Raw genomic sequence first — 57,671 nt, forward strand, 5'->3', positions numbered from 1 at the left:
ATAGTCAATTCTAAATAAAACAGATACATTATATGTCAACGTGGAACTGGTATAAATTTTCCTTGCGTGCTGTGCCTGCGCCGACAGAGGCTGCGAAAAATTTATCCCAGTCCCACTGTATCGTTTTTATACTGAACTCACTATATTCTATTTATGACGCCACCTTAAATTGTTCAAGCACCTTTTGAATACCATATTCTTCAATGGTACCCGTGACAAAATCTGCGCGCTCGATCAGTGCAGGCTGGGCATCGCCCATCGCGACCGCATAGCCGACCAAATCAAACATCTCCAAATCATTCATACCATCGCCGAACGCCATACACTCACTGGCATTTACGCCGTAATAGTCACAAACGTCTAGGATGCCACGGGCTTTTGAGGCGTTGGCAGGCAAAATATCCGCACCAATTTGATGCCAATGTACTAGCTTTAAATCGTCCTGTGCAAAATTGATGTCCTGCATTTTATCGAATTGATTGTTAAAAAACACCGAGCACTGATAAACAGGGTTTGATAGATAGTAGAGGGGATCGACGATGGAGTTGGGGGTTTTGGCATTGAATTCACGCAGACGCTCATTTTCCCCCGACCAAGCGATATGAGTCGCTGAGTCAAACTTATGAATCAGCTGACTGGTTTGGCATAACTGCACGATTTTGTCCGCCTGCTCAGCAGACAACGGATAGTGACTGATTAAGCCCTGATTATCAAAGCTGTACTGTCCGTTCATACAGATAATGGCGTCTAAAACCTCTGCCTCGAGCAAGGCCAAAATATCAGCCGGCAATATCGCTTTAGAGCGCCCTGTAGAAATCACCAGCTTAATGCCGGTTTGGGCAAGCGCCTCAAGGGTAGCCTTGTTGTGCGCTGCAATAATACCGTTGCGGCTTAGCGTATCGTCGATATCAAAAAATATCACTTTTGGCACAGGCAATGTATGGTTCATACTGGCTGTCGCAGCCTTATCTACAATAAACATGAGCATCCTTTATGTTTAAAAAACAACCGTGTAAGTCTTTTGAGTTAATGGGTCAGAGTGGGGCACGGGCTATATAAAATCTAAATATTATCTATTGTAATTGCAGTTATTTTTAATAAAATAGCAAATATATAAGTGCTTGGTGATACGTTTGAGTGAGCGTTATCAGCGCCAGTCATCAGCCAAAGCCACGACCTAAGGACACCTGCATGACCTTCTCTACCACAAGCGATAATAAGGCTAGTCCACAAGCATTAGACGATGATTTGTTTGCTCCATCACCGCGTCATCCTGAGAGTCGGCTAGAGGCGGAGTGGTTATTTTTATTCAATAAGTTACCGCCTGATCAATGGTTTGGCGCAGATTATGCCTATAAGACATCGGGCTGGCTAAAGGTACATACTAACATACGCAAACGCCAGCGTATCTTGACACAGATAAGTGAGGGTTATCAATCTGGTGAGTACGACTGGGCAAAATATCGCTCGCAGCTACTCAAACGTATCAATATGCATATCCTCAAGCTGCATCAGCATCATGGCGTGGAGGACGAGGGGTTTTTCCCTGAATTTATTCGGATGTACCCGCAGCTACAGGCAGGGTTTGAGATATTGGGGCGCGACCATGTGCGCTTGGATGCGCTACTCGATAAGCTGCAGCTGCAAAACGATACGCTGACGAGAAGTGAGGTTGAGGATAAAGTACTGGCAGTACAATTGCATCAAACCTTGCTGGATGTCACCGATTTACTGTCGCAGCATCTGAGTGATGAGGAAGACTTGGTTATTCCTATTTTGGGGTTGCGACAGGGCTAAAGATGAAATGCTATCTATAACTCTAAAAAATCATAACAAGTAAAAGAAAGTCGATTAAAACCTAAAAAAAATATTTTATTATGTATTATAATAAAGTGTGTTTTAGTTTAGATAAGTATTTCAAATAAATAAGGTTTCTTATACCGATGACGACAAACTATACCTCAGAAAGTAAAAAAAGAAATGGCGAGCATATTCTTATTAACATGACATACGTCGCCAAAAATATCGGCCTAGATTCGGGCGTGGAGCTGACTCGTGCACTTGAGTATTGGCGAAGATATTTTGAAGATAATCGTATAGTTTCAGCTTTGGTCATTAGCGAAGGTTATTTTGTGCAAAGCTTTCAGGGGACAAGGCCTGCTATCAATACTGCCTTAGAAAAAATACTTGATAAACACTCAGCCATTTCTCCTAATATTGTGAATATCTATGAAATAGAGTCGCGTCAATGGAATGGATTTTTAGTCAAGCATCTCACCTCAAACGCTGAAGATGAAGATTATGCTCTAAAAAGCTTCTCAGCAGGTTCTGACTATAATCCCTATCTGATGACAAGCACTCAGATTGAAAGCTTCTTGACAGCAGTGTTTGGAGATAGCAACTTTAGCAAGTTTTAGCCGAGTAGTGTCTTTTCACTATACTGACCATTTGTTTTAGCGTGTATAAAAAAGCCGTCTACACCTTGTGTATAGACGGCTTTTTATTAACAGTATGGAGGGCTGTGCCTATTAGAGCCTAGAGCACAAAGTATCGCCATGATTACCCAATCGCAACCGAACTCACATTCTGAAAGCCCCTTGGCAACTGACCGCCGCGATTACCACGAGTGCCCGTATAGTTGGCCAAATCATTGGGTTTTAGCGTCACATGACGTTTGCCTGCGGTGATGACTAGGCTGTCTTGCAAGCTTAGCGGCGTGATAGCAAGCACTTCTTCACCGTCTTTTAGTTTAATGAGCTTATTACCTTTACCACGTGCTTGCTCGGGCAAGTCATCAAGGGCAAATACCAATAAATACCCTGCATTGGTTACCACAGCGACATGGTCAGGTGCCACGTTTTCGTTGCTGTTTGCACCGTCAGCATGAACCGCCACTTCTGCTGGCGCATCGATACGCATGACAGGAAGCAGACGACTATCGGCCGCTAGATTGATGATTTTTTTACCGGCTTTTTGATTGCTATCGAGGTTGCCAAGGGTATTGATAAAGCCATAGCCGTTAGAGCTGGCGAGAATGATACGCTGATCGTCGCGACCAGTTATTAGCTGCTCAAAGCTGGCACCTGCTGGCGGCTTGAGTACGCTGGTCAGCGGATCGCCTTGACCACGCGCTGAGGCTAGGCTATGCGCGTCGACACTATAGCTACGCCCTGTACTATCGAGTACGTAGATTCTCTCGTTGGACTTACCGCGTGCGTGCGCTTGATAGCTGTCTCCTGAGCGATAGCTCATGCCAGCGGCATCGACGTCATGACCTTTCGCAGCGCGAATCCAGCCTGCTTTTGAGAGTATCGCGGTGATAGGCTCGCTTGGTACCAGATCCGACTCTTTTAGCGCCTGTGCTTCTTCGCGCTCTGCTAGTGGTGACATGCGCTCGTTGCCGTGTTCTTTCATATCGGCGTTCAGCTCTTCAATCATCAGATTGGTCAGGCTGTCTGGGTTGTCCAAGTGCTCTTGAATGGTGGCGCGCTCAGCGTCTAGTGCATCTTGCTCGCGGCGCAGCTCAATCTCTTCAAGCCTTGCCAGCTGACGCAAACGTATGTCCAAGATGGCATTGGCTTGAATGTCGGTCAGATCATAACCCTCCATCAATGCTGACTTTGGCTCGTCTTCCTCGCGGATGATACGAATGACCTCATCGATATGTAGATAAGCGATCAGCAATCCTGCCAAGATATGTAGGCGTTTATCGATTTTATCGAGGCGATACTGCAAGCGCCGCGTGACCACCGAGCGGCGACAGATAAGCCACTCTTCAAGGATTTCTTTGAGGTTTTTGACCTGCGGTTTACCGTTTAGGCCAATCATATTCATATTGACGCGATAATTACTCTCAAGGTCAGTACTGGCAAACAGGTGACTCATCACGCGCTCGACATCGACGCGGGTAGAGCGCAGCTCAAGCACGATACGGCAGGCGTTTTCGTGGTCAGACTCGTCATGGATGTCGGTCACCCATGGCAGTTTTTTGTCCAGCATGAGTTTGGCGATTTGCTCTTGCACTTTGTTGCCTGAGACTTGATAGGGCAGCGCATCGATGATGACGAGGTTTTTTTCTTTGGGGTCGATATGGTAGGTCGCGCGCATTTTATAGCTGCCGCGGCCGCTTTCGTACATGGCCTGCAAGTCTTTTTTGCTGGTGATGATCTCAGCTGGCGTGGGCAAGTCAGGCGCAGGTATCGATTGGGTGAGCTGCTTTACCGATAGCTCAGGATTTTTTAGTAAGCGAATGGCGGCGCGTACCACTTCATTTAGGTTGTGCGGCGGGATGTCGGTGGCCATACCGACGGCGATCCCTGTCGTGCCGTTTAATAAGATATTGGGCAGGCGCGCAGGCAGGGTGATAGGCTCTTGTAAGGTACCATCAAAGTTATCTTGCCAATCGACCGTGCCTTGGCCGAGCTCTGCCAGCAAGGTGTTGGCATAGGCAGACATTTTGGCCTCGGTATAGCGCATGGCGGCGAAGGATTTGGGGTCATCAGGGCTGCCCCAGTTGCCTTGCCCGGTGATCAGCGGATAGCGATAGCTAAACGGCTGCGCCATGAGTACCATAGCCTCATAACAAGCACTGTCGCCATGCGGGTGGTACTTACCGAGTACATCACCGACGGTACGGGCAGACTTTTTGGCTTTAGCAGAGGATTTTAGGCCAAGTTCACTCATAGCATAGACGATACGGCGCTGGACGGGCTTTAGACCATCGGCGATATTTGGTAGCGCCCGATCCATGATGACGTACATGGCGTAGTTGAGATAAGCCTGCTCAGTGAATTCCGCTACCGAGCGGGTGTCCATCGGCTCATGAGAAGGGGCGGCAGGGACGGTATGGTCAATAACATCGGACATAAAGTAAGGTTCACTTATCAGTTTTAATAGGTATAAATAATGCGCATCAGCGCCAAAATAAGATAGTGCTATCGTAAAGGATATCGGCAAAATTAAAAAGAGATAACTCAGAATAGACGACAAGGTGTGACGTGCCTGTTCAGGCAAGCAAGCAAGGTAAAATAACACAACTCGCTTCACATGCCATAAAAGCCAGCGTTTTCGCCACGCTTTAGCAAAACCGCATCAGTGAGGATGATTTGGTATAAAAGTAGAAATTTGTCTAGTTATAAATAAGAAAATGAAAATCTATGAAATGGCGAGTCATTTATTGCTTAACTGATTGATAATAATGGTATTAATGAGCGTCAAGTATCTTTGCGAACGCAAGTAGCAATCTTTTGTATTGAGTAGTCTTTATAAAGTGTGTATGTTAATGAACAAAGGGCTATTTACCGCTATAGGGTTTGCTTGTCACCATACAGCAAGGTCGGTGCCTGACAGCCATCACCATGGTTTGCCAGTGCTTTGAGACTTTGTGTGTTTGTCACGCTGTGACTTGTATGAGTGGACGGTAGCGTACTATTACTAGGAGAGAAAAGATTATGGAAAATCACGGTAACTTGATTCGTCGTAACGACAAAGTATGGGTCAAAACTTACGAAAAACTTGGCATGCAGTACGATATCAATATGCCGCCCGCCGACACCTCGTTGCTTGAGATACTTGAGCAAAACTTCATCAAACACGCTGGCAAAACCGCGTTTGTCTGTATGGATGTCAAACTCTCGTACGAAGAATTAGACCGTTATAGTAAGCAGGTCGCCGCCTATCTACAGTCCCTCGGCCTAAAAAAAGGCGATAAAGTCGCGGTAATGATGCCAAACATCCTGCAGTTGCCCGTTGCTGTCTTGGGCGTACTGCGGGCAGGTCTGACGCTGGTCAATGTCAACCCACTTTATACCACCAAAGAGCTTGCCCATCAACTAGAAGATTCTGATGCCAAGGCGCTGATTTTATTAGAAAACTTTGCAAAAACCTATGAAGATATCGGCAAGGAGATGGTCGATCATGTGGTGGTGACATCGATGGGCGACTTGATGAGCCCGCTGAAAGGCTTCATCGTCAATACGGTGGTGCGCCATGTCAAAAAAATGGTGCCAGCCTATCATATCAATGGTAGCGTCAAATTCAAAAAAGCGCTTAATCGCTTTTCAGCTGCCAGCTATCAGCGCCCCAATGACATCGGTTTGGATGATGTCGCGGTACTACAGTATACCGGTGGTACCACAGGCGTGGCCAAAGGCGCGATGCTCACGCATGGCAATTTGGTTGCCAACTTGATTCAGTGTGACACGTACTTAGGCGATGCTTTTGATAAGTTTGAAAAAATGAATGAGCAGCCAGTGATTATGACGGCACTACCGCTATATCATATTTTCTCATTTACCGTTTGTGGCATGTACGGCCTCTATCGCGGCTGTATTGGGCTCTTGGTACCTAACCCACGCGATGGCGCAAGCTTAATCAAAGCCTACAAAGATTATCCACCTGCGTTTTTCCCAGCGGTAAATACCTTGTTTAATGCGCTTGCCAATAGTGAGGTATTCAAAGCGCTCGATCATAGCAAGCTTGAGATGTCGATGGGCGGCGGTATGGCTGTGCTAAAGGATACAGCGGCAAAATGGCAGCAAATCACGGGCAATATCATTGTACAGGGCTATGGTCTATCAGAGACCTCGCCTGTTGCCTCAGCAAATCCACAAGGGACAGGCGAGTTCTCAGGCAACATCGGTCTGCCAATGCCAGCCACGGATATGGCCATCTTGGATGAGGCGGGTAATGAGGTTGAGATTGGTGAGCGCGGTGAGATTAGTGTGCGCGGGCCGCAGGTAATGAAAGGATACTGGAAACGCGATGATGCCACGAGCGAGGTGATGACGGCGGATGGTTATTTCCGTACCGGTGACATCGGTGTGATGGATGAAGAAGGCTACTTTAAGATTGTCGATCGCAAAAAAGACATGATCTTGGTGTCAGGCTTCAACGTTTATCCAAACGAAGTAGAAGACGCCATGTCAGGTCATCCAAAAATCTTAGAGTGCGGTGTCATCGGTATCGATGATGAAAAAAGCGGTGAGGTGCCAAAGATTTATGTGGTACGTAGTGATGACAGCTTGACAGAAGAAGAAGTCATCGCGTATGGCAAAGAGAATCTAACGGGTTATAAGCGTCCGCGTTACGTAGAGTTTATCGACGAGCTACCAAAGTCAAACGTGGGTAAAATCTTACGCAAAGACTTGCGAGAGCTTGAAGAGAAAAACCACGGTTAGGCTCTTGCTTAAGCCGAGCTGATCAGCTATTCATGACTCACTAGGGCTAGGACTCTATAGTCTGAGTGGTTTTGCTCGAGATGTCATCGTACACAAAAATGATAAGGCCGCTGGTTGCTGCTTTATCATTTTTTGTCTTTTCTGCTATTTTTGTCTGTACAACATCATCGCCACAGATAGAGAATTTTGCATAAAACTGCTATAGTGCCCACCGACCTATTTTTGTATATATCTGTTGGTTTGGCTTGAGCGGTTTGGCAAAACCATCATAATGACAGTAAGGTATACCTTAGCGTGTGGCTAAGGCATGGTGCCACTTATCGATGACGTGGTATGGCTTTGTGACTTGCAAAGCTTATGAATGATAAACCCAATGGTGTTGCCTTGTTTTTTTATTCATAAGCTTTTGTAGCCACAGATTTGCTGCGATAGATAAGGGTGCTTTATTGGGGCATGTCTTTCATTGAATCGATGCACTGCTTTTAATCGATGTATTACTTTTAATCGATGCATGGCTAAAGGGCGAGAAATGATGACGCGCTTTTGATTATTTTATGTTTTTAACGGCAACATTTAGGGAAAATTATGACCGACAGTATCAATAAAGAGACGACAGAGGATCAAGCTGCCACGGGCCATACCGCTAGGCAGGCATATCAAGACAATGCCTTTCCCGATATGCCGACGATAGACAGCGACAGTCCGTGGTTGAGTGCTTATGAGCGTTATGGCATCGCAGCAACTATCGATATGCCAGAGGACAATACCTCTTTACTTGATGTGTTTGAGCGTAATTTTAGTCGTTATGGGCAAAAGCCTGCCTATATCTGCATGGGTGCTTCTGTTAGCTTTAAGCAATTGGATTTGTACAGTCGCCAAATCGCCAGCTACTTGCAGTCACTAGGACTGGTCAAGGGTGATAAGGTTGGGGTGATGATGCCCAATATCTTGCAGTATCCTGTCGTGGCCTTGGGTATCATTCGCGCAGGGATGGTGCTGGTCAATGTCAATCCCCTCTATACCAGCCGCGAGCTGTCGCATCAGCTGCATGATAGCGGTGCCAAAGCGCTGTTTATCGTCGAAAACTTTGCTAAGACTTATCAAGATGCCGAAGACAAAGGTCAGGTCGAGCATGTGATCTTGTGCAAAATCGGCGATATGCTGGGCACGCTCAAAGGCGCGGTGGTCAATCTTGTGGCTCGCCATGTCAAAAAAATGATTCCAGCCTATAGCTTGCCAGACAGTGTGAGCTTTAAACAAGCGCTAAACGCTGTATCAGCCAGCAAGTACCAGCGTCCAGATATGAACCTCAGCGATGTGGCGCTGCTCCAGTATACCGGCGGCACCACAGGCGTGGCCAAGGGTGCCATGCTCTCTCATGGCAACCTAGTCGCCAATATGCTACAGATCAGCGCCTTGATGAATAGTGCCTTTGACGATGATGTCGATGCCAATGATGTCATCTTGACAGCACTACCGCTGTATCATGTCTTCTCCTTTATGGTCTGTGGTATGTACGGCATGTACCAAGGCTATGCAGGGCTACTGATTCCAAACCCACGCGATTTGGATGGTTTGATTAAAGAGATGGGCAAATACAAGCCCTCGTTTATCCCAGCGGTCAATACCTTGTTTAATGGCTTGGTACACAAAGAAAGCTTTGCCGACTTGGACTTTTCTAATCTAAAAGCCTCTATCGGCGGCGGGATGTCGGTGTTGCCAAGCGTGGCAAAAGAGTGGCATAAAATCACAGGATTGCCTATCGTTGAAGGCTATGGTCTGTCTGAGACCTCGCCTGTGGTGGCCTTTAATCCAATGACCATCTCTGAGTTTACTGGCAAGATTGGTATTCCAGCCTCGAGCACCGATGTGATACTCATCGATGAGGACGAAAACGAAGTGGCATTAGGCGATCGCGGCGAGATTTGTGTCAAAGGCCCACAGGTGATGATCGGCTATCAAAACCGTCCAAAAGAAACCGCCGAGACCTTTACCAGCAATGGATACCTAAAAACAGGCGACATCGGTATCATGGACGAAAAAGGCTTTATCAAAATCGTTGATCGCAAAAAAGACATGATTTTGGTGTCAGGGTTTAATGTCTATCCAAATGAAATCGAAGAAGCCATGAGCGAGCATCCAGCTGTGGTAGAGTGCGGCGCTATTGGTATACCAAATGAGCAGCGCGGCGAAGAGCCTAAGCTGTTTGTGGTCAAAAAAGGCGAGGTCACCGAGCAAGAGCTGCTTGATTTTGGTAAAAAACAACTGACAGGCTATAAGCGTCCGCGTCATATACAGTTTGTCGATGAATTACCAAAGTCAAACGTCGGTAAGATTTTGCGTAAAGAATTGCGTAAGATGGAAGGTCTAGAATAACACCAGCGTCTTTTTTGTAGCGGCGTAATGGCTGGAGTGAATCTTGCTATTGCGCCGCTGCCACGTTAGGATATCGTCATACGGGCATCGGCTCAGACATTGGCTGGCTGAGAGTTTGTGGTTCATGCCGCTTTGCGCGTGCTACCTTTTATTGACAACACTTATTTTACAACACTGCTTTAAAACAAGTACTAGGAATTTTTATGCGTATTGACAATCGTGAGCTTGACCAACTTCGCTCGATCAGCTTTGAGCGCCATTATACCAAGCATGCTGAAGGCTCAGTGTTAGTCAGCTTTGGCGATACCAAAGTCCTGTGTACCGCTAGTGTTGAGTCTGGCGTACCGCGCTGGCTAAAGGGTAAGGGTAAAGGGTGGATCACGGCCGAATACGGTATGTTGCCACGTGCGACCAATACCCGTAACCAACGCGAAGCGGCGCGCGGTAAGCAGTCAGGTCGTACGCAAGAGATTCAGCGCCTCATCGGTCGTAGCCTGCGTGCTATGATTGATCTTAGCAAGCTTGGTGAAAACACCATTTACCTTGATTGTGATGTACTACAAGCTGATGGTGGTACGCGTACCGCTAGTATCACAGGAGCGGCCATCGCGCTTATCGATGCGTTAGAGAGCCTACAAAAAACCAAAAAGCTCAAAGCCGATCCATTGATTGGCCTGGTGGCGGCGGTCTCTGTAGGTATGAAAGATGGCAAAGCGTACTTGGACCTCAACTACGAAGAAGACGCCAGCTGTGATACCGATCTAAACGTCGTCATGACCCAAAAGGGCGAGTTCATTGAGCTACAAGGCACTGCTGAAGAAAAGCCATTTACTCGCGCCCAAGCAGACGATATGCTAGCGCTGGCCGAAAAAGGCATTGCGGAGCTGATTACCATGCAGCAGACGGCGCTGGGCTGGTAAGCGACATTTTTTGGTCTTATCGTCCTCTAACAACGCATTAATTTTGCAGTAAATACTCGGCAATAGGTAACGATACATGCTCAAGCTGACCGATGACGGCGCCAAAATCACCTTGCAAAATCAAGCGCCAGCGGCTGACAATGGTATGTTTTGGTTTGGCACCGCCTTGCTCGTGGGTGCCGTGGCGGTCGCGATGGCCATGAGTTTGTTGCCTGAGCGCCTTGCTATTGGCGCGCTGGCTTTGCTCATCGTTGGTAGTTTTGTTTTTAATAAAAAACGCCAGCAGCAAAAACAAGCTTTGAGCAAAAATATCAGTAGTGGTGTGCTGTGGGTGCGTAGTGGTGAGCTGGTGCATGACCATCAAGGCAAGCGTCAACACATCACCCTTATCGCTAGTGATAATGTCACACTGATGGGTGAGCAGCTACAGATCACGGATGTCGATGGTAGCTGTAAGTGCCAGATCAGTGGCTTTGAGAGTGTGCAAGAGGCCAAAGCCGCCCAAGCGATATTACAAGGCCAGACATTTGGCAAACGCCATGTCAATATTAAGATGAATGACAACCCGCCTCCCTCTTAGTTTTTCTATCTACCTTTTTTAAGCCTTATTTCCTTTCTTTAAACGATGCTATTGCTATAGTCAATTCGAAATAAAATCGATGCGCTCATACCAGTTACCCGGTATCGTGTTTATAGTGAATGAACTATAGTGCTTGCAGATTTATGCCCAAATGGTTTATAAGTAAGACTGAAAACTGGTATTTTGCTTTTTTGTTGTCAATGGTACCTTTGACAAGGAGTCAGTCATGTCGCGTTTGTCATCGTCTATGTCACTGTCTGTATCGTCGCCGATTACAGCGTCATGTAGCGTGTTATTGCTGCTTGTAGGTGGCATGGCATCCTCTCATGCCGATAGTATGAGTGCGCTTATCGCGCAAAAATCAGCTCAGTCAGCTCTGAGCGCCCGTTATACCCCATCATATTCAACCGTCCCTTCTGCTAAGATTAGTACGCGCTCTCGTATTCAGCGCGCCGATAGCTATCGCGCCGACACGGCAGTTACCGCGCCAGTGGGGAGCACGGCATATCGCTATCCTGAGCGCGCCTATCAAGCGCCATCTGTGCTGCCAGCGTTTTTGTCTGGTAGCTATGACAATGTCGATAGTGAATATTTACCGATACTGAGCAGCGCAGAGCGCCAAAGCAGTATGGCGGCGCGTGAAGTCATTAGTACAGCACGTAAAATGGCGCTCAATGAGCGTACAATCATTCAAGGCGGCTGCTGGGATTATTTAGATGCAGTGTTTAAGCGAGCAGGGGTGACGCGAGATACAGTACACAAAGGCACATACCGCCAAGGGCCTTATGCTCATAGCAGTCAGATAGAAGCAGGTGACTGGCTGTATTATATCAACCACGGCTACAATGGCGTCGAGCATAGTGGCTTGTTTGTCGGCTGGGTAGATGAGCGTGCCAAGCAAGCACTGATTCTCAGCTATGCAGGCGAAAACCGCCGAGAGCCTGCGCGTTACCGCGTGTATGATTTGAGCAATGTCTATCAAATCATGCGCCCAAGTGTTTAAGCGTGATAAATGGGCTCAGGATAAAAACACTACAGTGAGACGAAGATGAGTTTTGCGCAGCAGCAAGCGGCGTAGGCACAGCAACCTTACATGCTTTACAAAAAACGCCCGTTATCTAAAGAGATGACGGGCGTTTTGGTTTGATCAATCTAGCTCGTGTCGCTGTCTTTAAAACGGTTTGACCACCACCAAAATCACGATAAATATCAAGGCAAAAACAGGTATCTCATTAAACCAGCGCCAAAACTTATGGGTTTTGTAATGTGGGTTGTCGATCAGCTTTTTGCGATAAAAACCGCAAGCACCGTGGTAGGCTGAGAGCAGTACCACCAACAGTAGCTTGGCATGTAGCCAGCCTTGGGTTTTGTAAACCTCCCAGCCCAGCCCTAACATCCATAAGCCAAATACCCATGTCGCTATCATCGATGGCGTCATGATGCCGCGATACAGCTTGCGCTCCATGATAGCAAAACGCTCGTGGCTGATGCTGTCCTCACTCATCGCATGATAGACGAACAAGCGCGGTAAATAAAATATCGCAGCAAACCAGCAAACCATAGAAATAATATGCGCCGCTTTGATCCAATTAAAATAATCTGCCATTATCCTCTCTCTTACTGTTTGGTCGGGTAGGCTCCATCATGTCGGCAAGCTTAGCACATATTGCTCATTAGTAGCGCAACTACCAGTGTGACTACCAATATGACTGTCAACGCAACTATCAATCAATGGCATACAAAGGGCTATTGTGCCAACACGACCTGTGATTGATGCCCACTCATCGCATCCAGCACAGACACCTGCTTTGGCGCACGAGGAGCGGCAAACTGAGCAGTGAGGCCGAGCTCACGCATCAGTCTATTGTCACTCGATTGACTGGCGTTACCTGTGGTCAATAGTTTGTCACCATAAAAAAACGAGTTGGCACCTGCCATAAAGGCCAAAGCTTGCTCGGCATCAGAGAGGCTCTCGCGGCCAGCAGATAAGCGCACGTAGCTGGTCGGACAACAGATACGCGTCACCGCAATGGTACGTATCCACTCCAGCACAGAGAGCTGGCCTTCTGCTAAAACTTTATCACCGATCGGTGTACCTTGAATGGGTACCAATAGATTGACCGGAATAGACTCAGGCGCTTTGGGCATTTTTAGCAGCTCATGTACCCAGTCGATACGGTCGTCACGGCTCTCACCCATCCCTACGATATTGCCACTACAGACATTGATACCAGAGTTACGGACATGAGCGAGAGTGTCTAAGCGCTCGTCATAACTGCGGGTGCTGACCACTTGCTCATAATAGCGCCGCGAGGTATCTAGATTATGATTGTAATAGTCAAGCCCTGCATCAGCCAGCTGCGCGGCCTGCTGGTCATTTAGCATACCTAGGGTCATGCAGGTCTCAAGCCCCAATGCTTTGACTTCTTTGATCAGCTCGACCACATAAGGCATGTCTTTGGCGCTTGGGTGTTTCCAAGCCGCACCCATACAAAAGCGCGACGAACCCGTGGCTTTAGCGCGCTTGGCGGCGGCGATGACCTTATCGACTTCGATACGTTTTTCTGCCTGCAGTTTGGTGGTGTCGCGGTGATGGCCTGATTGTGAGCAGTAGCCACAGTCTTCAGGGCAGTTGCCAGTTTTGATAGACAATAAGGTGCTAATCTGTACTTCGTTGGCTGTAAAATGCTGACGATGCACAGTCTGTGCTTGCATCAGCAAATCCATCAATGGCAAGTCAAACAACTGCGCGATATCATCACGGCTATAGCTGCTATGAGAGGTGGGCTGCGCCGTCGCTTCGGTCTTTATGTCGGTCAAAAAGTCAGGCTCCAAGCCGTTGTTTTTTGTGTTTTGCTGGCTGCTGGGCTCTGAGATATTAAGCAATCCTGCCATAAGGTAAATCCTTTTATAATACGATGAAGAGGGTAGGTTATGATTTTATATGATAAAAAAGGCTGCGATATAGTATACCGCAACCTTTTTAGAAAGTCAGAATGCTGCCAAAGCGTACCGACAATCGATACCATCAAAACACCAATGACAACGACTTGATAAGTCTAGCCTTTATAGAATTATAAAGGAATATAGAGCTATAAAGGGCTATAGAGTTATAAAGGGCACTTTGGCAAGTAGGTGATTACTTACCCAGTTTGTGCTTGGCAACACCGATCCAATGATTGGCAAACTGCTGCGCTTTATAAGCATAAGGCTTGGCCTTTTGGATATAAGGTTTGTATTCTTCTGGGATGGCAGGCACGATGTGCTTGGCAAGTTTATTGAACCACATCATCAAGCTGTAGTCACCTTCGATACTTAAGTTGCCTTCTTGTACCGCTGTCATAAAGCTTGGCAAATCGCCTTTGGTTAGCAGCTTTACGCCCGTCATCGAGTCTTTAAAAGTAATGGTCAAATCGGCTTCTGCTGCATGGCCACTTTGCTGACTAAACTGACCATTATCAAAGCGATAATAACGCGCAATACCAGACTCAGTGCTGGCAAGCTCAATGGTCACATCACGATCCGCAAGCAGCTTTTGTACGTCTTCATTACCACTATCGGCCAGCATAGAAAGGCGATAGCCAATCACTGCCAGCAATACATCTAACGGGTCAGACTTGATATCTAATACAGGTAGCGTAAACATCATAAAACTCCTAAAGAATAAGACAAAAAATATAGCGTACTTTATATGAATTTTTTCGACAAATATATAATTAGAGTATAAACCATCAAATACCATCAATTCTTTAGTAGTTAAGTAGAGAGCGTTTAGTATCTTGTAACATTATCCATCATCAATGAAAACGCGGCTGATAGTCGTCGTCATACACTGGCGTATGCTCGATATAGCGTGCGGCTTGCAACTCGCGCTGCTGCTGTACTGACTGACTGACATCATCGTAGCGTATGGCTCGATACAGCACCCAGCCAGCCAGCGGCAACCAGCTGATACCCATGGCGATGACATAGCTGTGCCATTCTGATAGCGCTAGCAGGGCCGGGCGACTGATCAATAGGCTTTGGACGGCCTCGACTGCTAGCCAATAGGCCATGCCGCCAAACAGATACCATAGCAGCCAGCGCTGTGATGAAAACGCCAACGCCAGCACCAAACCTGCCAGTAGCCCATACGCAAACAGTGCCGTACCACTCAAGCTATCTATACCGATAAAGGAAAAAACAGTCATTAACATCATTCATCTCGCTATTGATAAGGTGAATTTCTTATAACAATGCGACTATTATGAAAGCTTACTGAGTAAAGCTAAAGAGGGTAGAGGCGGCTTTGCGACAACCGTTGACGTTTGGTTTTTTAGAATGTTACGCGCCAATCACAAAGCCGATAACCGGCCTCAAGCGTGGCGATTACCCCACCATGAGAGCAAGGACACCAACACAGCACCAAGTAGCATCAGCCCTATCGTGGTCGCCCACTGCGCGCCTGCCGGATACTGCCATGGCATGACGTTATAAATGGCGTCGCTGTCGAGCGTCCCCAACGCATCGACCTTCCACGGCCATACTTTGACCAAGGAGCCGGCGATAAAGCCGGTCAGTAGGGCAAGCGTGGCTTGGTAATAGTGCGCTAGTAACCATTTGAGCGCCCGCGTGAATAACAACAGCCCTGTTGCCATACCAGCGATCACGGTCAAAAGAATGCTAAGGTTCATGGTATCGACCGCTTCTAACACAGCGTCATAAGCGCCCAATAACAGCAAAATAAAAGACCCTGATACCCCAGGCAATATCATCGCACAAATAGCCACTGCCCCTGCAAAAAACAAATAAGGCAAGCTTGGCGTGGTGGTCATGATTGGTAGGCTGCTAATCACCACAGCGCTGATAAGCCCTACCAAAAACAGTAGCATGCGGCCGATACTCCAGCGTTTAATCTCTGTCAGTAATAAAAATACCGTGGCGACGACCAGACCAAAAAAGAACGACCAAATCAGTAGCGGTTGATGGTCTAAAAGGTGCTTGATCATACCTGCCAATGTGGTAAAACTACTGGCAATACCCAGCAACAAAAACAACAAAAACGTAGCATCGACTTGTCGCCAGACCGCAAGCAAACCTCGTAAACCGCCCTCTGCGCGAAACACCTGCCACAAGCTGGGGCCAATACTGCCAAGCGCATTGATCAGGCGCTCATAGATGCCGGCAATCAAAGCAATGGTGCCGCCAGAGACGCCAGGGACAATATCAGCGGCGCCCATCGCCATGCCCTTGATATAAGTGGCTGCTAGCGATTTTGGTTGGTTATCCGCTGCTGACCACTCGCTTGGCCGCGGTGATTGAGGTGCCGTCATGAGTACATCCTTTATACAAAAATACGTGATGGGGTAAAATATCGAGCGAAATGAAGCTAATAAAGAAAAAATGCAACGAGATAAACATAAAAGCTAGGTCGATGACAAGGTATCAACCTAGCTTTTGTGAGCGTATAGTGACTCCACTTTAGAACAGGTACGGCGCGACAGGTATTCATGTACTTTGTGTGCTGTACCTACGCCGATAGATGCTGCACAAAATAAATATCAGTAGCACGTTGTACTCAGTGGTACATAGTATCTTGCCGGCCAGTTTTATGGGGGATTGGCTATAGTGTGTTTTATCATTACTTGGTCGGGGTGAGCGCTGGATAACCCAAGGCATAAAGCGCGCCCTCAAGTCCTGTGACATTGATGGCAGAGTCGGCACGCGCTTGAACGATGGGTTTGGCGCGATAAGCGACGCCCAAGTCAGCAACGGCCATCATCGGTAAGTCATTGGCACCGTCGCCGACACAGACCACTTGTGACATATCAATACCTAAGCGCTCGGCGGTCTGCTCGGCGATGGCGGCTTTTTTGGCACCATTGACGATAGGGAGCTGCACATGACCAGTCACTTCGCCTTCATCGATATCTAAGGCGTTGGCGTGTACTTCATCGATACCTAACTGCTCGGCGATATAGTTGGCAAAATAGGTAAAGCCCCCTGATACCAGTACCGTATGATAGCCCAGTGCTTTGAGCGCACTGATCGTGGTGCGCGCGCCTGTTGATAAGGTCAAACGGCGGCAAATATCATCGAGGACATCGGTTGAGATGCCTTTGAGTAGCGCCACGCGCTGGGCAAAAGATTCATCAAAATCGATCTCTCCGCGCATTGCCGCCTCGGTGATGGCTTCGACTTTTTCGCCGATACCAGCGGTTTTGGCCAGCTCGACGATGACTTCTTGTTCGATCAACGTCGAGTCCATATCAAAGCAGGCAAGCTTGTGCGTACGCAGCATATGACCGATGGAGAGGATATGACAATCAACCACATCTAGCTGCTCACCGCTGTCTGTACGGCTTGTATTGTTATAGGCTTTGGTCAAGTCGTGACGTAAGCGGGTGGTAAGCTGATCGTCGATGATGTGGGCGGCTGCCGTCTTTTTGGCAGGGTGCATCAAGGTGTCGGTCACAGGCACCAACAAATAGCGATAGACCTGCACGGGGGTAAATGGCAAGCGCTGCGCATCACCTGCTGTAGGCTCGGTATCAGACACCGTGATATTGACAAAGCTGGCATCGGTGTCTTCAGCTACGGTGACCAAATGCCAGTTTGGCTGATCATCGACCCAAGACTGTACATATTGATGAATGTCCAGCGCTGATACGTGAGTTGGCAGGACGACGATAAGGGCAAAAACAGGAAGGGACTGCAATGCGTCAAAATCTTGCAAATTCGTATTATTGGGTAGTAGCGATGCAACAGAATCCACGGCTTGTTGCCATGCTTTGCTGTCTTTTGGTAACGAATAAGAGGTATTTTTTGGCATGACTCAATTGTCCCTTGTATGCTCATATAAGATTAGGAATAATAACAGTTTTACAGGTCAGCGCCTATAGATGGCGCGCAAAGTATTATGGTCTGCAAAAAACGGCTGCGTTGACCACATAAATTTCTAAAACTGCTAACGCTATAAGGTTTATTATGGTGCTATAGTAGCTATGATAAGCGCGCCCGCTTGGTCTGTGTGATAAGAGCGATAGCGGTATGTAAACACAGCTGTGTGTAAGTATGACAGCAAGCACAACAGACAAGACCGACGATTTTTTAAAATTAGCCAAAAAATGAGCGACAGTCTCGTTTTTTAATTTCATTTATCCAAAAAAGTTTACCATATCATGACGTATTTAGCGCCGCGGCAAGGGTTGTTTGCCATTATTCTTCTGGTTAGTTTTTGTTTGCAGACACTGCTATTGGTCATCAGTACTGACCAGCAGTTGAGCAAAAGTCGTGCGTTAAAAGGCGAACAGATGGTCGCACAACTGATAGATGAAGCGAGGCTGTCGTTAGAAAACAAAGACCGTGTCAGCCTCAGTGTCATCGCCAATCGCTACACCAGTGAGCAGGACGTGACACGTATTTTGATCAAAGACAGCAACGATGATATCTTGGTACCAGTAGGCAACGCACCGATGCAGCAGGGCGATACCATCCGTCAAATCGCTACCAAAGGCGATGCGGTCATCGGTAGTGTGGCGCTGACGCTAAAAGATATCAGCAAGGGCGAGATTATCGCCATGCAGTGGCCGTTTGTCATTGGTATGCTGCTTCTGCATCTATTGCTATGGCTGATTTATGGTTATCTTGCACGCCCGACCAAAGAGCAAATCAACGCCATCAGCCGTGATATCTCAGAGCTACACCGCGAGCAGTTTAGACAGCTCGATCAGCGAGGCGCTGAGCGCGATTATGATCGTAGCAGCTATGAGGACGACCGCCGCGCCGCAGACGTTGAGGCGACACAGAGCACAGTTGACAATACAACCACCGCCGATGCCAGCGCTGCGGTACGTACGCTAAACATTCATGGCGCAGTCAATAGCTATATCAGAGGGCAGCAAGGCGCAACGTCTGCAGATGCTGATACTCGGACTAATAGCGAGCATGACTTGGATATAAGTGCGGATATAAATGCAGATATCAGTGCTGGTATGAAGGACGATGTTGATGCGACGTCTAAAGCAGACTCAGCCCATCATACAGAGGATAGGCCATCAGAAACAAGCCATGACCAAAGCATAGGCAAAGCGGCTCGTGGCAGCGCACGCCTATCAGCCACGCGTACGTTTGATAGTGTCAGGGTACAAATTGTCTTTCATGATGAGTTTAATATGCTTGAGCGTCTAGCGCCCGCCCAGCGCCTACCATATCTGGCGCTATGTACACAGCTGCTCAACCAAGCGACGACCGAGCTACTAAAACAGCCGCTACTGCTCGGTGTCAGCATGATAAATGAGCCAAGTTTTGATGATAAAGGAGCCAGCGTGCTGCTCAAAGCTGACAACAGCCACGCCAAAGTAGCGCTGGCAGGCGTGATGCTGGGCAAGCTGTATTTGATGCTCAACAAAATCATCCATGATAAGCATATCGAGCTGTCACGTTTTGCGCTGCCTGCCAAAGCAGGTGTCAGTGATGATGCACAAAGTGAAGCCATGACGCATCTGCTGCACGGTATCGGCAAAAAAGAGCAAATGCTGATCTTATTGCCCAATGCGGGCCTCAAACAAATCAGCCACCATGTACAGGTACAGAGCGTCATGCGCCCAACGACCGTCTATGAGCGTGAGTGTGCGATATTTGATGGGGGCAATGATGCGATGATTCAGCGGTTGGCGGATGTGCGTAATGCGGTATTGATGGTCGACAATCAAGAGGCTTCTTAAGCATAAGTGCTCATCAAGAGCGCTGTCTTGTACCGATGTAGTCTGTACAATTGCCTATAGTACTGCTTGGCAAAGAGATTTGGCCGCGATTGGGAAATATGCCATATTGACAAAAAGGATTGACAACTCTCAACAGAGACTTTATAAGGCATATATATATTGATGTATTTTTTATACCTTTGCTAAAACTGATAGGAGTTTGTCATGAGTGACGCTGATATTGACGACGATTTTGATGATGACTTTGTCGATGATGATGATGCAAAGATGGTAGAAGAGGCTGAGACAAGTGTGCGCACACGCTTAAGTAGCCTCGAAAAGCGTCGATTGATCGATAACTTGCTCGAAGAAAAGCGTTTGGCAAGAGAACTAAAAGACGATCTCGATGATCTCGACGATTTCGATGAAGACGACGATGATTGGGACGACGACGATATCTGAGCGGCTACGTCATAGTGCCGGTATTTTTTTCTGTCAGCAGCATTCGTTTGTCGCTCTAGCGCCGTATGTTTGTCAACTAAAGCCTTTTAATGACCGCTCTACAGCAGCGCTTCATCCCTCTATTGAGATTTGGCGTTGCCTGCTTTTATTTTTTATCATGACGGTTTGGGGGCGTAACTTTTAACAGTCGCTTTCTTGCCCCCTCCATCATCGTGCCTATCTTCGATCGTTTTGCGATTGACACCCCTCATTTAAGGATTTTAACTCATGAGTGATCCATTAAGCTTTGACGAATTACTAGACTACTTAGATACCCAAGAAAACCCCTACGTCCTCGATAGTGTCGCCGCCCATGGTTTTTTGACCGCTACCGTCATCGGTCGCCCGCTGCCTAATTGGTTGGATGCATTTTTTGAAGGTCATGTGAGCGAGATTCCAGAAAACGTCGTCGATGGTATCAAGCGCTGGCGTGCCGCTATCATGGCTGAGCTAAAAAACGAGACACCCATCGAGTTGCCTTTCAACGAAGACGCTGGTGATGAGGAAGTGGCGGTAGATTTCTCCGATGAGTCAGACATCGTCGCTTGGTCGATTGGTTTTGTCGATGCGATGTATGGCGAGGAAGCCAGTGATTGGTTTGAAGATGAAGAAACCAGCGAGGATGTGGCGGTATTGACGCTACCGATGATTGTGCTCAGTGGTATCGATGATGAAGATCCTGAGCTGGCCGCCATGCGCCGTGATGAAGACAAGCTGGCACAGATGGCCAATAGTATCGAAGGCAATCTGACCGAGCTGTTTTTGTTGTTTCATACCAACGACTGATACCGTACCTAGATCGTCCCGTGTGTCAGTTCTTTTAAGTAGCAACTGTTTTAACAGACAGTCGCCGCTGTTATTTTGTATGCATAAGGTAATATCATGGCTTTGCAACTCTCCAATCTTGAGCATCTACCAGGGTATCAGATCACTGAGCGTTTGGATGTGGTCTATGGCAGTACGGTACGCTCAAAACACGTCGGCAAAGACTTGTTTGCTGGGCTAAAAAACATCGTCGGCGGCGAGCTGACCGCCTATACCGAGCTGTTAGAAGAGTCGCGCCAAGAGGCAATCGATCGTATGGTGGTCAAGGCCGAAGCACTGGGCGCAGATGCGGTGGTGGGCTTGCGCTTTTCGACCTCTAGTATCGCTCAAGGGGCCTCCGAGCTGTTTGTCTATGGTACGGCGGTCAAGGCCGTACCGATGCCGGATCCAGCGTCTCAGCCTTCCCATCGTCACGATGATTCATCACGCCCGCCGCAAGCCGCGCCCACCCAGCCAAGCGCAGTGCCAGCTGATGACTTACCACGTTTCAACCCTTTTGGTTAACCACCTAAAAAGCCTATCCGCTTTTTTATAAGAAGAGACGTGTCATGAACCAGTCATTCACCCAAATGCTTATCAACTATGCGCCGCTCCTTATATTGTTTGTGGTGGGGTGGTTTTTTGGCACCCGTCATGAGCGTCAGCATCTAGCGCAGCTACGCCAAGCTGAGCAAACGCTGGGTCATATCGTGGTCTCAAGCGAGCGGTTTTATCGTCCCAAACTGGCGGCGGACACGCAAGGTGAGCTGGTGCTCGGTAGCGTCGTGATCGCGCAGGATTATTTTAAAATGATCGTCGCGCGGGTGCTGAGCATCTTTGGCAAAAACCTAACCACGTATGAGACACTGCTGGATCGCGCGCGCCGCGAGGCCATCGTACGTATGCGCACTCAGGCACATGCCAAAGGCTACAATCACATCTATGGTTTGCGCCTTGAGGTGACCAATGTCAACCAGCTCGGTAGCATGGTGGAGGCCATTGCTTATGGCACAGCGGTGCATAGTATCGATGACACGCTCTAATTGTCTTGCTGTTGCGCTTTATTTGCCTTCCTGGTTTTCCTTCTTAGTTTGCTCTCCTTTCTTAGACCGTTACATCTGACTGATGAGTCGTTGAATAAAACAGATAAAGCTGCTTTTACAACGATATACTTTGTTATACCGCTCCATGAGGGGGCGTATAGACACGATGGCATGGAATGCTGTCATACACCGGCCCACGCAGGGTCTTATATCCGGTCAAAAAACAATACACAGGTGCTGACGCTTTGCGGGCGACTGCTGTTGCGGGTTTTTGGGCGGGTAGTATCTACAAGGATGTGGTTATGGAAGGTCTGGAAATTGTCACCTTAGTCAACTCAGTTATCATCCCCATTTGTTTGTTTTTGATTATGATGGGTATGGGTCTCACTCTCGTCGCCAATGATTTTAAACGCGTTTTAACATATCCCAAGGCAGTTGGTATCGGCTTGACCAATCAGCTGTTGTTATTACCGCTCATCGGCTTTGCATTGGCCAATATCATGCCTCTAGAGCCTGAATACGCCGTCGGTGTCATGCTGCTGGTGCTGTGCCCAGGAGGCACCACTTCCAATTTATTTACCTATCTGGCCAAAGGCGATGTGGCGTTGTCAGTGACGATGACGGCGATTGCCAGTGTCATCACAGTCTTTAGCATTCCTGTGGTGCTGAGCTTTTCGCTGGTTTATTTTATGGGTGCTGGTAGTGCGTTTGAGTTACCTGTCCTAAAAACCGTGCTGACTTTGGTGGTGTTGACCATCGTGCCTATCAGCCTCGGTATGCTGATCAAACGCTATGCGCCGCGTATCGCTGATAACTCTCAGGTCTATGTGTCGAGATTTGGGGTGATATTTTTGACGTTTTTGGTGGTGTTTTTAAGCTATGTCCAGCGTGATATCCTCGTGGAGGCGCTACTCGCGACAGGCCCTGTATCGTTGCTCCTTAACCTCTCGACCATGGCGCTTGGCTACTATAGCAGTAAATGGTTTGGTCTAAACTTGGCACAAAGAACGTCGGTAACCTTAGAAGTCGGCCTACAAAACAGCACGTTATCTATCTTTATGGCATTGACCCTATTGGCCAATTATAAAATGTCGATGACGCCTGCGATTTATACCCTCATCATGTTTTTGACTGCTGGTATCTTGGTCAGAGTTTTTGGCGCTAAATATCGTCAGGTAAAGCGCTCAGAGGTGGAGATGAGCGTCTTAGCTGCGCGCCGCTTATAACTGGCTATAAAAGCGATCCGAGTCACCCTGTGTCGCCCTGTATTGATTTTATAGGGCGTTGACCAGCGCTAAAGTCACCGTGCATCGATACTTATAGGTCATCTATTTTAAAATAGGTACAGCGCTACGAGTGTTTAGCTTTCTTTGCGCGCTGTGCCGACGCTGCTCGATGCTGCGCAAAATAATACCAGTGGCATATGACACAAAGTGTGCCAATGTTATATCGGACTGACTATATTTTGTCGTCGGTCTGCTCTTTGACACGCTCCACTTCAAATAAAAAAGCGCGGTTTTTTAGTATCGCGACAAAGACCACGCCGCCCATCGTATTGCCAGCCAGCACCACTATCAAAAACAGCAAATAGCGCCACAGACTGACGGTATTGCCATATAGCAGGGCGGAGAAAATCTCGATGTTGCCGACGATGCTATGATGCAGTCCCAAAAAACCAATACTACCGGTGATTAGCGTCACCAAGACGATACGGCTAATGGTATCGCGCGCTGAGGTCACAAGCCATGCCGCGATGCCCATCATCCAGCCTGCCAGTACGGCACTGCCAAAAATGACCCACCATCTAAACCCCAAAATATGCTCAGCATAAGCATCGATATCACTGGCGCCAAACAGTTGCATATTTAGGCCAAGGCCAATCATCAAGGCGGCAAACAGGCAGCCGCCGACGATATTGCCTGCGATAACGATGCCCCATAGCCTTAGCAACTTGTGCAAGGGTTCGATTTTGTTTAAGACAGGCAGGCTTAGGAGGGAGGTCTGCTCGGTAAATAATAGCGACTGGCCGATGACAACGATGATAAAGCCCACCGGATACAGCAAGGAGGCGAGGACGATGGCATACTCGCTAGGTATGACGGCGCTCAGTAGCGCAAAGGCTGATAAAATCATAAAAAAGCTGATGCCAATCTCAAACCCTGCGGTAAAGGCGCTGGTAAATAATGAGCCCAAAGAGCGCTCAAAGGTTTCTTTGGCATGTATCACTTGCTCGACTAAGATACTGGCGTAGCTTTTTGCTTGGCTTAGATTGTCATCGCCTGCGACTTTTTTGATGGTTTCTTTGTCTTCATCGCTGATTTCTTTGGGTAGGTCTTCATCTTTTAGGGTCTTAGTCGCTTGTACCTCGCTGTCGTCTGGCGTATTGTCAGGGCGCGCGATATCCTCTGCGGTAGGCTTATTGCGTGATGGGTCGGCTTGGTAGGCGTTGTTATTCTCGGTATCTTTGGGCACAGTAAACTCGCTGGTTATGGGACAATGATGGGGCGCTACCGACTGGCAGAAGGTCACGGCCAATATATAGACAGACGTTATATGCTATAGCATGACTATAACGTATTATATTTGCCAGAGGGGGGATTGCTGTTCGTTAATTGTTTAATGAATGCGCCCCAAAGCCGATAAATTGCCTTAGCATCTAACAAAATCTGGCCATCTGCGTTAAAATCATTCTATCAATCCCATCGCTTACGTTTCATGTTATTTGTTTGACCGAATTCATTCATTATTAATAAAAGATTATTCTATTATGAGCAATCCTGAGAATCATACCAACAGCACAGCCAACTTGACCGAGTCTATTCAAGCCGCCTTGAGCCAATTAGAAAACGCTTACAACCCAAAGGATGTCGAAGCGGGCATGTATCAAGGCTGGGAGGAGAGCGGTTATTTTGCCCCGACTTTTGATAAGGATGAGTCGTTTTCTATCGCCTTGCCGCCGCCGAACGTCACAGGCTCGCTGCACATGGGGCACGGCTTTAATAATGCCATCATGGATGCGCTGACCCGCTATCACCGTATGGACGGCGACAATACGCTTTGGCAACCGGGTACCGATCACGCTGGTATCGCAACCCAGATGGTCGTTGAGCGCCGCCTAGAGGCGCAAGGCATCCGCCGCCGTGATATGACGCGCGAAGACTTTATCGATAAAGTCTGGGAGTGGAAAGAAGAGTCGGGCGGCAACATCACCCGTCAGATTCGCCGCCTTGGTAGCTCGGTGGATTGGTCGCGTGAGCGCTTTACCATGGATGATGGCTTATCAAATGCGGTCAAAGAAGTGTTTGTACGCCTATTCGATGATGGCTTGATTTATCGTGGTAAGCGCTTGGTCAACTGGGACCCTAAATTTCAAACCGCGCTGTCTGATTTAGAAGTAGAAAACGTCGATGAAAAAGGCAGCTTGTGGCATTTCCGCTACTATTTTACCGATACAGACATCACCACCCAAGACGGCAAAAACTATCTGGTGGTCGCCACCACCCGTCCTGAGACATTATTGGGTGATACCGCCGTTGCGGTCAACCCAAGCGATGAGCGCTATGCGCATTTGATCGGCAAGACCATTACTTTGCCAATCACAGGCCGCGTGGTGCCGATCGTGGCCGATGATTATGTCGAAAGCGACTTTGGTACAGGCTGCGTAAAAATCACCCCTGCCCATGACTTTAATGACTATGAGCTGGGTCGTCGTCACAGCTTGCCACTGATTAACATCTTAGATGAGCGTGCCAACATTTTGCCTGAGATGGAGGTCTATGCTGATTTGCAAACGCGCGAGCCATCGCTTGAGACCACGCCGAGCGAATACGCTGGGCTTGAGCGTTTTGCGGCGCGCAAACAGCTGGTCGAGCAAGCGAGTAGCGAAGGCTGGCTAGAAGACATCGAAGACTACGCGCTAAAAGCGCCGCGTGCCGAGCGCGGTGGTACCATCGTCGAGCCGTGGCTGACTGATCAGTGGTATGTTGCCGTCAATAAGCTGGCGGGACCAGCGATTGAGGCGGTCGAAGATGGTCGTATTGAATTTGTCCCTGCACAGTACAAAAACATGTATATGGCATGGATGACAGACCTGCAGGACTGGTGTATCAGCCGTCAGCTGTGGTGGGGTCACCGTATCCCAGCGTGGTACGACGACGCGGCAGGTGAGGTGTATGTCGCACGTAGCGAGGCGGAGGTTCGCACTAAATACAATCTAAGCGACGATGTTAAATTGCGCCAAGATGATGATGTACTTGATACGTGGTTTAGCTCAGGGTTATGGACCTTTAGTACATTAGATTGGGCAGACCCTAAGGCCGATCCGCGCGTGATGCAGACTTTTCACCCGACCAGTGTGCTGGTGACCGGTTTTGATATTATCTTCTTTTGGGTGGCGCGCATGATCATGATGACCATGCATTTTGTCAAAAACGAAGATGGTACGCCGCAAGTACCGTTTAAGACCGTCTATGTCCATGGCCTAGTACGCGATGGCAATGGTCAAAAAATGTCTAAGTCGAAAGGTAATGTCTTAGATCCGATTGATTTGATTGACGGTATCGATCTAGAAGCGCTGGTCGAAAAACGCACCAGCAATATGATGAACCCCAAAGACGCGGCGAAGATTGAGAAGCAAACGCGTAAAGAGTTCCCAGAGGGTATCCCAGCCTACGGTACCGATGCGCTGCGCTTTACCTTCACCTCTCTTGCCAGTACTGGCCGCGACATCAACTTTGATCTCAAGCGCGTTGAGGGCTATCGTAACTTCTGTAATAAAATCTGGAACGCCAGCCGCTTTGTACTGATGAACTGTATCGATAATGACGGTAACGCCAAACCTATCGACCAAGCGGCCAACATAGATGTTTGGGAATTACCAGAAAAATGGATCATGAGCCGTCTCAACTCGACGATTAGTAATATCCATCAGCACTTTGCCCAGTATCGCCTCGATATGGTCAGCCATGACATTTATGAGTTTATCTGGAACGAATACTGCGACTGGTATGTCGAGCTTGCCAAAGCCAGCCTCAATGACGACTCGGTGACAGACGAGCGTAAAGCGCAAATCCGCTACGTGCTGCTGCATGTGCTCGAGACGGCGCTGCGCTTTAGCCATCCGATCATGCCGTATCTGACCGAAGAGATTTGGCAGACTGTCGCGCCGCTGCTGAACCGTAAAGATACTGACAGCATCGTCGTCGCAGCCTATCCTCAAGCTGATAATGCGCAGATCAGTGAACAGGTGGAGGCGGACATGGCATGGCTACAAGAGCTGATCGCCAGCATCCGTAATATCCGCGGTGAGATGAAGCTGGGTAACGCCGTACGCCTGCCAGTATTGCTACAAAATATCTCAGATGAGGAAGAAGGGCGGCTATCACGTATCAAAAACCAGTTTAAAGCACTGGCCAAAGTCGAGAGCTTAGAGATCGTCAAAGAAGGTGATGAGGTACCATTATCATCATCAAGTATGGTCGGTCAGCTACGCGTGCTGGTACCGATGAAAGGTCTAATTGATCCAACGGCTGAGCTGGCACGTCTGGACAAGGCGCATGAGAAGCTACAAAAGCAGGCCGACGGCATCGCGCGTAAGCTGAGTAATGAAGGCTTTGTCAGTAAAGCACCGGCGCCAGTGGTCGATGCGGAGAAGGCAAAACTGGCCGAGCTAGAAGGGCAGCTTAAAACGATGACAGCGCAGATGGCACAGTTAAAGGCGTTGTAAATAAAGCGTAAATATCTATAGTAATAAAGAACGCTGTCACAATTGTGATGGCGTTTTTTTGTGAATATTGTTAACGCTCATTCTCATGTTTCGACCAATGTGCCATGATTAAAGAGTGATATGCTATCTGTCTTAAAGTGCTAAGGTAAACCATTTATATAACTTTTATAACCCATCAACTCACTCATAACTAAAGGACGAGCCATGAGCCATTATCTTAAGATTACCGCTGCCATGCTAGGCGGAGCGTTGTTTTTATCCGGCTGTGCCAGTACTGGCATGTCGCCATCATACCCAAACGATCAGGTCAATAACACCTACCAGTTGCCACAACAGATCTACGACGGCTATTGGGCGATGACAGCAGGGATGGGCGGTCAAGCTGCTGTAGTTAACTTTCGCCGAGATGGCACAAGTTACAACTATCGCTTCAAGTGCTATACCGATGGTAGCTATCATCAGCAAGCGGCTGTAGAAAAATATAACCTAAAGCCTAACCGTACCGCAGTAGGGCTACAATACGAAAACGAGCCAGTTTTCTCCCAAGTTAAGGTCATAAAGCTGACACCCAAACAAACGCTGGTACTCAATCAAAGCTTTAGCGACCCCGAGTTGCAGCAAGCCTATCCAAATGGTCAAGAGTTCACTTACACCTACAAGCCAACCTTAGAGCCAGTGTGCTTATTGTAATGACGCTATAGATATTGCTAAGTAGATAGATAGTTAATCCATTTATATGACACATGCGTTAAAGACCGCTATCAATAAAGCAGCGGTCTTTTTGCTTCATTTGCGATAGGGCGATAGGCCTAACTTACCCAACCACTAACCAAACATACCGATTGATAGCAAAACCCTCATAAAAATAGTCTTGTAGCATATCTCCTGATACGGCATCCTTAGGGAGTTCTATAAGCCACCGTCTTTGTCATAAACTTGCCGGCCAAAACCTGACTATCTGACACTATCCAACGATATCCACTATCCAACGACACCCTTTATGAGCCAAAAAAAGCACTTCTACTACCGCCCAAAGACCAATCAGCACCACAGCCCGACAGTGCGTTGGACATTTGTCATATTAGGCTGGTTGTTTTTTGTGCTGGGTATTATCGGCATCTTGCTACCCGTGATGCCGACTGCGCCTTTTATATTACTGGCGGCAGGGTGCTGGGCACGTAGCTCGCGGCGCTTTCATTTTTGGCTAATCAATCACAAATACTTTGGCAAATACGTCCGTGATTGGGAAGAAAATCATGCAGTACCGCTTTATGCTAAGTGGCTTGCGACCATCATGATGGCGATATCGACTGTCATGTTGTTTTATCGTCTGCCCGCTGATATGACATGGGCGGCATGGCTAGTAGCACTGGTTTGTAGCGGGGTTATCGTCTATTTGTTTCGTCTGCCAAATGCCGAATAAAGTCGCCAATATAGGGCAATAGTTAAGTCCAGTTACATAAAACCTGAGATAAGGCTTGCGATACTAGGATGTTACCCCTATAATACATCCAAGCTTAAGAGCAGTTCTGCACCAAATCATTACCTCGTAGTATTAGTTATAATCCTTCGTTTTAATATTTATCGTTCAGTAGCTATTTGCAAGCGTTATCGGTCTATTAGACCACAAATAAATTAAATATCAGGGTTATGACTATGTCAGACGTTCAAAAAGGTACAGTTAAGTGGTTCAACGAAGCTAAAGGTTTTGGTTTCATCGCTCCAGAAAACGGCGCAGACGTTTTCGCTCATTACAGCGAAATCTCAGGCTCAGGCTTCAAAACTTTGGCTGAAGGCCAAGAAGTTGAGTTCACTGTAACTCAAGGCCAAAAAGGCCCACAAGCACACAACATCGTTGCTATCTAATTTGTCTTTTATAGATAAATAAAGCAAGATAAAAAAACGAACCTTTTGGTTCGTTTTTTTTCGTCTGCAATTATAGATTGTAGGTTATAAGATTATAAATAGTTGTCGTCTATGATGGCTATCATCGCTTATGCAGACGAGCAATAAAAAAGACCAACGACTTCACTATCGTTGGTCTTTCTAGTTTGAGGTAAATGAGCTGCAAGTTAACCAAATGAGCTGATAGCGATATTGATCACCCCGCCGCCGAGCAGCAACCAAGCAAACATCACTGCTCCTAAAATCAGCGGCTTGACGCCAGCTTGTTTGATAGCGCTCATATGTGTGGTTAAGCCTAACGCAAACATCGCCATCGTCAGCATCACATCATCTAGCATCACCATACTTTGCTCAAAGCCATCGGACATCGGTATCCAAGTGTGCAACAGCACCACCAAGATAAAGATAAAAGCAAACCAAGGGACATTCACTTGTCGCACACGGCTCATTAGGGAAGGTTTGTCAGCTTGACCGCTACCAGATGAGGTCAAGGCAAATGATAAAATAAGCAAAAATGGCGCGAGCATCATGACCCGTATCATTTTGGTGACGACCGCGGTATTACCGACCTCGGTGCTCACCGCGTTACCTGCGACCACCACTTGCGCCACTTCATGAATGGTGGAGCCGGTATAAATACCGTATTGCTGGGCATTTAGCCAAGGTTGTAACCAGCCAAGCTGATATAAAAAAGGATACAGCAGCATGGCAATGGTGCCAAATACCACTACCGTCGCCACAGCGATCGTCACCTTGTGCGCTTCGGCCTTTACCACAGGCTCTGCGGCGATGACTGCCGCCGCCCCGCAAATGCTAGCCCCTGAGCCAATCAGTAGTGTCGTTTGCTTATCGACCTTTAGCCATCTGGTACCGAGCCAGTAAGTCAATAAAAACGTCGAGGTCAAGACCAGAGCATCGGTCATGATCGCTGGCATTCCGACACTGGAGACTTGTGTTAAGGTCAGCTTAAAGCCATAAAAGATAATGGCCAGACGCAATATTTGCCCCTTAGCAAAGGCCACGCCCATCTGTAAGTGCTCCGCGAACTGCGGGTAGACGGTATTGCCCAGTACCATGCCAAGCAATATCGCCAGCGTCAACGGAGAGAGGCCAACGATACGGCCATTTGACCAACTATCGATGCTGGCATCCAACCACAAGCACAGCAAACTACCAAAGAACACCACCACCAGCCCTGCTAAGTGGCGGTTGCGCGGGCAATAGTGATTCATTGACTGTGTAAAAGCATACATGGCTCGTCGTCCTCATGGCTATAATCAAAATAAGCATAAGCTTATGAGTAGACAGTATAAGACAAGCCAACTTATAATAAAAACAGATTAATAAAATAGAAGCTATCGAAAATATAGGTAAGAGTGGCGTGAAAAACACCTCTATTAAAAGCAGAGGTGCCAGCAGTGACGAAGGCGTTGTTAAAACAAGCTTATAGTCGATCCTAAATAAAACAGATACATTATATATCAAGGTGGAACTGGTCTAAATTCTCCTTGCGTGCTGTGCCTACGCTGCTCGATGCTGCGAAAAATTTATCCCAGTCCCACTGTGTCTTTTACTATACTGAATTCACTATAGTAAAAGACAGATTGTTAAATCTGTTGTGTATTAAAAAATATAGGTCGTGTGACATACATCTACAGACGGATATAAGGCAAGCGAGACAATGAAAAAAGCCATGCAAACGCTACCGAAGATTACCCTAAAGCAACTGGCGGTGTTTGTGAGTATTTATCAAACTGGCAGCACCAGCCGCGCCAGTGAAGCGCTGCATCTCTCGCAGTCGGCCGTCAGTAGTGCGCTGAGTGAGCTGGAGGCGCGTCTGCAGATGCCGTTATTTGAGCGGGTCGGACGTAGGCTCAACCAGCACCCCAATGCTCATCCTATTTATATACAAGCGCAAGCGATCTTAGAGCAGTCATTGACGCTGGAGCATTATCATAAGTATCAAGCCGGTCAGATTCATATTGGCGCCAGCACCACCATCGGTAACTATGCCTTGCCGCCGCTGCTGGCCAAGCTGTATCAGGTGCTGCCAGACGCTCGTGTCGATATGTATATCGCCAATACGCAAGAGGTGGTGGCGGAGGTTGAGCAGTTAAATATCGATATCGCGTTGGTAGAAGGCATGCCGCGCCCCACAGATATTAAGACCATCGAGCAGCGCGCATGGCGGACAGATACTTTGATGATATTTGCCAAACGCGATAGCAGATGGCTGGCAGGTCTTGCAGACTATCAAGAGACTGAGCGTCTGTATCATATGACTCTTACGCAGTTGGCTAAACTGCCGCTACTGGTGCGAGAGGCGGGGTCGGGCACGCGGCAGATCATCGATGAGCAGCTGCTCAAACATCTGCCAGAGGCCGAGGTGATCATGGCAATTCAGCAGTCGGAAGCCATCAAGCATATGGTCAGTGCCGATATCGGTCTTGGCTGCCTGTCTCAGCATGTCATCGAGGCGGAGCTGGCAGCAGGAAAGCTGGTACAAGTAAAAGTCGCGGGTATCGATCTGTCACGGACGTGGTGGTTGGTCTGGCACAAAGCCCGCCATCAAAGCCCGATTTGGCAGACTTTTATAGATATGATACAAGACGATTGAGCAAACACAAAAAGCGCGGCGTCGTAGATACACCGCGCTTTTTTAGCGTTTGAGGTTTTGAGCGCGACTATTTGTGCGTTACGGTTTGAGCGCTATTAAGTAACGTTTTATTGGCGCTACTTGGATACGGGTTTGTCGAGTCTTACGACCAAGCTGTCGCATGGGACGTTGGGCAGGATATTGTCCGCCGTAGCACCGCTGATCCACGCGGCGATGCCTGTGCGCTTGTGTCGACCGATGACCAAGAGATCGACGTCGTGTTTGTGACAATAATTGACGATGCCTTCGCTGCTAGAGATGGCGGTGGTCACTTGCGAGTTGACGGCGTCTAGCTCATTACGCACCAAAAACTGCGCCAGCTTTGCCCGTGCTTCTTGGCAGCGCTCATCATCGATCTCATCGTATAAGCTCGAGGCGGGGACCAACTCATAACCAAAACCGACCATGGTGTCTTTGACGATGTGCAGTACGGATAGCTTAGCGCCTGGGCGGTTATCGACGATACGTTTGGCCTTTTGTGCGACGATATCGGCATCAGAGAGTAAGTCGGTGACCAGTAGTATGTGTTCGTAACTCATAGCGTCTTCCTCATGTCAGATAGTATTTACTATAGCACTACTACAGAGCGCTGTTAAGTCGTCATCAGGTGTCATCATACAGATGATGCAGGCGGCGTATTACTCTGCAAAGGGCTGGTCGAGCTTGACCACCAAGCTGTCGCAAGGAATATTTGGCAAGATACTGTCGGCCGTCGCTTTGGCCAACCATGCGGCGATACCATGACGCTCATGGCGGCCGATGATGAGCAAATCGACTTGATGGTCGCGGCAATAATTGACGATACCTTTACTGTTTGAGATAGCAGATGTCACCTCAGAGTTGACCGCCTGCAGCTCATTACGCGCCAAAAACTGCGCCAGTTTTTCTCGTGCTTCTTGCCAGTGCTCGCCATCGACATCGCCTGATAGGCTGGAGGCTGGCACTAGCTCAAAGCCAAAGCGCACCATGTCGTCCTCGACGATATGCAATACAGACAGCCTCGCTTCAGGAGAGCCTGCAAGGATACGTTTGGCCTTGAGTGCGACGGCATCTGCATCAGACAACAAGTCGGTGACCAGTAAAATATGTTGATAGCCCATCATCAGCTCCTATTAAGACGTTTATTTTATAGTAGCAGTGGTGGCGGTGTTTGTTAAGGGTTAAATCCATTATTTTTTTATGGATATTCCCAGATAGACAATCTTGATAACCCCCTAAGTGACTTAGCATTTAACAGACAGCCCATAAGACTGTATTGATCAAGCGACTTACAAAACGACCTGTCAATCGACTCATAAAGAGAAGGGGCGACGTAGAATATTAACGCTCAGATCGCTTGACTTATCAAAACAGCAGCCCCATCTACTACGGCACCCTATATATTATAATTTGATAAGGATCACTATGACTGACACGCCATTTATCGCCGATCTAACGCTTCATCCAGCGTTTGAGTTGATTGAGCATCGCCATATCGAGGCGTTGTCAATGGACGTGCTGATCAGTCAGCATGTCAAAACCGGCGCGATGCATTATCATTTGGCGCACCCAAGTGATGAAAACGCCTTTTTGGTTGGCTTTCGTACTCAGCCGATGGACTCAAAGGGCGAGGCACATATCTTGGAGCATGTGGCACTGTGCGGCTCTAAGAAATTCCCAGTACGTGATCCGTTCTTTTCGATGATCAAGCGCTCATTAAACACGTTTATGAATGCGATGACCGCAGCCGATTGGACAGCGTATCCGTATGCCACACAAAATAAAAACGATTACTTCAATTTACTTGCTGTGTATCTTGATGCGTCGTTTTTCCCCAATATTCATCCGCTTGACTTTGCTCAAGAAGGTATCCGCGTAGAATTGGACGAAAATGACAAACCGCAGTTTAAAGGTATTGTCTTTAATGAGATGAAAGGTGCGATGAGCGGCGAGATCGACCAGCTCTATCATACGGTCGCTCATCATTTATTCCCGACGACCACTTATCATTATAACTCGGGCGGTGATCCTGCGGATATTCCTGATTTGACCCACACCGAGCTTGTTGAGTTCCATCAAAGCCATTACCATCCATCAAACAGCGTGATTATGAGCTTTGGTAATATTCCGGTCGCCGAGACCCAAGCGCGGATTCATGATGATGCGTTAACTCAGTTCGCCGCGGGTAAAAAACACGTCTCACGTCCAGAGCAGCGCCTGCCTGCGCCAATCAGCGCGGTCGACACTTATACGGCTGACGAAGAAGGCCCTGACCAAACCCATCATGTGGTGGCGTGGCTGCTGCCATCGATTACCGATCCCAAGCAGCGTCTAGCTTTGCGTTTGCTAGAAGGCGTGTTGGTCGAGCATGCTGGCTCGCCATTGCGTGCGTATCTCGACAGTCATCCGCTTGGCAAAGCGCCAAGTCCGCTATTGGGACTCGATGACAGCCATTATGAGATGGTATTTTATACCGGTCTACGCGGCTCCAACCCTGAGCATGCCGAGGCAGTAGAGCAGGGTATTATGGATTTACTGACTAAAGTGGCCAGTAAACCGATCGATGATGATACGATTGAGACCATTTTGCATCAAATCGAGATCGATCAGCGCCATATCGGCGGTGATAGCATCCCTTATGGTTTAAATTTGATGCTCGAAGGCTTTAGCACGGCCATTCATGATGGCAACCCGATCGACGTCTGGGAAGTGGATGAGCATTTGCAGTGGCTGCGTGAGCAAGTAAAAGACGCACAGTGGCTACCAAATCTTATCAAAACCCATCTGCTCGACAATCAGCACCGTGTGCGCGTGACGCTAACGCCAGATAGCGAAAAATCAGCGCGCCTTGCTGCAGCAGAGCAGACCCGTCTCGATACCATCGCGATGGACTTGAGCGCTGATGATAAAGCCATCTTAAAACAGCAAGCCCTTGATTTGGCAGCGCGGCAAGCAGCGCCTGATGATTTAAGCCTATTGCCAAAAGTCGGACTGGAGGATGTCCCGACCGATATCAGCTTTAAGCAAGGCACGCAAAAGCAAGTGCGCTTAAGCGGGCAAGACAGTACGTTGTTTGAATATGAAGCGGGCACCAACGGCTTGTATTATTATCAAGTGATTGTGCCGCTGACCGATGCCATTGGCAATCAGGACACCAGCAGTCTGCCTGTGAACGAGGTGATCAATCATCCACTGCTACCGATTTATTTAAGCCTACTATCAGAGCTGGGTACTGACTCGATGAATGCTCATGAGATGCAGGCCAAGCAAGCGGCGCACTCTTCTGGCGTGACGGCGCGTATCAGCCAGCGCACCAGTATCGATGATAGCCAAACGATCAGCAGTTATTTTGTGGTGGCGACCCGTGCCCTCAACCGCAAGACTGAAGCGATTGATTTGCTCAAAGAGGTCATGGAGCATAGCGTCTTTAGCGAGCATGACCGTATCAAAGAGATTTTGCAGCAGCGTCAAGCGGGCTGGCAGTCGAATTTGGCTGGCTCTGGGCATTCTTATGCCATGCAAACCGCCAGCCGCGGTATGAGCCGTCAAGCGCAGCTTGAGTATGTGCGTAGTGGCTTGCCTGCACTAAACGCGCTAAAAGACTTTTTGGCGCATGCCAGTGATGATGACACGCAGTGGGATAAATTGGCAACCAGCCTGATGGACTTGCACCAGCGCGTGATCAGCTTGCCCAAGCATGCCGTGATCATTTGTGAAGCTGAGCAAACCGAGCGCTTAAGTAACTTAATCGTTGATAGCTGGAAAAACAGCCAAGCACCAAAGATTGCCGCACAATTAAATGACTCTGATGCGACTATCGAAGACACTATACCAAGTGAGTTTGCCGAGCTGCACCTTGCGGCAGCGTTAAATGGCGAGACAGACGCCATTAAGACACGAGAGAGCAGCGCTGCGCTCGATGTTGAGGACTTGGCATGGCTAGTACCGACCAACGTCTATCATAATGCCAGCGCTTATCGTGTGCCAGCGGCCGATCATCCTGATACCGCCGCTTTGATGGTATTAGCGCCGTATCTGCGCAATGGCTACTTGCACAGCGCCATCCGTGAGCGCGGCGGTGCTTACGGCGGCGGCGCAGGCTATGACGCCAATGCCTGCGCTTTTAAATTCTTTAGCTACCGCGACCCGCAGTGTGCTGAGACTTTTGCGCATTTTGAGGCCAGTATTGAGTGGCTACTAAATGAACCGCAGACCGATGAGCAGCTAGAAGAAGCCATCTTAGGTATCATCTCGGGTATGGATAAGCCAGGCTCTCCAGCTGGCGAGGCGGTCAAAGCCTGCTTTGCTGATCTGCACCATCGCGGTGTTGACTGGCAACGTAAGATGCGCGCCGCCATATTGGATGTGACGGTGGCGGACCTACAGCGTGTGGCCAAGCAATACCTGCAAGGGCAACAGCATGTACGTGCAGTACTAGCGCCTTATGATAAAGAAGAAGCCGTGAAAAACCTCGGCTTTAACGTTTGCAAAATAAAGAGCTAATGGTATTTTTTGAATAAAAACCAATCTGTCACTGTAAGCATTTATGAAGCAGACAATACTAGGTTATTGTCTGCTTTTATAGTTTGTGGTAAAAAGACTGATGGTTGAGCCAACGTTTAAAGGCGTTTAAAAACGTTTGATACTCAAGTCTTTGCCAATCATATCCTGATGAATAGGAAACTCAGACAATTGGCTGAACTGCTGGCGATCGGCAAAGTAGCTTCGTAAAGTGCGGCGCACCGCTTCAAAGGCGAGACTATCCCACGGGATGTCTTCTTCGCTAAACAGCGCACAGTCAAGGCTTTCAGAGCCGACACCATACGCACCGTCTTTGAGATCGGCCAAATAAATCGAGTATATCTGTCCGATGTCTGGCAGATCATAGATACAGTACAGATGAGGGTTTAACACCACCGCATCCGCTTCTTCGTAGCTCTCACGCGCGGCGCCCTCTGCCATGGTTTCCCCATTTTCCATAAAGCCTGCCGGTATCGTCCAAAGACCGTATTGCGGCTCTATCGCGCGGCGGCATAGCAGCACTCTGTCTTTATGTACGACCAGCGACCCACAGATGACTTTTGGGTTTTCGTAGTGAATATAGTTGCAATTTGGGCATACCAAACGCGGCATATTATCCGTGGCTGGTATTTTTCGTTCTGCTTGATGACCGCATTGGAGACAATAGCGCATATCAACTGCCTTTATAAATGTAGTAAGCGTAAGAGATAAAGAGTCAGTATTCCTAATGGCAAAAATACCCCGTCATGGTCAGGCGCGCACGCCCTTCATACGTTGGTTTTTTTGTGTGCTATCAGGATACCGGTAAAGCGGTGCTGCAAGATGTTATTCTAATAAGCAAGCACCGCCTTAAGATAGCACACATTTTGCTCGTAGCGCAGCATGATAACAGTAACGCTGCATATCGCTGGCGGGTCATAGTCTGATAAATGACAGCAAAGCCCGTGGTATCGTGGCATCGTGGCAAGCCATCATTGCCGTTTATCATAAGCGGTCACGCTAACCCATAAAACACATTGACTTATAAAAACAATACGCGGCGCCTGTCTGTCGATACGATTTGAGACGTTCATGGCAAACACCTCATGACGAATACCTCCTGACAAATGAACAGTCACACAAATAGCATGCAGCTGCATGAAGAGTACGCTAGTCTACAGCTAGTCACGCCACATATTGATAAAAACGTATTGATAAAAACATAGGGCAAGATCATGTTACTCCCTTCCCAGACTGTGCAGTTAGATGAGCAGTCAGTTGCTATACCACCTTTTATTCGCTATCCGACACTCAGGCAATTGACCGAGCGGGTTCAGCAAGAGACGTTAAATGCGTTGGCCGATTCAGCGCTGCATACCGCGCAGCAAATCTCTCGCAGCGCGCGTGTCTTAGACAGTCTATACCAGACGCCCATTGCCGATGCTTCGATACTGGTGGCCATCACCCATGAGCGCCATCCCAAGCTGCTTTTGACGCGCCGCGCCGCGCACATGAATAGCCATGCAGGCGAAGTCTCTTGCGCTGGCGGTAAATACGAGATAGGGGATGGTAATAATGTCGTCACAGCGCTACGTGAGGCCTGTGAAGAGACGGCACTCCCGCCCAACAAGGTGCAGTTAATCGGCCAGCTACCCATTCAGACCTCCAAAAGCGGCATGAGCGTGCGCCCAATCGTGGCTTTGATCGCGCCTGATTTGGTACTGGTACCTGAAATCGGTGAGATATCACGTATTTTTTGGGCAGATTTTGAGGCGTTACTCACGCAGCCTACCGTTGAGTATGCGATAGAATATGCCATGCAAGATCAGGTGGCGACGATACTTACGCCCAGCTGGCAGGTCGATGGCGAGACGGTCTGGGGGCTGACAGGCCGCGTCATTGCCAGCTTATTAGAGACAGCTTTTGATCGGCAGTTAGAGTGGTATTACCGCGTGCAAGACAGCCGATTGTAAGATTGTAATGAGCTGAGCCGACAGCTGCTGCGTCATTGATAATAGGCGTCGTTTTTCTTGAGCCACCAGTTCATATTGTCTTGACGTTTGGCGCGAAAGGCTTCTAGTTTGGCGGCTACCGTTTGGTTGTGCTGACGGGCGGTATCGAGCGCAAACAAAATAGGCACGGAAGATAAGACACCAAACCGAAGCTTTGATTTTGGTAGCGCTAAGCCGTCCCCGATATCATCACCGACCAGAGTACGTGTCACACTGGCATTGACCATCTCTACAAAACGTCCGCGGCGATTGTCTTCGCCCATCAGTTGCCGCGGCAGATCGTGTAGGGCTTTTGCTAAAGGTCGTCCCATCTCAAAGTCTAGCTGTTGAATGGACAAGTAAGTGTAGAGCCACTCCCAGCAGGCGGCCTCATCCTTTGGCAGGCGTTCTAAATCCACACCCATCCAGTAACTGGCAAGATTCCATAAATGCAAAATCCCCTCGGCCTCCTCGCTACTGATACGCGCGCCAAGCAGCCGTAGCCCGCGCATAATCAGTAACGAGAACTGCAGATGAGTGGCAATCATATCAGTTTGGTTGATCGGTACACCCCAATAAGCAGTGTTCCAGCTGCCATCGGGGTTGCGATGCTGATCGGCCTCTGTGACGACGCCTTTTACCGCGTTGTTTTTGCCGCTGAGCAAGTTTTGCCGTACGAGCGTGTGAATCTGCCGCACCTGAATAGACTGACGCCAACCCTCAGAGCCGATCGCCAAAACGCTATCGATAGGCACTCGTGCGCGCGGCATACGTGTGCTTGTTTTGGGCAATAATGGATGCTCAGAGACAGCCAAAATATAAGCATAAGTGCGCATGAGTCTTGGCAGGGCATCGTGCATCAACGCGCCGGTTTGGATCAGTGGCAGCGATAGGGCAGGGATGCTATAACCTGCCATCAATGCCACATTTCGTAGCAGCCAAATCAGCATCAGCGGATAGCGCCGATAGGCGACGGCCCCAGTCTGTGCAAGCTGTGGATCAAACCAAGTAGGATGATCGCTAAACTGCTCAGCCAGGGCACAAAAGGACGGATGAGCTGCGAGTTTACTGTCGGTTTTGTTATCGAGGATAAGCTGCTGTAAAGGTTTGGCAAAACGCAGGCCGTCAGCCGCGAGCGTATCTGTCAGAGGGTCACCGATGTCGTAGCCTGCGACCATCTCCTCTAATAAATCTTGCGAGATGACAAAATCTTTGGGCAGCAAATAGCGTTTGATCCGCTTTAAGACCTGTAGGTCATGATGATCATCAATCGCTGTGGTACGCCCATGACGCTGATACGATGCAAAGGTAGGTTGGCTCGGTTTGGACGCGCGCGCTGACTGTGTCTGCGCTGTGTTGTTTGGATCCATAGGTAGAAAATGCCTTTATTGGTAGGCTTTTTATTATGGCCTAATATTTAGACGTGTGGTTGAGCATATCGAGCTGCCTTTGTGTGTCATCGAGGCGACGTTTGATCGACCCAAGCTCATCGGCCAAAAACAACAGCCGTTTGCGAGCGTCTTTTTCGTTGGCAAAGTCTAGCATCGCGCCGCTCTCAAGCTGATCAAACTCTGCTTGATACTCATCTAATAGGCGTCTGTCTGTGTCGAGCTGGTTGTCTAGACGATAGTAGGCTAGGCCGTGCTGATTGGCCTGTTGAAGGTGATTTACCATAGCAGCAGGGCAGACGTTGTTTAACCTGCGCCCGCGGCGACCGACATTGTACGCATTGGTGCTCGTACAATATTGCTGCAGACCAAGCTTGCGGCCGCGCTCCCACGCAAGATAATCAGGGGTCACATGCGCTTTGGCACAGGCTTTGCTGTGTGAGGCGAGGCGCTCTGAGGAGTAGCCTGCCACGCCATCGTTATAGCCTATCGTTTGCCAATCACCGATCAGGCATTGTTGTTTGGAGAGAGTCGCGCATGATAGTAAAAACATACTGCCAAGGATAGGCAGACTAAGCGATATAGGTCTGATAAGTCCTTGCATGGTCATCTCCTAAAACTGCTGTTATCAGTTGCGCCCAGTGTGCATCTAGATGTCACGAGGCGAGGTGTCATTGCGCTTACTGCCTTTATCCAAACATGGCTTGTGGTGCTGGTTTTTCTACGGTTATTGTTTTTTACTGTTAAGGCTTAAAGAAGAAAGCAGTGAGCTATGTGTTGGCTAAATAACCGCAAAATAGCTCGCCTTCTTCTGATGATGGATTATGGCTGAGGCCGTGTCAAATCGACTGAGGTGCCACTGACGTGATCTTTTAGGCTAACTTTTAGCATTAGGTAACCTGCAATCCCAGAGACGATAGAGCCCATGATGATGCCTAGACGCTCATCAAATAACGCGGTGTCGCCTGCAAAAGCAAGGCCCCCGATAAATAAGCTCATGGTAAAACCCACACCGCAAAGCAGAGCAGCACCATAAATTTGCTTATAATTCATGCCCTTTGGCATGGTTGAGATACCGAGCTTGAAGATCAACCAGCACATCGCCATGACACCCAACTGCTTACCGATAAATAGACCGGCGGCAATCCCCAGCGGTACAGAGTGAAACAGCTCTGCAAAACCTGCGCCTTTGAGAGAGATGCCTGAGTTGGCAAAGGCAAATAGTGGCAAGATACCAAAAGCCACAGTGTTGTGTAGGTCGTGCTCTAGCTCTTCGACAGGGGAGTGCTCAGGGTCAGTGCGATCAAACATAGGAATAAACAACGCCAACACCACGCCTGCTAATGTCGCATGGATACCCGACTTAAGGACGGCTATCCACATGATGACGCCGATGAGTAGGTAGGGGGTGATACTGGTCACGTTGCGACGGTTTAGCAAATACAAAAATGGCAAGCATAGCCCTGCAAAGGCCAATGACTCAAGGGATAGTTCGCTGGTATAAAACAAGGCAATGATCAAAATCGCGCCGATATCATCAAAAATAGCAATCGATACCAAGAATACTTTGAGGGAGTTTGGGACGCGACTGCCAAGTAGGCTTAAGATACCGAGGGCAAAAGCGATATCTGTGGCGGCAGGAATGGCCCAACCTTTCCAAAACTCAGGCTCGCTATAGTTAAAGAGCAGATAGACTGCAGCGGGCATGATCATCCCGCCGATGGCCGCGCCTGCTGGCAAAATGATTTGTTTGACATTGGACAGCTCACCGATGAGCACTTCGCGCTTGAGCTCAAGGCCGACCAAAAAAAAGAAAATTGCCATCAGGCCGTCATTGATCCAATGATGGGCGTCTTTGGCAATCGCAAAATCACCGATTTGAATGGCAACAGGGGCATGAATAAAGCCTTCATACCACGTACTCAAAGGGGAGTTGGCAATGATCATCGCAGCGATGGCAGCCAGTGCTAACACGATGCCGCCTGCTGCCTCAAATTCAAAAAATGCCTTAATCCTTCGTATTGCCATATTACCCTCATTTCCTAAATACAAATTACTAAAAACGAATTGCCAAACAATTCAATAACCTCAAATATCGATGCGGCCGCTTAGCGCGCCATACAAACAGACAGCAACAGTTTCTCATACTCTGATTCATATAGACAACAAAATACGTCAACCCAAAGTCATAAGCACGTCTTGCTATATCCACAATAGCGATATTATAACGATGATAACACTGGTAAATATAGTGATAAGTCGTTACTGACTATCCAGCGCGCGTCACTATCTTTAGCCCATCTAAATGACTATCGATTGAATCGAGGGCATGTCTTAGACAAATCTAGCAGACTTTTTTACGTTTTTGGCTTTTTTTACGTTTTTATCTTTATAATGAGCGTCACTCTACAGTGCCACTTATGGGTATAAATGTGTCAGCAGGTCGGTGTATCCGCTGATAGATAACGGTACAGGCAGCCTCAATATCGAGGCTGATTTTTCTTATCAATTTTGCAGGTCAGCGTCATGGACTTATCCCTCTCTATCGAGATCATCTTAATGCTTACGGCGGTGGCCGCAATAGCTGGTTTTATCGATGCCATTGCAGGCGGCGGTGGACTACTCACCATACCAGCCATGCTACTTGCCAATATCCCGCCAGTGCTCACGCTTGGCACCAACAAGCTACAAGCCGCCTCGGGTGCGCTAGCGGCCTCGATTACGATGATAAAAAAAGGCGTCATCAATCCTAAAAGTATAAAGGTGGCGATTGTCGGGGCTTTTATTGGCTCAGTCATCGGTACCATCGCTGTACAGATGTCGCCGCCGGATCTACTCGAAAAGCTGATTCCGTTTTTGATTGCCGCTATTGGGATTTATACTTTGTTTGCGCCCAAGCTTGGCGAGGTGGAAGCGGCGCCGCGTATCTCAGAGGGCAAGTGGCAAAAAATTGTGGCGCCATTGATTGGGTTTTATGATGGCTATATCGGGCCAGGGACAGGCATGTTTTTTGCGCTGGGTAATGTGGCGCTACGTGGTCGGCAGATCATCGAGGCAACAGGCGCGGCTAAGGTTTTGAACTTATCGACCAATATTGGCTCGCTGATTTTTTTTATTTTGGGCGGTAATGTGTTGTGGAAAGTCGGTCTGGCAATGATGGTCGGACAAACGATAGGGGCGTATTTTGGCTCGCATATGGTGGTCAAAGGGGGAAGCAAGCTGATTCGTCCTGTCATCGTGCTGGTCTGTCTTGCTATGATTACCAAGTATGTGATTGGCTAACGCAAGCTATAGTAGATTCAATTTAAAAATGTTATAGCGCTACTGGTATAAATTTCCTTGCGTGCTGTATACACAGAGGCTGCGCAGCCTACGTTTAAAAACAGCATCCCAGTAGCGCTATGTTCTTTTTAGAGTGCATCGACTATATATGATTTATTGAGTAACGATGCAGCCTGTTTGTAGGCAGTGCAGCCATAAAAAAACCTCAGCCCATCTTTGAACTGACCCCCATAAGTTGGACACAACTTATGGGGTATTTTTATGCGTTATAATCTAGACTTTAAGCTTCAAGTCATCGCATACTATATGCAAGGATATACTGGTCGTGCTACAGCTGAGGAATTTAACCTAGATAATAAGATAGTCATCAAATGGGTTAAGCAATATCAAAGCGGTGGTATCGATGCTATCAAACCAAAGACCAGCAAAGCCTACTATAGTCGCGAGTTTAAACACAAAGTGCTTACAACGATGCTTAGCCAAGGCTTGAGTCAATTGGAAGTTGCTTTAAGGTATAACATCAGCTCACCGGCTTTAATTAGTCATTGGCACAAAGCATATCGGCAACAAGGCATGTCTGGACTAACACCCAAACCTAAAGGTAGAACCGCCATGAGTAAACCCTTTATCACAGACAAGCCAGATGAAGAAAAGAGCTTAGCAGAGCTTAAGCGTGAGAATGAATACCTACGTGCGGAGAACGCCTACCTAAAAAAGCTGGATGCCTTGCTCAAACAGAAGAGGAAACAAGCTTTGAGAAAGCAAGGCTCATCGAAGAGTTGAGGAATAAGTACAGTTTAACAGCCCTACTTAAAGCTGCTGGTATGCCTAAAAGCGTCTTTTACTATCATAGAGCAAAGCTTGGTGATAAAGACAAGCATGCTGACTTAAAACAGCGTATTACTAAGTTGTATCATCAGCACAAAGGTAGGTACGGCTATCGCAGGATAACGGCAGCGCTAAAGCAGTTAGGCAGTCATCATAACCACAAGCTCATCGCTAAGCTTATGCGTCATTTAAACTTAAGCGCACGGATTCGACGACAAAGGTACCGCTCTTATAAAGGCGTACAAGGCAAGATTGCAAAGAACTACTTAAAGCGCCAGTTTCATGCAGATCGACCGAACATACGCTGGCTTACTGATATTACTGAGTTTAAGGTGGGTGATCATAAGCTGTATTTATCACCGATACTTGATTGTTATAACAATGAGATCATCAGCTATACGCTCTCCAAGCGGCCGACTTATGATTTAGTGAGCAAGATGCTAGATAAGGCGTTAGATAAGATAGATACGCACCAGAACAACCGTTTAATGATGCATTCAGATCAAGGATGGCATTATCAGATGAGACCGTTTAATAAGACGCTTAAACAGCACGGTATTAAGCAAAGCATGAGCAGAAAAGGCAACTGCTTGGATAATGCATTAATGGAGGGGTTTTTCGGAACGCTTAAGTGCGAGACGATCTATATTGAGAAACCAAAATCGATTGAGCAGTTAGAACAACAGATTCATGAGTATATGCATTATTACAATAATGAGCGTATTCAACTCAAATTAAAAGGACTGAGTCCTGTTAAGTACAGAACTCAGTCCTTGTTTTAAACTAAACCGTCCAATATTTGGGGGTCAGTTCATCTTTCGGCTGAGGTTTTTATGATTGAATAAATAAACGCTTTATCGATTAGCGGCGACGATCAATATCATCGTATTCACTACCCATGATGCCATCACTAAATACTTGAGAGAACTCACGCTCATTGTCTTCATCGATGTGGCCATCAAAGACGTCTTTGGTGCCTGCCGCAGGATCGTTGTAGATGGCGATGTCCATTTTTTCTTCAGATTTTGCCACGATTGCTGTCACTGCTGCATCGCCGCCGACGTTGACCGCCGTACGCAGCATATCAAGGATACGATCCACACCCAAGATCAGCCCAATACCTTCGATAGGCAGACCGACCTGAGCAAACACCATAGACAGCATGATCAAGCCCACACCAGGAACGCCTGCGGTACCGACAGAGGCCAGCACCGACATCAAGATAACTGTCAGATACTCAGTCACACCCAAATCAATCCCATAGATATTGGCAATAAAGATGGTCGCCGTACCTTGCATGATGGCCGTACCATCCATGTTGATGGTCGCCCCAAAAGGCACGGTAAACGAGGCTACTGAGTTGTTGACACCCATACGTTTGGTGACGGTACGCAGCGTGATTGGAATGGTGGCGTTCGAGCTTGAGGTACTAAAAGCAAAAATCTGTACTTCGCGCATTTTTGCCAAAAACGTCTTAATAGACAGACCAGAAAACAGCTTTAGCACGATCATCATAGTGATAAAAAAGTGGAAAGCCAGTGAGCCAATCAGTACCGCAACATAACCGAGCAATGACCAAATCAGATCTAAGCCCAGCTCCGCCATGGCTTTGGTCAATAGCGCAAAAACCCCATAAGGCGCAAGATTCATAATGATGGTCACCATCTTTAAGATGACTTCATTAATCAGCTCCAAGCTTTGTACCAACCCTTTGGCAGGTTTGCCGACCATCAAAATACTGATACCGATCAAGATGGCAAAGAAGATAATCGACAGCATGTCGCCATTTGCCATCGCACTGATGGGGTTTGACGGAATGATATTTGAAAAAACATCGAGTAGAGGTGGCGCAGACTTGGCTTCAAATGCCGCTTCTGTCTCAACCTCCATGCCTTTACCGATACCAAATAAAAACCCAAGTCCGATAGCAGTTGCAATGGCAAGTGCGGTCGTCATCATATAGATTAGGAAAGTCTTGGTGCCTATGCGCCCAAGCAAACGAATATCACCAATACCGCACACCCCGCAAATCAGCGAGATAAGTACCAAAGGCACGACCAGCATTTTGAGGGAGTTGACGAATAGCTTGCCGATGATGGCCAAAAACCCGTTGGTGATATATGTACTAACAAAACCGCCCTCAGCGTTCAGTCCTGAATAGTTGATAAATAATCCCAGTATGATACCGAGCACCATGGCAACGATGATCTTGCCCGTTAGTCCCATATTTTTCCACATAAACTCTATCCTTTTATCCGCAACATTCAGTATCAAGGGTGCTACTAAACCAATGCGTTTATGATTGCCATCCTTACGCCTGATGGTGTTGCATCTGCAAAATTTTGTCTGTCATTTCATGTCAGGCTATTCGACAATATAAAATAATTGTTAAGGTTACTGCAAGATTTTTTTATGACTTAAATAATAATCTATAACTGATTAAAGGCGGTTTAAGCTTTTTTGTCAAAAAATTGGTTGAGATAATCACTCAGCAAAAAACAGATCTGATGCTATAAATCGCCAAAAGCACCACAATCATTAGGCTAACGTCGCTAAAATATCGACATTTAAGCCAGCACCAACGCGTTTTTGTTAAATGTCATCATCAAAAGGGTGCGATGACCAAAAACGCTCGGACAAAAAAAAGACTGCCTAACCGCGGCAGTCTTTTGTAAAAATGACAGTAATATATCAATGGTTAAGTCTCAGGCCACTGGTAAGAATCACCTCACTATAAAACATAAGTCTATCAAGATGAGAGGCTATGCGTATTCTTAATTCTATCGATAGCTCTCTAAATAAGGACACGCGCTAATAAGTAACAGTGATTTAAACAGGCGCTTTTAAAAGGACGCTTTCTAAATAGTCCATTGCTTAGTTTTTGCTTTCCTCGCGGCGGTGTTTGTCTTGCCATGGCTCACTATCGCCTAGCTCGTCTAGGTGCTCGTCGATAGACTGCGTTTTTTGCGCCCTGTCTTTTTGATTGATGCCTATATGATTGATTTCGTCATGACTGATGTCATCAGTATTGGCATGGTCAGTATCTATCTGGTCGGCATTGTCCGTTAGCTGGGAGCCATGCAGTTGAGTGCTGTCTGGCTCAGCGCGCTCTGAGGCTGTGCTACGATGATTGTTGCCCATACGCTCATTGAGGTGCGAGGCGGCGTCACGGTGACGTGCATCCAATGCCTCAATCTCAGGATGAGAGTCATCAAAGTCAGTCTGAGCTTGTGCTTCTTTTTGAGAGTCTTGCTCTGCGACCATTTCTACCTCACCATCAGGCTCATAACCATGGTTGGGATTGTCATCGCCTGTTGGCTCATCTGCTGAGGCCTGCAAGCCTTCTGCCGCTACGGCATTGTGAGCTGCGCCCGCTGCTATGCTATTGGTTGCTGTGTCAGTGACCGTGTCGGTAGCAGACTCATCATCAGGCGCGGCGTCATTATGAGCTTGCGCCGCCCGTTTACGCTCAGCATAGTCAGTCAACTGATTGACCGCATTTTCGAGCGTATGAGGGTTAAAGCGTGGCTGCGCTTGTGATAGATGCTTGTCAAAGACATCGGTCAATAGCGAATCAAAACGTATGGCATTGTATTGGATAAGCACTTCGGCTTCTTCTTCGGTGATATCTTCGTTTTGGCTGGCATAGACCACATGGTCTTCAAAGCTCAGGCCAGCAAAGCTGTCTTTGTGCTCCGCCTTTTTAAATTTTTGCCATAGCGGCTCGATACCCAATAAGGTCTGATAGGCGTTTTCCATACGGCCCGTCACATCGTCCTCGTCGGTGTTGTAATAGACCATGGTCTTGAGGTAATCGCGAAAAGGATTGGCCTCAAAGTCTTCCATAAAGGTATCGCCGAGCTGACGTTTTAGCTCGTCGCTTGGCGGCGTAAAAATGCGGCCACTGGGGAAAGTCACAAATCCAACCAACGCTGCGGCAAAGCGATTCGGGAAGTTTTCAAAAAATGACTCAAACGCTTCTTGGATGGTGAACAGGCTATTTTGTAAAGCGACTTCGGCATGCAAACGCTCCGCTTCAGACTTGCTGCCATACTCATAAAACTGCAAGATGGCCGTCGCGATAAATAAATGACTATGAATATCAGCCAGACGCCCAGAGAGCATCTCTTTACGCTTTAGATCACCTGCGAGCAGCCCCAACGCCATATCGGCAGTCAAGGCAAAGCTGGCGCTCAAGCGGTTGATGTGCTTATAGTAAGGACGGGTGAAGCGATCGGCAAAGCTTGGCACATGATTGCTGCCGCCGACATAGCCTGCGACAAAGGCTTTTGCCCCGCGGTTAAAGGTATAACCCAAATGCTTAAAGAATAGAGTATCAAACTCGCGGATAGCGCGGTGTTTGTCCTCGCTTTGTAGCAGTTGTAGCTCATCAAACAGATAAGGATGGCAGCGCATCGCTCCTTGGCCAAATATCATCAGTGAGCGCGTCAAGATATTGGCACCCTCAACGGTGATAGAGACAGGGATTGCCTGATAAGGCGTCGCTAAAAAGTTGCGTGGCCCCATCTGTACCGCACGGCCACCGACCACATCCATACCGTCATTGACCACTTCACGCATGGTTTCGGTAGCGTAGTATTTTGCCATGGCCGTCATGACCGATGGTGTGCCCCCTTGGTTGAGACCACAGGTGACGAGATGACGAAACGCCTCCAACATATAGGTATGACTGGCCATACGGCTGGTGGCGTCTTGTACTCCTTCAAACTTACCGACAGAGATTTTGAACTGCTCGCGGACTTTGGCAAAGGCACCGACAGACAGATAGGTCATCTCACTGGCCGACGTGGACAGAGCAGGCAAAGAGATGCCGCGGCCGACGCCCAAGCACTCCATCAGCATACGCCAGCCGCGCCCCGCGTTTTCGACACCGCCGATGATATAGTCCAGCGGAATAAAGACATCCTTGCCATCGACTGTACCATTCATAAAGGGCGAGCCAATAGGATTGTGACGAGGCCCGATGACCACGCCCTCGTGATCGGCGGGAATCAGCGCACAAGTGATGCCGTAGTCGGTCTTTTTAGCATCCCCAAGCAAGCCTTCTGGATCGTGCATCTTAAAGGCTAAGCCCACGACTGTCGCGATAGGAGCCAGAGTAATCCAGCGTTTTGAGAAATTCATCCGTAGGCCGAGCACGTTCTCGCCTTCATGCCTGCCATAACACACCACACCAGTATCCGGTATCGCGCCTGCATCAGAGCCTGCTTCAGGCCCTGTCAAACCAAAGCAAGGCACTTCATCACCGCTTGCCAGTCCCGGTAGCCAGCGCTGTTTTTGCTCATCGGTACCATAATGCATGAGCAGCTCGCCTGGACCGAGTGAGTTTGGCACCATGCAGCTCACTGCTGCTGTCGGCGAGCGTGAGGCGATTTTGCTCATCACCCGACTTTGGGCATAAGAGCTAAACGCTCGGCCGCCAAATTCTTTTGGAATAATCAAACCCAAAAAGCCATTGTCTTTGATAAATCGCCATGCCTCAGCCGAAAGCTCTTTATCCTCATGCTGAATTTTCCATTCATCAAGCATGGCGCACAGCGTCTCTACTTCGTTATCGATGAAGCTTTGCTCTTCATCTGACAGCTCTGGATAAGGGTATTTGGCAAAAGTGTCCCAATTGGGCGCACCCATAAACAGCTCTTTTTCCCACCAGCTGGTGCCAGCATCCAGCGCCTCTCGCTCAGTATCGCTCATGCTGGGCATCGCACCGCCCAGCGTCTTATAGACCGGCTTGGTGATAAGGGACTGCCGCAACGGCGAGATAAGCAGTATCAAGCACAACACCGCGATTGGAATACCCAAAACAAGCGACCACGGGCTGATAACAGCAGTGATGATAACGGTGGCAAGGGCGACGATACTGCCTGTGACACGTGATAAGGACATCAAAAAGATGGCCAAGACCATGGCTAATTGAATGAATATTGCCAAAATAAATAAGCCAATTGCCATGACTGTCTCCTTTATAACGCCAAACAATAGCGTAAAAATGTGTGAATGCAGGTCAGATACATATAGTTATGGTTTTTCTGACGTGGGTCTTTAAGTGTTATTTATGGCCGTGTGTCAAAATACTGAGAGTCAAAATACTGAGAGTCAAATCTCTACGAAAGACACAGTTAGCCATCAATATGAAACAGTTGTCGATGACTATCAATAGCGAAAGTGCTACGCTGTGTCGAAAATATGTATCATAAGACGCTAGGTATGGCGATTATGGGATGACTATCGCTATTTTTATCATTTAAGAAAAAGGTGCAAAGCCGTTTTCGGCATAAGACAACGTGTTGTTGCGCCCCACGATGATATGATCCACCAATGACAAGTCGATTAGGTCGCAGGCTTTTTTTAGCTCATAGGTAAGCACATCGTCGGCAGTCGATGGGGTCGCATCGGTGTGCGGATGATTGTGGGCGATGATAAGCTGATTGGCTGCATGACTCAGCGCATGGCGCAGGACGTGTTTGATACAAACAGAGCAGGAGGAGATACCGCCTGTAAACAGTATCTCAAAATTTAATAAATTGAGTGCGTTGTCCAAGCACAGTACGGCAAAGACCTCGCGGTGCTCGCCGCGTAGCTGGGTGCTGATATAGTCTTTGACCACTTGAGAGCGTCCAAGTGCTTGCCCTGTTTTTAGCTGACTGTCCAAGTAGCGTGTCCCCATCTCAAGCGAGGCCAGTATCTGGGCGTACTTGGCAGGGCCGATGCCATGGCAGGCGAGGACGGTGTCTTGCGGGGCGGCCAACAGCTCAGCGAGGCTGCCGAATTGGTCGATAAGATGCCGCGCCAGCTCGATTGCCGACTGTGACTGAGTGCCCGTACGTAAAAATATCGCCAAAATCTCAGCGTCAGACAAGCTTGCTGCCCCATGTTTGAGTAGTCTCTCACGCGGTCGGTCGTCTTCGTGCCAGTCCTTGATTGCCATTATTTTTTCCTAAAAGTATTATTTTGATAAACACGCCCGTATCGATAAGTGGGCGAAATACGTAAATTCTTACCCAATTTATCTCATAATTGTTACTATAAGCGCAATTTATCTTTCCACTTTTCTATTGATGCTATGCTTATGTCCAATATTGTGCTCGCTATCACCGGCGGTATCGCCGCTTATAAATCCGCTATTTTTGCTCGCTTGCTTGTCAAAGCAGGCTTTGATGTGCGCGTCATCATGACCAGCGGCGCGCAAGCCTTTATCACGCCCCTGACCTTGCAGGCGCTGACGGGTAACGAGGTGCATATCTCTTTGCTCGATGAGCGAGCGGAAGCGGGTATGGGGCATATCGAGCTGGCAAAATGGGCAGATTTGGTCGTCATCGCGCCGGCGTCTGCCAATACCTTGGCACGCCTAGCGATGGGTATGGCGGACGATTTGCTCACCACAGTCTGTCTGGCGACGAGCGCGCCGGTGCTGGTTGCGCCAGCGATGAACCAGCAGATGTGGGCGCACCCTGCGGTCAATCTCAATGTACAAACCCTACGTGATATGAACTATCAAATCATTGCCCCTGCCAGCGGTGAGCAAGCGTGCGGTGATGTGGGCGCCGGCCGCTTACCTGAGCCTGAGGCACTGTTGGCCGAAGTGCTATTGTTCAATGCCATGCAAACCACGCCGCAGCTCTTGGCTGGTAAAAGAGTGGTCATTACTGCAGGGCCGACGGTCGAGGCGATCGATCCAGTGCGCTACTTGTCCAATCATTCATCAGGGAAGATGGGCTTTGCGTTAGCGCGCGCTTGCGTGGCTGCCGGTGCCGAGGTGATCTTGATAGCAGGTGGCAAGGTGGGTTTACCGACGCTGCTCAATGTCACGCGTATCGATGTGCTGTCTGCCGAAGAGATGTTGCTGACGGCTCAGCAGTGTGTGGCAGGTACGCATGCGGCACTGCAGTATGTGCCCGAAGAGGAGCATGAACACCATTCTGAGCATTCTCATGACCATTCGCACGAACATCACGATGACTGTGGCTGCGGTGAGACGCATGAGCACGAAGATGATCACACTCACACTCATATGCACGACCATGTCACTGATGACGAGCCTAGAGTCGCTGATGTCTTTATTGCCACCGCGGCTGTCGCTGACTATCGTACCCGAGACGCGGCGCCGCAAAAAATCAAAAAAACCCAAGAGTCGATGACACTAGACTTGGTAAAAAACCCTGATATCTTAGCGACTATCTCGCTTGCGCATCCTGAGCTGTTTGTCGTGGGTTTTGCAGCAGAAACGCAAGATGTCGAGCGTTATGCACGCGGTAAGCTTGTCTCCAAAGACTTGGATTTGATTGCTTGCAATGATGTGTCTCGCGCGGATATTGGGTTTGCCAGTGATGATAACGCCATGCAAGTGTTTTTCTCCGAGCGTTATGAGCATGACAGTGTCACGTTAGAAAAAGCAAGCAAGGATAAAATCGCTGAGCAGTTGACCCGTATTATCGGTGAGACCCTCTGGCAGCGGTATGATGCTTAGTCAGAGCTCAATCACGGCACAGCTATCAAGGCACAGCTATATGGTGATGTCAGAATAGTGATGCAGATCAGTTGGGTCAAATCGGGCGCTAAGGCGGTGTGGTAAGTATGATGGATGATACAAGTACCCAGACCGTATTACTGATGGCTATCTTTGCGCTAGCATCACTGCTGCATGGTATCAGTGGGCTGGGCGTCACCTTGGTCACCACCACTGCGCTTGCGAGCATGTACCCGCTGCCATACGCCATTGTACTGATTATTTTTCCGTCATTAGTGCTCAACGCGCTGACGTGGCTGGCGGGCGGTGGCCGTAGTATTTGGCAAAACTTTATCTATTATGGCAGACGCTACTGGCTGCTGGCGTTGACCAGTCTGCTTGGCAGTATTTTGGGGGCAAAGCTACTACTGTGGGTCGATAGCGCGTACATCTTAGTACTGCTGGCGGCGGTCATTGGCTATTATGTGGTCAGTAGCTTACTTGGCAAGCAAATTCGCCTGCCTGATAGCAAGCCAGTACTGATTATCGTTGGTTTTAGTGCAGGCGTTATTGGCGGTGCGACCAACGCGATGTCGACCATCCTGATGATGTATTTGCTCTCTGCCAGCAATGATAAAAACACCATCGCCAAAGTCGGCAATATGTGTTATTTCTTAGGTAAAATCGCTCAAATCATCGTATTGCGTGAGCCAATCATGGCGCTTGGCGGTGGTGAGTGGCAGCTGATAGCGGTACTTAGCGTATTGTCGGTTGCGACGCTGTTGGTTGGTATCCGCTTGCGTCGTTATTTGCCGCAAGCACGCTTTCGTCAGCTTATTTTAGTGATTCTCACCGTATTGGGGCTGCGTGTGGGCTGGCAGGGGGTGATGGCGTTTTTGTAGTATAGTCAATACAAATAAATGAGTCGACTATACTCAACCAACCATTTCACCAAAATATAGCTTCTGAGCGATGCGAAAGGTGTTACAGTGCGCTTCGACCACATCTTCAATATCTTCTGAATAACCACCGCCCATGACGATAGCAACTGGAATGCTAGCGGCTTTTGCTTGCTCAAGCACATATTCATCGCGTGCCTTACAACCATCTTGCGTTAAGCCAAGTTTACCCAGTTTATCGGTCGCCAGCACATCGACCGCCGACTGATAAAAAATCATATCTGGTGCAACCTCGCTGATCAAACGCGGCAAAGTGTCTTTTAATATCTGTAAATATTCTGCATCACCCGTATCGTTATCCAGCTCAATATCTAAGTCGGATATTTCTTTACGAAATGGATAGTTCTTAGCGCCGTGCATACTAAAGACAAAAACACGCTGCTCATCCGCCATAATGCTGGCGTTGCCATTGCCTTGATGCACATCCAAATCCACGATTAAAATCTTTTGCGCCTGCCTGCGATTAAGCAGTAGATTACTGGCGATACACACATCATTAAACACGCAAAACCCCTCGCCATGATCGGCAAACGCATGATGGGTGCCGCCTGCGACATTCATCGCCACACCGTATTTCTGAGCATATAATGCACATTCATACGTGGCGTGAGCGATATGACGACCCCGATCAACCAAAGCCTCGGTCATCTCAAAACCGATAGGTCGCGCTTCTTTACGAGGTAGCGTTTGGGTTTTGAGCTTATGCCAGTAGTCCGCCGTATGCGTGGTTAAGATTTCTTCTTCTGTCAGACGTTTTGGCGCAAAAAAGTTATCATGGGTGATGGTGCCTTCTTCAAGCAAGCGCTCAGGAATCATGATGTACTTTTGCATAGGGAAGCGGTGCTTGTCAGGCACGCTATAACGAAACACGTCAGAATAGGCAATTTTTAGCATAGTGTTAAAGCATGTCTTTTTTGAAAAGTGTTTTTAAGGATAGATAAGTTTAAACGCTTTGAAAATAAGGGGTTGGTGAGGAATTGTAAAAGCTACGGATAGCCATCAGAATCAGTGGATTACTGAACATACTGAGTTGGCAAAAAGAAGGTTCGCGAATCCGATTGCTGCCTTAGCTCTGTCAGTAACGTTTGCATGTCTTCGGCAGGATATTGCTGATTGATCAAATCATAAAACAGCTCATGGGCGACTGTGGTCATGGCGATGACGCTTTGTAAGACATGCTCAATGATATCGTCATTGATACCGACGGCTTCGACATCGATAGCATATTTATAGCGTATCTCACCATCGTTGATATCCATCTCTAGATTGCCAATCAGCATGTCATAATTGATTTGGGTAATCAATAACATCGCCGCACTTTGGTGGCTCTCTGGAATCAAAAAAGGCAATATGCCATATACGGCCAGCAGTTTGTTTTCTGCTGGCACACGAAACAAATAGCCACAGCTTAGCTGCTTATGTTGCATCTTTAGCGACAAATGATGCGACTGCCGCTGATCGCCTTTGCTTGGGCGATAGTAGACATAGTGCCATTGTTTTTGCTCAAAGTATTGTTTTAAGCACTCGACAATATCGATATGAGTGTCGGTAGGATCGGGCGACTGATGAGGGCTATCTGACGTAGGTTGAGGAGGGGTGGTACCGACAGGCTTGCTGTCATTATCAGAGGCGTCTATATGGCTGTTTAGATCGTTATTTAGATTGCTGTCTAGACGGCTGGCAGATCTGTCGCTAGATAACGGCCTGCCATTGAGCTCATCATCGATCGTGGTTTGCCGCAAGTCGTCATTATCGTCATCGACGACAGCAGGCGGCGCGGCCTCTGTCAGCAGCCGCTTGAGTCGTTGCCATAAGCTGAGTTTGTTACGTTGGCTCATAAGATTGCCATGACCGATAGAGAGGTAAGAGCGTTATAGTAAAGACAATACCGTAAAGACAATAATGTCACTTTGCCGATGACCATACTGTTTGCTACGCCGCCCCTATCATCTTCCGCGCTGGGTGATTAGCGGGGCTCATCGCTGCGCTCTACAAACGAAGCTTTGATAGCAGGCTGCGCATAAAAAGCTTGTAGCATCTCACGAATATGAGCGGTAAACCATGGACTGTCAAGCGCGTCTTGTATGATCGGTCGTAATGCTGTGCTCAGTGGTGAGGCAAGCGAGGTATCGATAGGTAGGCTCGCCGCCACTGCCGCAATGGTGTCTGACTGATGATTGCTGTACCACGTGTCGATGCTGGCTGCTACTAGACTGCGCAGATAGGGCGATAAACGCAGGCGGTTATAGCTTTGCTGAATGCTGGCTTCGATATGCTCGATACTGTTATTATCGGCCTCGTCATTTAGGTATGTCTGTATCTCGCTGATCGGTAGGTCTTTGATACGTGACCAGCCCATGACCAACAGCCGCGCGACCTCATCGTTAGACAAGTGCGTTTGAGCGTTGGTCTCTGCGCGCTGCGTCAAGTCTTTGATGTTACGGTGCAAATAAGTTTGCAGTTTTTCATCTAGGTTTTTATTGGTGGCTTTTTCAAACGAGCTGCGGCCAAGCTTCATCAGTTTGCCCACGCCGCCTGCTTTATCGAGCGTATTTTCCATAAAATCATTGATAGCGTGATAAAGCGTCTGTGTGAGTAGGTCAGCAAAGGTCTCGTTGCCGATGAGCGTATGAATAAGGGCGTTGCGCTGCTCGTCATGACGGCCGATATAGCTGGCAAGGGTCTCGACTTGGGCGTCATCTATCAGCTCAGACAATGGGACATTGTCATTGATCGGATGGTAGATAATGGTATGCAAGATATCACGGATATCGGTGCGCATGACGTCGCTCATCGGCTGCTGTAATAAGCCGTCATTGATGAGGCGCTTTAAATCATCAGCCTGTAGGTACTGGCATAATGGCTGCTCGCCAAACCACTGACATGCCTGCACGCTCAAGGTATCCGCCTGTGCACCAAGCCATTGCTGCATAAAGCCAACTTGTGCCTCGATGATACTATCAAGACTGAGAGGCGCGCCAGCGTTAGTGTTTGACTGGCTATTTGGCTGAGTGCTTGGCTGGACATCTGCTGTTTGCCTCTGAGAGGGAGCAGGGTGGGTTTCTAAACTAGGGTTATCTTGTGAAGTCGGCATAGGTTTTGAGGTCATAGTGATGGACAATTTGTTATACTGTGTGGTTGGAGTAATATCAACCCTAAAAAATACGATTGTCGGTGTCAGCCTTATTTGTTTAGGGAGCACGGACAAGTTTTTGTGAATGGTAAGCGCATCAACTATTATGTCACGAACGCGGTGTTTTGTTGTGATGAATATTGCTAACGCTTAATAAATAACGAGAGATTTGATGACGGCACTGGATGCACCCTTACTTGCGCTCGATAAGCTGACCGTCCAGCGCGGTGAGACTCCCCTATGCGAAAAGGTTGCGCTCACACTGTCTGCAGGGGATATCTGCCATCTCATCGGTGCCAATGGTACGGGCAAGACGACACTGCTGATGCAGCTGGCAGGACTACTGCCGGTGCTGACAGGTACCGTGCGCTACCAAGGCGTCGAGAGCTTACCTGTACAGCCGTTATATGTCTCGCATCAGCTGGGTATCCATCCTAATCTGACGGTCGCACAAAACTTGACGTTTTTGCTCAATCTATATGGTATCGCGCCAAGCAGTACTGACATTGATGCCGCTCTCACTTGGGTAGGATTACAAGGCTTTGAGACTATAAGCTCAAGCCATCTATCCGCTGGGCAGACGCGGCGCATTACTCTTGCCAGATTGTATTTATTGACGCCTGCGGTGACACCGTTATGGCTACTTGATGAGCCATTTACCGCGCTGGATGTCGATATGGTGGCACGAATGGAGGATAGGCTGTGCGACTTTGCCAGCGCGGGCGGCGCGATATTGATGACCAGTCATCAGGCAGTCGCTGTGGCCAATCAA

General features: G+C 48.2%; 48 protein-coding genes (1 of these 48 running past the window's edge). 26 read left to right on the forward strand and 22 right to left on the reverse strand.

Features of this window, described 5'->3' with window-relative positions; translation table 11 throughout:
• Positions 1-151 precede the first annotated feature (151 nt).
• Positions 152-982, reverse strand: a complete 831-nt coding sequence (locus J3491_RS07935; RefSeq protein WP_243456237.1) for a Cof-type HAD-IIB family hydrolase — start codon at positions 980-982, stop codon at positions 152-154.
• Between the two features lie 209 nt (positions 983-1,191).
• Here J3491_RS07935 and J3491_RS07940 point away from each other — a divergent pair, with 209 nt between their 5' ends.
• On the forward strand, positions 1,192-1,797 hold the full coding sequence (locus J3491_RS07940) for a hemerythrin domain-containing protein (RefSeq protein ID WP_083608452.1): 606 nt from the start codon (positions 1,192-1,194) through the stop codon (positions 1,795-1,797).
• A gap of 146 nt (positions 1,798-1,943) precedes the next feature.
• Positions 1,944-2,417, forward strand: coding sequence for a BLUF domain-containing protein (locus J3491_RS07945; RefSeq protein WP_207969767.1), 474 nt, complete (start codon positions 1,944-1,946; stop codon positions 2,415-2,417).
• Positions 2,418-2,559: 142 nt separating this feature from the next.
• Here J3491_RS07945 and parC read toward each other — a convergent pair whose 3' ends face one another.
• Positions 2,560-4,866 carry a DNA topoisomerase IV subunit A gene (parC, locus tag J3491_RS07950; protein ID WP_207969768.1) on the reverse strand — a complete coding sequence of 769 codons (2,307 nt, stop codon included), beginning with the start codon at positions 4,864-4,866 and terminating at the stop codon, positions 2,560-2,562.
• 584 nt (positions 4,867-5,450) lie between these two features.
• Here parC and J3491_RS07955 point away from each other — a divergent pair.
• The 5 genes from J3491_RS07955 to J3491_RS07975 all read left to right on the forward strand — a co-directional run bounded on the left by J3491_RS07955 (position 5,451) and on the right by J3491_RS07975 (position 12,057).
• Positions 5,451-7,178, forward strand: a complete 1,728-nt coding sequence (locus J3491_RS07955; RefSeq protein ID WP_207969769.1) for an AMP-binding protein — start codon at positions 5,451-5,453, stop codon at positions 7,176-7,178.
• Positions 7,179-7,763: 585 nt separating this feature from the next.
• Positions 7,764-9,554, forward strand: a complete 1,791-nt coding sequence (locus tag J3491_RS07960; RefSeq protein ID WP_207969770.1) for an AMP-binding protein — start codon at positions 7,764-7,766, stop codon at positions 9,552-9,554.
• A 203-nt stretch (positions 9,555-9,757) separates the two neighbouring features.
• Positions 9,758-10,474: a ribonuclease PH gene (rph, locus tag J3491_RS07965; protein WP_100750069.1), complete on the forward strand. Its 717-nt coding sequence runs from the start codon at positions 9,758-9,760 to the stop codon at positions 10,472-10,474.
• A 76-nt stretch (positions 10,475-10,550) separates the two neighbouring features.
• On the forward strand, positions 10,551-11,054 hold the full coding sequence (locus J3491_RS07970) for a hypothetical protein (RefSeq protein WP_207969771.1): 504 nt from the start codon (positions 10,551-10,553) through the stop codon (positions 11,052-11,054).
• Positions 11,055-11,280: 226 nt separating this feature from the next.
• Positions 11,281-12,057, forward strand: a complete 777-nt coding sequence (locus J3491_RS07975; RefSeq protein WP_207969772.1) for a hypothetical protein — start codon at positions 11,281-11,283, stop codon at positions 12,055-12,057.
• Positions 12,058-12,225: 168 nt separating this feature from the next.
• Here J3491_RS07975 and hemJ read toward each other — a convergent pair whose 3' ends face one another.
• From hemJ to serB, 6 genes are all read right to left on the reverse strand, one after another.
• Positions 12,226-12,660: a protoporphyrinogen oxidase HemJ gene (gene hemJ / locus J3491_RS07980; RefSeq protein WP_075100347.1), complete on the reverse strand. Its 435-nt coding sequence runs from the start codon at positions 12,658-12,660 to the stop codon at positions 12,226-12,228.
• A 140-nt stretch (positions 12,661-12,800) separates the two neighbouring features.
• Positions 12,801-13,949 carry a biotin synthase BioB gene (bioB, locus tag J3491_RS07985; protein WP_207969773.1) on the reverse strand — a complete coding sequence of 383 codons (1,149 nt, stop codon included), beginning with the start codon at positions 13,947-13,949 and terminating at the stop codon, positions 12,801-12,803.
• Between the two features lie 244 nt (positions 13,950-14,193).
• Complete coding sequence (locus J3491_RS07990) at positions 14,194-14,703, reverse strand: SCP2 sterol-binding domain-containing protein (protein WP_243456239.1); 510 nt, start codon at positions 14,701-14,703, stop codon at positions 14,194-14,196.
• Positions 14,704-14,851: 148 nt separating this feature from the next.
• The gene (gene aciT / locus J3491_RS07995) at positions 14,852-15,244 is read right to left on the reverse strand and encodes an AciT family ciprofloxacin tolerance protein (protein WP_226941226.1); all 393 of its coding nucleotides are present in this window, start codon (positions 15,242-15,244) and stop codon (positions 14,852-14,854) included.
• A 165-nt stretch (positions 15,245-15,409) separates the two neighbouring features.
• Positions 15,410-16,366 (reverse strand): DUF368 domain-containing protein, encoded by a 957-nt coding sequence (locus J3491_RS08000; protein WP_207969774.1) that lies wholly within the window; start codon positions 16,364-16,366, stop codon positions 15,410-15,412.
• A 308-nt stretch (positions 16,367-16,674) separates the two neighbouring features.
• Complete coding sequence (gene serB / locus J3491_RS08005) at positions 16,675-17,865, reverse strand: phosphoserine phosphatase SerB (protein ID WP_207969775.1); 1,191 nt, start codon at positions 17,863-17,865, stop codon at positions 16,675-16,677.
• Between the two features lie 349 nt (positions 17,866-18,214).
• On the opposite strand from serB, the gene J3491_RS08010 reads away from it, so the two are divergent.
• The 6 genes from J3491_RS08010 to J3491_RS08035 all read left to right on the forward strand — a co-directional run bounded on the left by J3491_RS08010 (position 18,215) and on the right by J3491_RS08035 (position 23,312).
• Positions 18,215-19,759 carry a hypothetical protein gene (locus tag J3491_RS08010; protein WP_207969776.1) on the forward strand — a complete coding sequence of 515 codons (1,545 nt, stop codon included), beginning with the start codon at positions 18,215-18,217 and terminating at the stop codon, positions 19,757-19,759.
• Between the two features lie 204 nt (positions 19,760-19,963).
• Positions 19,964-20,200 carry a PA3496 family putative envelope integrity protein gene (locus J3491_RS08015; RefSeq protein WP_075100353.1) on the forward strand — a complete coding sequence of 79 codons (237 nt, stop codon included), beginning with the start codon at positions 19,964-19,966 and terminating at the stop codon, positions 20,198-20,200.
• A gap of 267 nt (positions 20,201-20,467) precedes the next feature.
• A complete protein-coding gene (locus J3491_RS08020; protein ID WP_075100354.1) occupies positions 20,468-21,025 on the forward strand; it encodes a YecA/YgfB family protein in 558 nt (185 codons plus the stop codon).
• Between the two features lie 96 nt (positions 21,026-21,121).
• Positions 21,122-21,568, forward strand: coding sequence for a YbjQ family protein (locus tag J3491_RS08025; RefSeq protein WP_075100355.1), 447 nt, complete (start codon positions 21,122-21,124; stop codon positions 21,566-21,568).
• Positions 21,569-21,612: 44 nt separating this feature from the next.
• A complete protein-coding gene (locus J3491_RS08030; protein WP_075100356.1) occupies positions 21,613-22,086 on the forward strand; it encodes a YbjQ family protein in 474 nt (157 codons plus the stop codon).
• A gap of 302 nt (positions 22,087-22,388) precedes the next feature.
• Positions 22,389-23,312: a bile acid:sodium symporter family protein gene (locus J3491_RS08035; RefSeq protein ID WP_207969777.1), complete on the forward strand. Its 924-nt coding sequence runs from the start codon at positions 22,389-22,391 to the stop codon at positions 23,310-23,312.
• A gap of 232 nt (positions 23,313-23,544) precedes the next feature.
• Here J3491_RS08035 and J3491_RS08040 read toward each other — a convergent pair whose 3' ends face one another.
• Positions 23,545-24,558, reverse strand: coding sequence for a formate/nitrite transporter family protein (locus J3491_RS08040; protein WP_207969778.1), 1,014 nt, complete (start codon positions 24,556-24,558; stop codon positions 23,545-23,547).
• Positions 24,559-24,853: 295 nt separating this feature from the next.
• Between J3491_RS08040 and J3491_RS08045 the strand changes: the two genes are divergently transcribed.
• The 4 genes from J3491_RS08045 to cspE all read left to right on the forward strand — a co-directional run bounded on the left by J3491_RS08045 (position 24,854) and on the right by cspE (position 29,677).
• Positions 24,854-27,811: a valine--tRNA ligase gene (locus J3491_RS08045; protein WP_207969779.1), complete on the forward strand. Its 2,958-nt coding sequence runs from the start codon at positions 24,854-24,856 to the stop codon at positions 27,809-27,811.
• 204 nt (positions 27,812-28,015) lie between these two features.
• Complete coding sequence (locus J3491_RS08050; protein WP_207969780.1) at positions 28,016-28,501, forward strand: hypothetical protein; 486 nt, start codon at positions 28,016-28,018, stop codon at positions 28,499-28,501.
• A gap of 310 nt (positions 28,502-28,811) precedes the next feature.
• Positions 28,812-29,234 carry a YbaN family protein gene (locus J3491_RS08055; protein ID WP_207969781.1) on the forward strand — a complete coding sequence of 141 codons (423 nt, stop codon included), beginning with the start codon at positions 28,812-28,814 and terminating at the stop codon, positions 29,232-29,234.
• A gap of 233 nt (positions 29,235-29,467) precedes the next feature.
• Entirely contained in the window at positions 29,468-29,677 is a 210-nt protein-coding gene (cspE, locus tag J3491_RS08060) for a transcription antiterminator/RNA stability regulator CspE (protein ID WP_025644841.1), read from the forward strand.
• 206 nt (positions 29,678-29,883) lie between these two features.
• On the opposite strand, the gene J3491_RS08065 is transcribed toward cspE, so the two are convergent.
• On the reverse strand, positions 29,884-30,969 hold the full coding sequence (locus tag J3491_RS08065; protein WP_207969782.1) for a YeiH family protein: 1,086 nt from the start codon (positions 30,967-30,969) through the stop codon (positions 29,884-29,886).
• Between the two features lie 428 nt (positions 30,970-31,397).
• Here J3491_RS08065 and J3491_RS08070 point away from each other — a divergent pair, with 428 nt between their 5' ends.
• Positions 31,398-32,333: a LysR substrate-binding domain-containing protein gene (locus J3491_RS08070; RefSeq protein WP_207969783.1), complete on the forward strand. Its 936-nt coding sequence runs from the start codon at positions 31,398-31,400 to the stop codon at positions 32,331-32,333.
• Positions 32,334-32,449: 116 nt separating this feature from the next.
• Here J3491_RS08070 and J3491_RS08075 read toward each other — a convergent pair whose 3' ends face one another.
• Together J3491_RS08075 and J3491_RS08080 are read right to left on the reverse strand one after the other, a co-directional pair.
• Entirely contained in the window at positions 32,450-32,911 is a 462-nt protein-coding gene (locus tag J3491_RS08075; protein ID WP_207969784.1) for a universal stress protein, read from the reverse strand.
• A gap of 99 nt (positions 32,912-33,010) precedes the next feature.
• Positions 33,011-33,472, reverse strand: coding sequence for a universal stress protein (locus J3491_RS08080; RefSeq protein ID WP_207969785.1), 462 nt, complete (start codon positions 33,470-33,472; stop codon positions 33,011-33,013).
• 304 nt (positions 33,473-33,776) lie between these two features.
• Here J3491_RS08080 and J3491_RS08085 point away from each other — a divergent pair, with 304 nt between their 5' ends.
• Complete coding sequence (locus tag J3491_RS08085) at positions 33,777-36,854, forward strand: insulinase family protein (RefSeq protein WP_207969786.1); 3,078 nt, start codon at positions 33,777-33,779, stop codon at positions 36,852-36,854.
• Positions 36,855-36,980: 126 nt separating this feature from the next.
• On the opposite strand, the gene J3491_RS08090 is transcribed toward J3491_RS08085, so the two are convergent.
• A complete protein-coding gene (locus J3491_RS08090; RefSeq protein WP_075100367.1) occupies positions 36,981-37,544 on the reverse strand; it encodes an NUDIX hydrolase in 564 nt (187 codons plus the stop codon).
• 542 nt (positions 37,545-38,086) lie between these two features.
• Between J3491_RS08090 and J3491_RS08095 the strand changes: the two genes are divergently transcribed.
• Complete coding sequence (locus tag J3491_RS08095) at positions 38,087-38,824, forward strand: NUDIX hydrolase (protein WP_207969787.1); 738 nt, start codon at positions 38,087-38,089, stop codon at positions 38,822-38,824.
• A gap of 32 nt (positions 38,825-38,856) precedes the next feature.
• Here the strand turns inward: J3491_RS08095 and J3491_RS08100 are convergent, their stop codons facing one another.
• From J3491_RS08100 to nhaA, 3 genes are all read right to left on the reverse strand, one after another.
• On the reverse strand, positions 38,857-40,212 hold the full coding sequence (locus tag J3491_RS08100; protein ID WP_207969788.1) for an oxygenase MpaB family protein: 1,356 nt from the start codon (positions 40,210-40,212) through the stop codon (positions 38,857-38,859).
• A gap of 40 nt (positions 40,213-40,252) precedes the next feature.
• Positions 40,253-40,834, reverse strand: a complete 582-nt coding sequence (locus J3491_RS08105) for a DUF2799 domain-containing protein (protein ID WP_172953127.1) — start codon at positions 40,832-40,834, stop codon at positions 40,253-40,255.
• 218 nt (positions 40,835-41,052) lie between these two features.
• Positions 41,053-42,258, reverse strand: a complete 1,206-nt coding sequence (nhaA, locus tag J3491_RS08110; RefSeq protein ID WP_207969789.1) for a Na+/H+ antiporter NhaA — start codon at positions 42,256-42,258, stop codon at positions 41,053-41,055.
• 498 nt (positions 42,259-42,756) lie between these two features.
• Here nhaA and J3491_RS08115 point away from each other — a divergent pair, with 498 nt between their 5' ends.
• From J3491_RS08115 to J3491_RS08125, 3 genes are all read left to right on the forward strand, one after another.
• Positions 42,757-43,512, forward strand: a complete 756-nt coding sequence (locus J3491_RS08115) for a TSUP family transporter (RefSeq protein ID WP_075100371.1) — start codon at positions 42,757-42,759, stop codon at positions 43,510-43,512.
• Positions 43,513-43,773: 261 nt separating this feature from the next.
• Positions 43,774-44,295, forward strand: coding sequence for a helix-turn-helix domain-containing protein (locus J3491_RS08120; protein WP_207969790.1), 522 nt, complete (start codon positions 43,774-43,776; stop codon positions 44,293-44,295).
• The gene (locus J3491_RS08125; protein WP_341534384.1) at positions 44,283-45,122 is read left to right on the forward strand and encodes an IS3 family transposase; all 840 of its coding nucleotides are present in this window, start codon (positions 44,283-44,285) and stop codon (positions 45,120-45,122) included. Before J3491_RS08120 ends, J3491_RS08125 begins: the two co-directional genes overlap by 13 nt.
• A gap of 79 nt (positions 45,123-45,201) precedes the next feature.
• Here J3491_RS08125 and J3491_RS08130 read toward each other — a convergent pair whose 3' ends face one another.
• The 3 genes from J3491_RS08130 to radC form a co-directional block, all read right to left on the reverse strand.
• A complete protein-coding gene (locus J3491_RS08130) occupies positions 45,202-46,578 on the reverse strand; it encodes a dicarboxylate/amino acid:cation symporter (protein ID WP_100750052.1) in 1,377 nt (458 codons plus the stop codon).
• A 636-nt stretch (positions 46,579-47,214) separates the two neighbouring features.
• A complete protein-coding gene (locus J3491_RS08135) occupies positions 47,215-50,313 on the reverse strand; it encodes an acyl-CoA dehydrogenase (RefSeq protein ID WP_207969791.1) in 3,099 nt (1,032 codons plus the stop codon).
• Positions 50,314-50,605: 292 nt separating this feature from the next.
• Positions 50,606-51,289: a RadC family protein gene (radC, locus tag J3491_RS08140; RefSeq protein WP_100750050.1), complete on the reverse strand. Its 684-nt coding sequence runs from the start codon at positions 51,287-51,289 to the stop codon at positions 50,606-50,608.
• Between the two features lie 141 nt (positions 51,290-51,430).
• Between radC and coaBC the strand changes: the two genes are divergently transcribed.
• A complete protein-coding gene (coaBC, locus tag J3491_RS08145; protein WP_207969792.1) occupies positions 51,431-52,828 on the forward strand; it encodes a bifunctional phosphopantothenoylcysteine decarboxylase/phosphopantothenate--cysteine ligase CoaBC in 1,398 nt (465 codons plus the stop codon).
• A 107-nt stretch (positions 52,829-52,935) separates the two neighbouring features.
• Complete coding sequence (locus tag J3491_RS08150; RefSeq protein WP_207969793.1) at positions 52,936-53,709, forward strand: sulfite exporter TauE/SafE family protein; 774 nt, start codon at positions 52,936-52,938, stop codon at positions 53,707-53,709.
• A 33-nt stretch (positions 53,710-53,742) separates the two neighbouring features.
• Here J3491_RS08150 and J3491_RS08155 read toward each other — a convergent pair whose 3' ends face one another.
• From J3491_RS08155 to J3491_RS08165, 3 genes are all read right to left on the reverse strand, one after another.
• Positions 53,743-54,660, reverse strand: a complete 918-nt coding sequence (locus tag J3491_RS08155; RefSeq protein WP_207969794.1) for a histone deacetylase family protein — start codon at positions 54,658-54,660, stop codon at positions 53,743-53,745.
• A gap of 119 nt (positions 54,661-54,779) precedes the next feature.
• Positions 54,780-55,604, reverse strand: coding sequence for a YbjN domain-containing protein (locus tag J3491_RS08160; protein WP_207969795.1), 825 nt, complete (start codon positions 55,602-55,604; stop codon positions 54,780-54,782).
• A gap of 128 nt (positions 55,605-55,732) precedes the next feature.
• Positions 55,733-56,860, reverse strand: coding sequence for a hypothetical protein (locus J3491_RS08165; RefSeq protein ID WP_243456241.1), 1,128 nt, complete (start codon positions 56,858-56,860; stop codon positions 55,733-55,735).
• Positions 56,861-57,071: 211 nt separating this feature from the next.
• Between J3491_RS08165 and ccmA the strand changes: the two genes are divergently transcribed.
• On the forward strand, positions 57,072-57,671 hold the 5' portion of the coding sequence (gene ccmA / locus J3491_RS08170) for a heme ABC exporter ATP-binding protein CcmA (protein WP_207969796.1). Its footprint extends 30 nt past the window's final position; 600 of the gene's 630 nt are visible here — the first part of the coding sequence; it begins with the start codon at positions 57,072-57,074; the stop codon falls past the right edge of the window.

Origin of the sequence: Psychrobacter halodurans (genome assembly GCF_017498075.1) — a bacterium.
GTDB classification, from domain to species: domain Bacteria; phylum Pseudomonadota; class Gammaproteobacteria; order Pseudomonadales; family Moraxellaceae; genus Psychrobacter; species Psychrobacter celer.

Bases quoted from the DNA above. Each gene is read 5' to 3' on its own strand.
- J3491_RS08130 (WP_100750052.1), bottom strand. From the start codon at position 46,578: ATGTGGAAAAATATGGGACTAACGGGCAAGATCATCGTTGCCATGGTG.
- J3491_RS07975 (WP_207969772.1), top strand. From the start codon at position 11,281: ATGTCGCGTTTGTCATCGTCTATGTCACTGTCTGTATCGTCGCCGATT.
- parC (WP_207969768.1), bottom strand. From the start codon at position 4,866: ATGTCCGATGTTATTGACCATACCGTCCCTGCCGCCCCTTCTCATGAG.
- J3491_RS08155 (WP_207969794.1), bottom strand. From the start codon at position 54,660: ATGCTAAAAATTGCCTATTCTGACGTGTTTCGTTATAGCGTGCCTGAC.
- aciT (WP_226941226.1), bottom strand. From the start codon at position 15,244: ATGACTGTTTTTTCCTTTATCGGTATAGATAGCTTGAGTGGTACGGCA.
- J3491_RS08095 (WP_207969787.1), top strand. From the start codon at position 38,087: ATGTTACTCCCTTCCCAGACTGTGCAGTTAGATGAGCAGTCAGTTGCT.
- J3491_RS08030 (WP_075100356.1), top strand. From the start codon at position 21,613: ATGAACCAGTCATTCACCCAAATGCTTATCAACTATGCGCCGCTCCTT.
- J3491_RS08075 (WP_207969784.1), bottom strand. From the start codon at position 32,911: ATGAGTTACGAACACATACTACTGGTCACCGACTTACTCTCTGATGCC.
- J3491_RS08105 (WP_172953127.1), bottom strand. From the start codon at position 40,834: ATGCAAGGACTTATCAGACCTATATCGCTTAGTCTGCCTATCCTTGGC.
- J3491_RS08080 (WP_207969785.1), bottom strand. From the start codon at position 33,472: ATGGGCTATCAACATATTTTACTGGTCACCGACTTGTTGTCTGATGCA.
- nhaA (WP_207969789.1), bottom strand. From the start codon at position 42,258: ATGGCAATACGAAGGATTAAGGCATTTTTTGAATTTGAGGCAGCAGGC.
- J3491_RS07935 (WP_243456237.1), bottom strand. From the start codon at position 982: ATGTTTATTGTAGATAAGGCTGCGACAGCCAGTATGAACCATACATTG.
- J3491_RS08000 (WP_207969774.1), bottom strand. From the start codon at position 16,366: ATGACGGCACCTCAATCACCGCGGCCAAGCGAGTGGTCAGCAGCGGAT.
- J3491_RS08010 (WP_207969776.1), top strand. From the start codon at position 18,215: ATGACGTATTTAGCGCCGCGGCAAGGGTTGTTTGCCATTATTCTTCTG.
- J3491_RS08025 (WP_075100355.1), top strand. From the start codon at position 21,122: ATGGCTTTGCAACTCTCCAATCTTGAGCATCTACCAGGGTATCAGATC.
- J3491_RS08160 (WP_207969795.1), bottom strand. From the start codon at position 55,604: ATGAGCCAACGTAACAAACTCAGCTTATGGCAACGACTCAAGCGGCTG.
- hemJ (WP_075100347.1), bottom strand. From the start codon at position 12,660: ATGGCAGATTATTTTAATTGGATCAAAGCGGCGCATATTATTTCTATG.
- J3491_RS07945 (WP_207969767.1), top strand. From the start codon at position 1,944: ATGACGACAAACTATACCTCAGAAAGTAAAAAAAGAAATGGCGAGCAT.
- rph (WP_100750069.1), top strand. From the start codon at position 9,758: ATGCGTATTGACAATCGTGAGCTTGACCAACTTCGCTCGATCAGCTTT.
- J3491_RS08070 (WP_207969783.1), top strand. From the start codon at position 31,398: ATGAAAAAAGCCATGCAAACGCTACCGAAGATTACCCTAAAGCAACTG.
- J3491_RS08100 (WP_207969788.1), bottom strand. From the start codon at position 40,212: ATGGATCCAAACAACACAGCGCAGACACAGTCAGCGCGCGCGTCCAAA.
- J3491_RS07955 (WP_207969769.1), top strand. From the start codon at position 5,451: ATGGAAAATCACGGTAACTTGATTCGTCGTAACGACAAAGTATGGGTC.
- J3491_RS08065 (WP_207969782.1), bottom strand. From the start codon at position 30,969: ATGTATGCTTTTACACAGTCAATGAATCACTATTGCCCGCGCAACCGC.
- radC (WP_100750050.1), bottom strand. From the start codon at position 51,289: ATGGCAATCAAGGACTGGCACGAAGACGACCGACCGCGTGAGAGACTA.
- J3491_RS08020 (WP_075100354.1), top strand. From the start codon at position 20,468: ATGAGTGATCCATTAAGCTTTGACGAATTACTAGACTACTTAGATACC.
- coaBC (WP_207969792.1), top strand. From the start codon at position 51,431: ATGTCCAATATTGTGCTCGCTATCACCGGCGGTATCGCCGCTTATAAA.
- J3491_RS07970 (WP_207969771.1), top strand. From the start codon at position 10,551: ATGCTCAAGCTGACCGATGACGGCGCCAAAATCACCTTGCAAAATCAA.
- bioB (WP_207969773.1), bottom strand. From the start codon at position 13,949: ATGGCAGGATTGCTTAATATCTCAGAGCCCAGCAGCCAGCAAAACACA.
- cspE (WP_025644841.1), top strand. From the start codon at position 29,468: ATGTCAGACGTTCAAAAAGGTACAGTTAAGTGGTTCAACGAAGCTAAA.
- J3491_RS08015 (WP_075100353.1), top strand. From the start codon at position 19,964: ATGAGTGACGCTGATATTGACGACGATTTTGATGATGACTTTGTCGAT.
- J3491_RS07960 (WP_207969770.1), top strand. From the start codon at position 7,764: ATGACCGACAGTATCAATAAAGAGACGACAGAGGATCAAGCTGCCACG.
- J3491_RS08055 (WP_207969781.1), top strand. From the start codon at position 28,812: ATGAGCCAAAAAAAGCACTTCTACTACCGCCCAAAGACCAATCAGCAC.
- J3491_RS08115 (WP_075100371.1), top strand. From the start codon at position 42,757: ATGGACTTATCCCTCTCTATCGAGATCATCTTAATGCTTACGGCGGTG.
- J3491_RS07940 (WP_083608452.1), top strand. From the start codon at position 1,192: ATGACCTTCTCTACCACAAGCGATAATAAGGCTAGTCCACAAGCATTA.
- serB (WP_207969775.1), bottom strand. From the start codon at position 17,865: ATGCCAAAAAATACCTCTTATTCGTTACCAAAAGACAGCAAAGCATGG.
- J3491_RS08165 (WP_243456241.1), bottom strand. From the start codon at position 56,860: ATGCCGACTTCACAAGATAACCCTAGTTTAGAAACCCACCCTGCTCCC.
- J3491_RS08045 (WP_207969779.1), top strand. From the start codon at position 24,854: ATGAGCAATCCTGAGAATCATACCAACAGCACAGCCAACTTGACCGAG.
- J3491_RS08120 (WP_207969790.1), top strand. From the start codon at position 43,774: ATGCGTTATAATCTAGACTTTAAGCTTCAAGTCATCGCATACTATATG.
- J3491_RS08050 (WP_207969780.1), top strand. From the start codon at position 28,016: ATGAGCCATTATCTTAAGATTACCGCTGCCATGCTAGGCGGAGCGTTG.
- J3491_RS07990 (WP_243456239.1), bottom strand. From the start codon at position 14,703: ATGATGTTTACGCTACCTGTATTAGATATCAAGTCTGACCCGTTAGAT.
- J3491_RS08090 (WP_075100367.1), bottom strand. From the start codon at position 37,544: ATGCGCTATTGTCTCCAATGCGGTCATCAAGCAGAACGAAAAATACCA.
- J3491_RS08150 (WP_207969793.1), top strand. From the start codon at position 52,936: ATGATGGATGATACAAGTACCCAGACCGTATTACTGATGGCTATCTTT.
- J3491_RS08085 (WP_207969786.1), top strand. From the start codon at position 33,777: ATGACTGACACGCCATTTATCGCCGATCTAACGCTTCATCCAGCGTTT.
- J3491_RS08035 (WP_207969777.1), top strand. From the start codon at position 22,389: ATGGAAGGTCTGGAAATTGTCACCTTAGTCAACTCAGTTATCATCCCC.
- J3491_RS08135 (WP_207969791.1), bottom strand. From the start codon at position 50,313: ATGGCAATTGGCTTATTTATTTTGGCAATATTCATTCAATTAGCCATG.